This window comes from Selenomonas ruminantium AC2024 (genome assembly GCF_000687995.1).
Taxonomy (GTDB): domain Bacteria; phylum Bacillota; class Negativicutes; order Selenomonadales; family Selenomonadaceae; genus Selenomonas_A; species Selenomonas_A ruminantium_B.
Genome location: NZ_JIAC01000001.1, coordinates 2,768,230 through 2,825,900 on the forward strand (window position 1 = coordinate 2,768,230; position 57,671 = coordinate 2,825,900).

General features: G+C 51.3%; 43 protein-coding genes, 3 rRNA genes and 4 pseudogenes (2 of these 50 only partly in view). 5 read left to right on the forward strand and 45 right to left on the reverse strand.

Annotated features, from left to right (window positions below; genetic code table 11):
- Positions 1-1,232, forward strand: the 3' portion of a protein-coding gene (gene recQ, locus P157_RS0113150) for a DNA helicase RecQ (protein ID WP_026761409.1). Its footprint begins 556 nt before the window's first position; the window shows 1,232 of its 1,788 coding nt (coding positions 557-1,788); the start codon falls outside the window, past its left edge; its stop codon occupies positions 1,230-1,232.
- Positions 1,233-1,879: 647 nt separating this feature from the next.
- Here recQ and P157_RS0113155 read toward each other — a convergent pair.
- From P157_RS0113155 to P157_RS14655, 16 genes are all read right to left on the reverse strand, one after another.
- A complete protein-coding gene (locus tag P157_RS0113155; RefSeq protein WP_026761410.1) occupies positions 1,880-3,100 on the reverse strand; it encodes an NAD(P)-dependent oxidoreductase in 1,221 nt (406 codons plus the stop codon).
- Between the two features lie 31 nt (positions 3,101-3,131).
- Positions 3,132-3,923, reverse strand: a complete 792-nt coding sequence (locus P157_RS0113160) for a gluconate 5-dehydrogenase (protein WP_080695461.1) — start codon at positions 3,921-3,923, stop codon at positions 3,132-3,134.
- Positions 3,924-3,936: 13 nt separating this feature from the next.
- A complete protein-coding gene (kduI, locus tag P157_RS0113165; protein ID WP_026761412.1) occupies positions 3,937-4,779 on the reverse strand; it encodes a 5-dehydro-4-deoxy-D-glucuronate isomerase in 843 nt (280 codons plus the stop codon).
- Between the two features lie 3 nt (positions 4,780-4,782).
- Positions 4,783-5,730: a sugar kinase gene (locus P157_RS0113170; RefSeq protein WP_026761413.1), complete on the reverse strand. Its 948-nt coding sequence runs from the start codon at positions 5,728-5,730 to the stop codon at positions 4,783-4,785.
- A 29-nt stretch (positions 5,731-5,759) separates the two neighbouring features.
- Positions 5,760-6,596, reverse strand: coding sequence for a sugar phosphate isomerase/epimerase family protein (locus P157_RS0113175; RefSeq protein ID WP_026761414.1), 837 nt, complete (start codon positions 6,594-6,596; stop codon positions 5,760-5,762).
- Between the two features lie 105 nt (positions 6,597-6,701).
- Entirely contained in the window at positions 6,702-7,805 is a 1,104-nt protein-coding gene (locus tag P157_RS0113180) for a glycoside hydrolase family 88/105 protein (protein ID WP_026761415.1), read from the reverse strand.
- Positions 7,806-7,849: 44 nt separating this feature from the next.
- The gene (locus tag P157_RS0113185; protein ID WP_026761416.1) at positions 7,850-9,382 is read right to left on the reverse strand and encodes an MFS transporter; all 1,533 of its coding nucleotides are present in this window, start codon (positions 9,380-9,382) and stop codon (positions 7,850-7,852) included.
- Between the two features lie 38 nt (positions 9,383-9,420).
- Positions 9,421-10,905 carry a glycoside hydrolase family 28 protein gene (locus P157_RS0113190; protein ID WP_026761417.1) on the reverse strand — a complete coding sequence of 495 codons (1,485 nt, stop codon included), beginning with the start codon at positions 10,903-10,905 and terminating at the stop codon, positions 9,421-9,423.
- A 26-nt stretch (positions 10,906-10,931) separates the two neighbouring features.
- On the reverse strand, positions 10,932-11,648 hold the full coding sequence (locus tag P157_RS0113195) for a bifunctional 4-hydroxy-2-oxoglutarate aldolase/2-dehydro-3-deoxy-phosphogluconate aldolase (RefSeq protein ID WP_026761418.1): 717 nt from the start codon (positions 11,646-11,648) through the stop codon (positions 10,932-10,934).
- A gap of 32 nt (positions 11,649-11,680) precedes the next feature.
- The gene (uxaC, locus tag P157_RS0113200; protein ID WP_230578485.1) at positions 11,681-13,102 is read right to left on the reverse strand and encodes a glucuronate isomerase; all 1,422 of its coding nucleotides are present in this window, start codon (positions 13,100-13,102) and stop codon (positions 11,681-11,683) included.
- Between the two features lie 31 nt (positions 13,103-13,133).
- Positions 13,134-14,621 (reverse strand): UxaA family hydrolase, encoded by a 1,488-nt coding sequence (locus tag P157_RS0113205; protein WP_230578486.1) that lies wholly within the window; start codon positions 14,619-14,621, stop codon positions 13,134-13,136.
- An 11-nt stretch (positions 14,622-14,632) separates the two neighbouring features.
- Entirely contained in the window at positions 14,633-16,132 is a 1,500-nt protein-coding gene (locus P157_RS0113210) for a tagaturonate reductase (protein WP_026761421.1), read from the reverse strand.
- Positions 16,133-16,325: 193 nt separating this feature from the next.
- Positions 16,326-17,522 carry a phosphoenolpyruvate hydrolase family protein gene (locus tag P157_RS0113215; protein ID WP_026761422.1) on the reverse strand — a complete coding sequence of 399 codons (1,197 nt, stop codon included), beginning with the start codon at positions 17,520-17,522 and terminating at the stop codon, positions 16,326-16,328.
- The gene (locus tag P157_RS0113220) at positions 17,519-18,388 is read right to left on the reverse strand and encodes a phosphoenolpyruvate hydrolase family protein (protein WP_026761423.1); all 870 of its coding nucleotides are present in this window, start codon (positions 18,386-18,388) and stop codon (positions 17,519-17,521) included. Before P157_RS0113220 ends, P157_RS0113215 begins: the two co-directional genes overlap by 4 nt.
- A 75-nt stretch (positions 18,389-18,463) precedes the next feature.
- On the reverse strand, positions 18,464-19,771 hold the full coding sequence (locus P157_RS0113225; protein WP_037368383.1) for a glutathionylspermidine synthase family protein: 1,308 nt from the start codon (positions 19,769-19,771) through the stop codon (positions 18,464-18,466).
- A 27-nt stretch (positions 19,772-19,798) separates the two neighbouring features.
- Positions 19,799-20,359 (reverse strand): hypothetical protein, encoded by a 561-nt coding sequence (locus tag P157_RS14655; protein WP_051598637.1) that lies wholly within the window; start codon positions 20,357-20,359, stop codon positions 19,799-19,801.
- Between the two features lie 795 nt (positions 20,360-21,154).
- On the opposite strand from P157_RS14655, the gene P157_RS0113235 reads away from it, so the two are divergent.
- The gene (locus P157_RS0113235) at positions 21,155-21,856 is read left to right on the forward strand and encodes a hypothetical protein (protein WP_026761425.1); all 702 of its coding nucleotides are present in this window, start codon (positions 21,155-21,157) and stop codon (positions 21,854-21,856) included.
- 48 nt (positions 21,857-21,904) lie between these two features.
- Here the strand turns inward: P157_RS0113235 and P157_RS0113240 are convergent, their stop codons facing one another.
- From P157_RS0113240 to P157_RS0113290, 11 genes are all read right to left on the reverse strand, one after another.
- The gene (locus P157_RS0113240) at positions 21,905-23,050 is read right to left on the reverse strand and encodes a S41 family peptidase (protein WP_026761426.1); all 1,146 of its coding nucleotides are present in this window, start codon (positions 23,048-23,050) and stop codon (positions 21,905-21,907) included.
- Positions 23,051-23,075: 25 nt separating this feature from the next.
- Positions 23,076-24,194: a murein hydrolase activator EnvC family protein gene (locus P157_RS0113245; protein ID WP_155266775.1), complete on the reverse strand. Its 1,119-nt coding sequence runs from the start codon at positions 24,192-24,194 to the stop codon at positions 23,076-23,078.
- 5 nt (positions 24,195-24,199) lie between these two features.
- Positions 24,200-25,087 carry a permease-like cell division protein FtsX gene (gene ftsX, locus P157_RS0113250; protein ID WP_026761428.1) on the reverse strand — a complete coding sequence of 296 codons (888 nt, stop codon included), beginning with the start codon at positions 25,085-25,087 and terminating at the stop codon, positions 24,200-24,202.
- On the reverse strand, positions 25,077-25,763 hold the full coding sequence (gene ftsE / locus P157_RS0113255; protein ID WP_026761429.1) for a cell division ATP-binding protein FtsE: 687 nt from the start codon (positions 25,761-25,763) through the stop codon (positions 25,077-25,079). Before ftsE ends, ftsX begins: the two co-directional genes overlap by 11 nt.
- 138 nt (positions 25,764-25,901) lie before the next feature.
- Positions 25,902-27,533 (reverse strand): sensor domain-containing diguanylate cyclase, encoded by a 1,632-nt coding sequence (locus tag P157_RS0113260; protein WP_026761430.1) that lies wholly within the window; start codon positions 27,531-27,533, stop codon positions 25,902-25,904.
- 66 nt (positions 27,534-27,599) lie between these two features.
- Positions 27,600-29,006, reverse strand: coding sequence for an MATE family efflux transporter (locus P157_RS0113265; protein ID WP_026761431.1), 1,407 nt, complete (start codon positions 29,004-29,006; stop codon positions 27,600-27,602).
- Positions 29,007-29,124: 118 nt separating this feature from the next.
- Positions 29,125-29,778 carry a trimeric intracellular cation channel family protein gene (locus P157_RS0113270; RefSeq protein ID WP_026761432.1) on the reverse strand — a complete coding sequence of 218 codons (654 nt, stop codon included), beginning with the start codon at positions 29,776-29,778 and terminating at the stop codon, positions 29,125-29,127.
- On the reverse strand, positions 29,771-30,703 hold the full coding sequence (locus tag P157_RS0113275; RefSeq protein WP_026761433.1) for a ketopantoate reductase family protein: 933 nt from the start codon (positions 30,701-30,703) through the stop codon (positions 29,771-29,773). Before P157_RS0113275 ends, P157_RS0113270 begins: the two co-directional genes overlap by 8 nt.
- A 151-nt stretch (positions 30,704-30,854) precedes the next feature.
- Positions 30,855-31,973 carry a M20/M25/M40 family metallo-hydrolase gene (locus P157_RS0113280; protein ID WP_026761434.1) on the reverse strand — a complete coding sequence of 373 codons (1,119 nt, stop codon included), beginning with the start codon at positions 31,971-31,973 and terminating at the stop codon, positions 30,855-30,857.
- A gap of 32 nt (positions 31,974-32,005) precedes the next feature.
- Complete coding sequence (gene dcuC / locus P157_RS0113285) at positions 32,006-33,280, reverse strand: C4-dicarboxylate transporter DcuC (RefSeq protein WP_026761435.1); 1,275 nt, start codon at positions 33,278-33,280, stop codon at positions 32,006-32,008.
- Positions 33,281-33,450: 170 nt separating this feature from the next.
- Positions 33,451-34,254: an amino acid ABC transporter substrate-binding protein gene (locus tag P157_RS0113290; RefSeq protein WP_026761436.1), complete on the reverse strand. Its 804-nt coding sequence runs from the start codon at positions 34,252-34,254 to the stop codon at positions 33,451-33,453.
- Between the two features lie 208 nt (positions 34,255-34,462).
- Here P157_RS0113290 and P157_RS0113295 point away from each other — a divergent pair, with 208 nt between their 5' ends.
- Positions 34,463-35,530: an HD-GYP domain-containing protein gene (locus tag P157_RS0113295; RefSeq protein ID WP_026761437.1), complete on the forward strand. Its 1,068-nt coding sequence runs from the start codon at positions 34,463-34,465 to the stop codon at positions 35,528-35,530.
- A gap of 55 nt (positions 35,531-35,585) precedes the next feature.
- Here the strand turns inward: P157_RS0113295 and P157_RS0113300 are convergent, their stop codons facing one another.
- The 18 genes and pseudogenes from P157_RS0113300 to P157_RS15865 all read right to left on the reverse strand — a co-directional run bounded on the left by P157_RS0113300 (position 35,586) and on the right by P157_RS15865 (position 57,075).
- Entirely contained in the window at positions 35,586-37,556 is a 1,971-nt protein-coding gene (locus P157_RS0113300) for a methyl-accepting chemotaxis protein (protein ID WP_026761438.1), read from the reverse strand.
- Positions 37,557-37,706: 150 nt separating this feature from the next.
- A 5S ribosomal RNA gene (rrf, locus tag P157_RS0113305) occupies positions 37,707-37,823 on the reverse strand.
- Positions 37,824-37,896: 73 nt separating this feature from the next.
- Positions 37,897-40,813, reverse strand: a 23S ribosomal RNA gene (locus P157_RS0113310).
- 226 nt (positions 40,814-41,039) lie between these two features.
- Positions 41,040-42,600, reverse strand: a 16S ribosomal RNA gene (locus P157_RS14660).
- Together the 16S, 23S and 5S rRNA genes form the textbook arrangement of a ribosomal RNA operon.
- Before the next feature lie 1,087 nt (positions 42,601-43,687).
- A complete protein-coding gene (locus tag P157_RS0113320; protein WP_026761439.1) occupies positions 43,688-44,071 on the reverse strand; it encodes a Sec-independent protein translocase subunit TatA/TatB in 384 nt (127 codons plus the stop codon).
- 26 nt (positions 44,072-44,097) lie between these two features.
- Positions 44,098-45,057: a polyprenyl synthetase family protein gene (locus P157_RS0113325; RefSeq protein WP_230578487.1), complete on the reverse strand. Its 960-nt coding sequence runs from the start codon at positions 45,055-45,057 to the stop codon at positions 44,098-44,100.
- A gap of 106 nt (positions 45,058-45,163) precedes the next feature.
- The gene (locus P157_RS0113330) at positions 45,164-45,940 is read right to left on the reverse strand and encodes an amino acid ABC transporter ATP-binding protein (protein WP_026761441.1); all 777 of its coding nucleotides are present in this window, start codon (positions 45,938-45,940) and stop codon (positions 45,164-45,166) included.
- A complete protein-coding gene (locus P157_RS0113335; RefSeq protein ID WP_026761442.1) occupies positions 45,927-46,565 on the reverse strand; it encodes an amino acid ABC transporter permease in 639 nt (212 codons plus the stop codon). The genes P157_RS0113330 and P157_RS0113335 overlap by 14 nt, the downstream gene beginning before the upstream one ends.
- 201 nt (positions 46,566-46,766) lie before the next feature.
- A complete protein-coding gene (locus P157_RS0113340) occupies positions 46,767-48,677 on the reverse strand; it encodes an ABC-F family ATP-binding cassette domain-containing protein (RefSeq protein WP_026761443.1) in 1,911 nt (636 codons plus the stop codon).
- A gap of 549 nt (positions 48,678-49,226) precedes the next feature.
- Positions 49,227-50,570, reverse strand: a complete 1,344-nt coding sequence (locus P157_RS0113345; protein WP_026761444.1) for an MATE family efflux transporter — start codon at positions 50,568-50,570, stop codon at positions 49,227-49,229.
- Positions 50,570-51,769: a YecA family protein gene (locus P157_RS0113350; RefSeq protein WP_026759204.1), complete on the reverse strand. Its 1,200-nt coding sequence runs from the start codon at positions 51,767-51,769 to the stop codon at positions 50,570-50,572. Before P157_RS0113350 ends, P157_RS0113345 begins: the two co-directional genes overlap by 1 nt.
- Positions 51,770-51,820: 51 nt before the next feature.
- Positions 51,821-53,008 carry an N-acetylmuramoyl-L-alanine amidase gene (locus tag P157_RS0113355; RefSeq protein WP_026759205.1) on the reverse strand — a complete coding sequence of 396 codons (1,188 nt, stop codon included), beginning with the start codon at positions 53,006-53,008 and terminating at the stop codon, positions 51,821-51,823.
- Between the two features lie 789 nt (positions 53,009-53,797).
- On the reverse strand, positions 53,798-54,220 hold the full coding sequence (locus P157_RS0113360; RefSeq protein ID WP_026759206.1) for a hypothetical protein: 423 nt from the start codon (positions 54,218-54,220) through the stop codon (positions 53,798-53,800).
- Positions 54,221-54,232: 12 nt separating this feature from the next.
- Positions 54,233-55,234: a flotillin-like protein FloA gene (floA, locus tag P157_RS0113365; protein WP_026759207.1), complete on the reverse strand. Its 1,002-nt coding sequence runs from the start codon at positions 55,232-55,234 to the stop codon at positions 54,233-54,235.
- A gap of 34 nt (positions 55,235-55,268) precedes the next feature.
- Positions 55,269-55,883: pseudogene (locus tag P157_RS15340) on the reverse strand (NfeD family protein); the annotation flags it as partial.
- 294 nt (positions 55,884-56,177) lie between these two features.
- Complete coding sequence (locus P157_RS0113375) at positions 56,178-56,624, reverse strand: GatB/YqeY domain-containing protein (RefSeq protein ID WP_026759209.1); 447 nt, start codon at positions 56,622-56,624, stop codon at positions 56,178-56,180.
- Between the two features lie 80 nt (positions 56,625-56,704).
- Positions 56,705-56,885, reverse strand: a pseudogene (gene rpsU, locus P157_RS15195) (30S ribosomal protein S21).
- 49 nt (positions 56,886-56,934) lie between these two features.
- Positions 56,935-57,075, reverse strand: a complete 141-nt coding sequence (locus P157_RS15865; RefSeq protein ID WP_419185405.1) for an HIT domain-containing protein — start codon at positions 57,073-57,075, stop codon at positions 56,935-56,937.
- Positions 57,076-57,151: 76 nt separating this feature from the next.
- Here P157_RS15865 and P157_RS15785 point away from each other — a divergent pair.
- Together P157_RS15785 and rpsU (P157_RS15210) are read left to right on the forward strand one after the other, a co-directional pair.
- Positions 57,152-57,387: pseudogene (locus tag P157_RS15785) on the forward strand (HIT domain-containing protein); the annotation flags it as partial.
- Positions 57,388-57,504: 117 nt separating this feature from the next.
- Positions 57,505-57,671 (forward strand): annotated as a pseudogene (gene rpsU / locus P157_RS15210) (30S ribosomal protein S21); it runs 15 nt beyond the window's last position.

Sequence of the window (57,671 nt, forward strand, 5' to 3'; positions counted from 1 at the left end):
AAGAGGACATCATCAGCCTCTTGCACCTGCGCCAGCCGCGGATTCATGTCACGGGCTTTGACCGTCCCAACCTCTATTTTGAAGTGCGCCGCGGCGAGGATAAGAAGAAATTTATCGAAAAATACCTGAAAGCACATAAGGAGGAGGCCGGCATTATTTACGCCGCCACCCGCAAGGAAGTGGACAGCCTCTACGAACACCTCAAAAAGAAAAAGTTTGCCGTAGGACGCTACCATGCAGGCCTGTCCGACAAACAGCGCAATCAGGCACAGGATGATTTTCTCTACGACAACGTGCAGGTCATTGTGGCCACCAACGCCTTTGGCATGGGAATTGACAAGTCAAATGTCCGCTATGTCATCCACTACAATATGCCGAAAAACATCGAAGCCTACTATCAGGAAGCAGGCCGTGCGGGGCGCGATGGCGAACCCGGCAGCTGTATTCTGCTCTACTCACCGCAGGACGTCATGACGCAGAAATATCTGATTGACGTGTCAATCGAAAACGAGGAACGCAAGGCGCACAACCTCGGCACTCTGCAAAAGATGGTGGACTACTGCCATACGCCGGAATGCCTGCGGCATTTCATCATCAGTTACTTTGGTGATACGAGTGCGGAGGTGACCTGCGATAATTGCGGCAACTGCAAGGCCGGGCTCGAAAAAAACGATGTGACCATCGATGCCCAGAAGGTCTTTTCCTGCGTCTACCGCATGCACGAGCGCTTCGGTCTGACGCTTGTCGCACAGGTGCTCAAAGGCTCCAGCGACAAACGGGTAAAGGAACTCCATTTCGATAAGCTCTCGACCTTCGGCCTTATGAAGGAACGGACGCTGGCTGACATCAAGCTATTAATTCAGCGCTTTATCGCCACGGACTACTTAGGCCTGACCGAAAGCAAATTCCCCGTGGTCACGCTCAAGCCCGCCGCCTATCCCGTCCTCAAAGGACAGGAAAAAGTCTGGCAGGCCGTACCCAAACCGGAGAATGAAAAGGAACCCGCAGCACCAGAACTCTTCGACCATTTGCGCCACCTGCGCAAGGAAATCGCCACCCGCGAACACGTCCCACCCTATGTGGTCTTTTCCGACGCCACCCTCAAAGACATGTGCCGCGTCCAGCCCGCCACACTCGATGAAATGCTGGATGTAAAAGGTATCGGCGAAATGAAGCTGCATAAATACGGACAGGAATTTCTGGATTGCATCAAAGCCCATAAAAGTTCGTGATAAAGGTATCTTGGTCATACGTAGTTTGGGGCCGAATGGGGGAGTAATTTTTCTGTTTTCCGCTAAACGACCCCCTCGCAAAATAAAGCTGTCCAGTTACCTGCGCCGGGCAGGCCAACGGCGCTGCTTTCAGCGTATTTTCTTAGCTTTCTCCTACATGGGGCCGGCCTTCACTGCGTTCAGGCAGTCGCTCCCTACAGAAAAATTACTCCCCCATTCGACCCAAGTCACGACCTATACGATTGCCACGAACTCGTTGCTCCCATAACAAGAACATCGATGTACTTGCTCCTTATTACTGCGAAGATGGCGTTTTATACGGACTTCGCTTAGGGCGGAGGTAGTGATGCTTTTCGCCGTGGAACGACTGTCCGAACGCTGTGAGGACTGGCCCACAAACGGCACAGACTAAACACGGGGCTGAACATACGCGCCGCCGGTCTTGCCCGGCGCAGGCAACTATAAGCCCATAAATTTACTTGTGGGTCATTCAGTGCAACGGCGAAAAGTATTACCACCTCCACCCCAACTGAGCTGTAACAAATATAATTAAGCTCGCATTAACATCGACAAACTGCAATTCACTAAAAAGCCCGCTGACATTTTGTCAGCGGACTTTTTACGTTACGGATATTTCTTATAACCACTCAGCTTATAGATTGCAAATAAGCATCCATTTGCCCTGCCACTTCTTTGGCGGCTTTAGCTGCCTGCACTACATTCCATGGGCCGGTGACGACATCACCGGCTGAAAAGATTCCCGGACGTGTAGTCTGTCCATGTTCATCTACAGCCACCAGCCCCTTATCATTCACATCCAGTCCCGAGGTCGTATTCACCAGCTTGTCCTTAGGCTGCTGACTGACGGCGATAATGGTGCTGTCAGCAGGAGCCAGTTCCGGTTGTCCCTGACTGATTATTTCGCCAGTCTCAGAAAATTCCCGTTTGACAAAGACAGGCCCCTGTTCTGTAATCTTCTCCACAGCCATGCCATAGAGCATCTCTGCGCCATCGGCGATGGCATAATCCAGTTCCCGCTGGCTGGCCGTGACATGATTGCTGCGCGCATAGATGGTGACGAAACGGCTGCCCTGCCGCAAAGCCGTGCGGGCCGCATCCATGGCCGAATTGCCGGCCCCAATCACCGCCACCCGCTCGCCTAACGCATAGGCGCCGGGATTTTGCAGATAATCAATGGCATAATGGACATTGCCCAAGCTCTCTCCGGGTACCCCCAAACGCCGTGCCCGCCAAGTCCCCGTACCAATGAAAATGGCCTGATAACCATCGCTGATCAGATCATCCAGATGCAAAGCTCCGCCAATGGTGGTATGCGGCCGGATATGAATGCCCAACAGGCGCATTTTTTCCTTGTAGCGGCTCAGAATCGTGCGCGGCAGGCGAAAGTCCGGAATGCCATAACGCATCATACCGCCGATATGACTCTTGCGCTCAAAGATGGTCACATCATAACCTTTCTGTGCCATCTCCACCGCCACCACCAGTCCCGCAGGGCCGCTGCCGATTACCGCTACCCGCTGTCCCTTGGGCGGCTGTTTTTCCAGTTGCAGCTTCTCAAAGAAGCCATTGGATATATAATGCTCAATACTGGAAATCTGCACCGCACTGCCCTTGCGCCCCTGAACGCAATGCCCTTCGCATTGTTTTTCATGGTCGCAGACCAGCGAGCAGATTATGCTCATGGGATTGTTGGCAAATAACATCGCTGCGGCTTCATTCCCCTGACCGGCTAGGAACAGCCGAATCATTTCCGGGATATTGGTGCCAATGGGACAACCTTGCAGCTGACACATTGGCTTCTTGCATTGCAGGCAACGTCTCGCTTCATTGATTACATGGACTGCCATTAGGATTCACCTCTGCACGTTTTTCTTTGTCTCAGGGCTGCTTGCCGATATAGGCCAGAATCCCCCCATCCACATAAAGGATATGGCCGTTGACAAAGTTTGAGGCATCCGAGGCTAAGAAGATGGCCGGACCTTCCAAATCCTCTGTGGTTCCCCAGCGGTTAGCCGGCGTCTTGGCCAGAATGAACTCATTGAAAGGATGTCCCGGCGTGCGCAGCGGAGCCGTCTGCGGCGTGGCGATATAGCCCGGGCCAATGCCATTGCACTGGATATTGGCATTGCCATACTCCGAGCAGATGTTGCGCGTCAACATCTTGAGGCCGCCCTTGGCAGCTGCATAAGCCGATACCGTTTCCCGGCCCAGTTCGCTCATCATGGAGCAGATATTGATAATCTTGCCATGGCCTTTTTTCAGCATGCCTGGAATCACGGCCTTGGATACGATGAACGGTGCGTTGAGGTCGATATCCACCACCTGCCGGAAGTCCTCAGCCGACATCTCCAGCATGGGAATGCGTTTGATGATGCCAGCATTATTCACGAGAATATCAATGGTGCCCAGTTCCTTTTCGATATCGGCCACCATCTTCTGCACTTCATCTTCCTTCGTCACATCGCAGTAATAACCCTTTGCCTCGATGCCTTCGGCCTTGTAAGCAGCCAAGGCTTCCTCCATATGCTTTTCACCACGGCAGTTGAAAGCGATTTTAGCCCCAGCCTTGGCATAGGCTTTGGCAATGGCAAAACCAATGCCATAAGCTGCACCGGTCACCAGTGCCACCTTGCCGTCCAGCGAGAATTGTTTCAGGTATTCCATATCCATCTCTATGCGCTCCTTATCTCAGTTCCGTATTCTTGATGTGGTCCATATCGTCAAAAGCCTTGTTCTCGCCGCCCATAGCCCAGATAAACGTATAGTTGACGGTGCCGCAGCCGGCATGGATGCTCCAGGACGGACTGATGATGGCCTGTTCGTTCTGCATCACCACATGGCGGGTTTCCTGCGGTTCGCCCATCATATGGAACACCACTTCATTTTCCGGAATCTCGAAGTAGAAATAGATTTCCATGCGGCGCTCATGCGTATGGGCCGGCATGGTATTCCAGACACTGCCCGGCTCTAGTGAAGTCATCCCCATCGAGAGCTGGCAGGTTTCCAGAACGTCCGGATGGATAAACTGATTGATGGTGCGCTTATTGCTGGTCTTGGCATCCCCACAGGGAACCTTGTTGGCATCCTTGATGGTCAGAAGTTTTGTCTGGCAGGCCTTATGGGCGGGTGCCGAAACCATGTAGAACTTGGCCGGCCTATCGCCATCCTGACTCTTGAAGGTAACCTGCTTCGTGCCCATGGTGATATAGAGGCAGTCTTTATATCCCAATTCGTAGGTCACGCCATCTGCCGTAATCGTGCCAGCGCCGCCTACGTTGAAGATACCGATTTCCCGGCGCTCCAGGATGAACTTCGTACCGAAATTGTGCCAGACATCAATGCCCTTATCCAGCGGCACTTCCTCCTTGACCGGCATGCAGCCAAAGGTCACCATGCGGTCCACATGGGAGTAAACGGCTGTTACCATATCGGCGCGGAACAGGTTTTCCATCAAGAACTCCTGCCGTACTTCCTCCGTCGTATAACGCTTGAAATCTCTCTGATTTGCCGAATAACGAATATCCATTGTTCAAACTGCCTCCATAAAATGTTGTAATTCCGTACGATTGGGCAAGCCCTCATTGTCACCTGCTGACATGATGGCTAATGCACCAATCGCAGCGCCGCGCAGTGCGGCTTCTTCCAGCGTCCTGCCCTCCAGCAGAGCCGATACAGTCCCCACGGCGAAACCATCCCCGGCTCCTACCGTATCCACCACATGTTCCACCCGGAAGGACGGCGCAATAAATTCCTTGCCTTCCCGCTCCTTGCCATAGGCGCCCTTACTGCCGCCTAATTTAATGACCACAGCCTTGGCTCCACGAGCCAGATAAAAATCTGCTATCTGCTCTGGCTTTTCCAATCCGGTGAGAATCTTGCCTTCGCCCAGTCCCGGCAGAATCAGGTCAGCCTTTCCTGCCAGACGGTTCAAAGTCCTGACCATGACCTTATGAGAAGGCCAGAGAGCCGGCCGCAGGTTGGGGTCGAAGGATACCGTCGCCTCATGAGCATGAGCAGCATCCATGAGCGCTTCCACAGACGCACAGCAGCTGTCAGACAAAGCCGCGGGGATGCCCGTTACATGAACATGCTTCACGCCCTGCCAGTCAATCCCCCGCAAGTCCTCCGGTGCAAAATGGGAAAATGCCGTATGGCGGCGGTAGTTGACCACCAGTGGGTCAGTCCCTTCCGGTGCCATTTCTTTGAACTGCATGCCGGTCAGATGTTCCCGGTCAATCTGCACATAACTGTCCTCAATGCCGTTTTCCTTCAGGAAATCCCGTATATGCTGGCCGATGGGATCACTGCCCACCCGGGATACATAGGACACCGTATGCCCCAGCCGGGAAAGCCCGATGGAAAAATTCACTTCCGCCCCGCATACCAGACGGGTGAATGTCTGTACATCCTTCAACGGCTTTGCCTCCTGTGCCACAAAGAGCCCCATGGGCTCACCAATCGTCAGTACCTCGGCCATAATAATCGTTCCTTTCCTGCCAACTGAACTCAAAGTTCAGCATAAAGTTCTTCCAAATATTTTCGTGCAGTCACAGCATTGTCCGGACGGGTATTTTCCAACGTAGCCTGAATGCCGCATTTTTCCTGCTTCAGATAGGCAAGCAATGGCTTGTAATCCATAAGCCCCGTCCCTGGAGCCATTGCAGTAAGCCCATGCTCCGTTATCTGAAAATCCTTCAGATGGACAACTTCCACATATTCACCAAAACATTCGATTGCCTCGCCAATCACCCGCTCACGCTCCATATAATTCTCCATGGACAGGAGGTTCACGGGGTCAAAGATAATCCGCAGATTCGGTGAAGCCATCTCCCGAATCACCCGTCTGGCCACCTGCGGGTTCCAGACGATATGATTCCAGACCGGTTCGATGGCCAGAAGCGTACCGAAATGTTCCGCTGCTTCTACCACCGGGGCCAGATTATGCAGAAAAGTCTGCAGGGCTGCCTCACTATGGCAAGCTTCCTCATAGTGATAATCCGCATTCGGAGCGCCGGTCTCCGTTCCCACTACTGAGCAATCAAGCGCTTTCGCCATGCGCAGATGTGCAATATAATTCTCCTGAATCTTTTGCAGTTCCTGCGGGTCCGGATGCGCGAGATTCTTATAACATCCCAGCACCGCTACATCCACCTTATGCGCAGAAAATACCTCCCGCAGATGCTTGCCCAATCCAGAGGTCAGTTTTCCCGGACTCATCACAAAGCCCGGTATGGTTTTCTCCAATGCCAGATGCACACAGGAAAATCCCTGACCCCGGGCCCAGGCAGCCCGCTCGGCTAGTGTTCCCGCCCGCATATCATGAAGCCTGATACCTAATTGCAACACAGTAGTCATCCCTTTTCCTTAGCTTGTTCTCTTATGTTTCATACAATTTATTTATATTCTATATTGCTTTCCATAAATCCTCCATTCACAAGCAACTTTCTTTTAGAGGCGTTCATACTCCGCAGCTGCCAGAATGAAGGGCCCTAATCCCTTGGGTTCATTGGTAACAATCGGCTCACTGATATAGTAGGCAAAGGAACCATCACGTTCCCCATATGCCTTGGTGGGCTTGCCGCCCAAACCTGCCACAAAGCAAATCTTATTGAGACAAATGGTTCCCATGGGCGTCTCGGTGATGAACTCATCAATGAGTCCATGATAGGAGAGTTTGGCAAATTCCCGCATGCTCTCCGGCAACCAGCCCATACGCACGCCCTTGAACAGGGCATAGGCAATCATGGACGAGCCGGATGCTTCCACATAATTGCCCGGACGATCGCCGCAATCCGGCACCTGATACCAGACATGTGACTTGGGGCTGGCTACTTTTATCAGCGCTTCCATCGTTTCATTCAGAATCTTGATGAGTTCCGGCTTATATTTATTATCAGCTGGCAGCTCTGCCAAAGTATCCACCAGTGCCATGCAATACCAGCCGATGGAGCGGGCCCAAAAATGCTTGGACAGTCCGGTCAGTTTATTGGCCCAGGGCTGCTGACGGGCATCATCATAGGCATGATACAAAAGACCTGTCTGTTCATCGAGCGTATGCTTGCGGGCAATGATGAACTGCCGGGCAATATCATCATATTCCTCCATGCTGCGGCTGAACTCGCTGACGTATTTGGCATAGAAGGTCGCGCCCATATAGAGGCCGTCCAGCCAGATTTGCTCCGGATAGATTTCCTTGTGCCAGAACACCCCTTCCTTCGTGCGGGGATGATGTTCAATCTGGCTGCGCAGAAGCTCCAGGGCCTTGCGGTATTTTTCCTCATGAGTTTCCTTGTAGATGGTCAGCAGTATCTTGCCATTGTTGAGGTGGTCGATATTGTACTCCTTCACATCATAGCCCCGGATACTGCCATCTTCCCCGATAAACGTATCCATGCAGGACTTGATATAATCGAAGTATTTCCGCTCTCCGGTCTGACGCCAGACCTCCGCAATGCCGTCCAGCGTCAGCCCAAATTCATAAGCCCAATAGCTCGTAAGGTCGGTCTTGCGCTGTATAACGGAATCAGCCATCCACTGTGAGTATTTTTTCATTTTCTTCGTTCTCTCCTAAATATTACAAAAATTAATCGGTGAATTCAGTAGGAATGGGCACTCTTGGGTTCATCATGGACACGCATCAAATCATTGTGCCCGAAGCACTGCTCATACTTCCAGCCCGTCAGGGATTCTACCGCCTTGCGGGTTTCCGGCGTCACATCGGCCATGCTGCCGCCCGAACGGATGCGATGCACCTCATCCACGAGGAGCTTATGATTTTCTTTGGTCAGGGTCAGATTACGGGAAATCAGGTAAACGATAGCGCAGAGAACGATTGGCACCACAATGGTCATAACCAGTACACCATCAATAGCCATAGCCGTCTGCTGGCCAGCGCCCTTTTCAAAACCGAAGAGTGCAAGACCTACGCCCAGCAGGAAACCTTCCGCAGCCGAAGCCAGCTTCGAAAGCAGGCCGTTTACCCCTGTGAAGATACCTTCACGGCGTTCCATGGTAACGGCTTCATCAATGTCAGCCATAAAGGGCAGCTGGAATACGGGGATATAATCCGCACCGGCCTTGCCCACATTGTTGATGATGGCCAGCACCGTCAACCAGACAATCACAGCCTCTTCGCCCATGCTGGACTGATTCTGGAACAGGACATAGTAACCAACCAGCGAAGCCGTCACGATAACACCAACCACTTTGAAAGCGAACGGGCCACCACGGCGATAGCAGATGGTGATGAAGATAGCCAACGCGATAAAGGAAACTAACGTAGCAAAACTCGTGATAATGGAAGTTGCGCTTACAGACAGGGACAAGGCGTAGATTACATAATAGGTGAAAACACCAGCAGCCAGATTCTTATAGATACCGATAAAGAGCATCATGCCGGCATGGAGGCGGAAAGCCCGGATGCGCATGGAAGCGAACACATCATTGACCAATTTGCGCAGTACATGGGATACCGAACCCATTTCTTCCGTATAGTGAATATCCTCGGGAGCACGCTCATAGGTCAGGAAATACATAACAGCCAGGGAGAGGGAAACCACTACGGCATAAGTCAGACCCGTGTAGAAGAAGGCATCCAGATTGCCTTCACCGAAACGCTGGAAGAAGAAAGCCGGGAACAGAAGGGCAATCGTGCTGGCAAAGGTGCCGCAATACTGTTTGGCCGAAACCAGTTTGGTCTTTTCGGCTGCAACCTGCGTCATTTCTGCCGGCAGCGTCGGGCCAGGAACCATTACGCTGGTGAAGACCACTTCGTAAATGATATTGGCAACCACATAGAATTCAAAACTGTGTCCCGGAGTCCAAAGGATTGGATAGGTAATAAGCACCAAAGGGATCCCCGTCAGGATGAAGAACTTGCGCCGCCCGAAGCGTTTGCCCAATCGGGTACGGCCAAAGTTATCACTGATATAGCCCATCACCGGATTGCCAACGGCATCAATACATCTGGCAATGGTAAAGATAAGACCTGCCTGTACAGCGGGAATATCGCAATACATGGTGTAAAACAACATCAGAAATGCGGAACTGAGTGCCTGTGTACCACCACCCAGGAAATTCAAACAGGCATAGCCCAGCACATTCCACCAGGTAACTTTTCTTGTTTCCATCTTGCTCCTCCTAACTCACATCATTAAAACTCCGGCTCTTATCTAACCTGCCCATCAGAGCCAATATCCACCAGCCGGTCCGGCTGACGTTTCCCATTAATCGTCACATTCTCAAAGGCCAGCGCATGTACATTTTCGAGCACCGCCTCCCCCTTCACCCCTTCGAGCTTCATATCCCGGAAGGTGATGTTTTCAATGGGAGCATCGGCAAAACCTTTGAGATAAAAGGCATATTTCGCATCAATGCTGCCGCCTTCTGCCGTCCAAAAACCATCCAGCGTGATATTATCCAGCTGGGGGAGGTTTTCTCCCATATGGCCTTCTTCGTAGAAGAAATCGGCATGCACCACCGCCAGCCGTGCCTTGTTGACCACGCTGTCCCTCACATAGACATTTTCCAGCGTGCCGCCCCGCATGGCGTTGGTCTTGAAGCGGATCGGATAATCGAGGTTGGGGCTGTCGAAGTGATTGCCTGCGGCAAACACATCATGCACGCCGCCGGAAATCTCACTGCCCAGCGTGATGCCGCCATGCCCGTTAGCAAAGCGGTTATGACGGATAATCACATTAGCTGTCGGCACCCCGATACGCCGTCCATCCTCATTGCGCCCGGATTTTATCGCAATGCAGTCATCCCCGGTGAGGAAGTAGCAATCCTCAATCAGCACATTGCGGCTGGATTCCGGATCAATGCCATCATTGTTATAGAGATCCGTCTTAATATGCACACCTTTGATCCAGACATTCTCACAAAGCACCGGATTGATTTCCCAAAAGGGGGAATTGACGATATGCACGCCCATAATGCGGATATCCTTGCTGTTGTAGAACTGGATAAAGGGTGGCCGCAGCGTGGATACATCATCGGCAAAAATCCGCTGACGAACCGGGATTCCCTCTGCACCAGCCTGAAAGAGACGCTGTCGCTGCTTCTCCTGCTCCGGCTCACCAAAGTAACCGAACTTCCAGGGCATCCAGTTGAATTCATCCGCCTGCCCATCCAATGTACCTTGCCCCGTAATGCTGATGTCTTCCGCACCATCCGCATAGATGAACGGCGAGAAGTTCATGCATTCCACGCCTTCCCAGCGGGTATAGCGCAGGGGATAAAAGACATTGCTCTTGTTGCGGATAAAGCAAAGTCTTGCGCCGTCCTCCAGATGCAGCTCCACATGCGACCTGAGTTCCAACGCTCCGGTATACCAGATACCTGCCGGAATTTCCACCCGGCCGCCGCCCGCCTGCGCCATATCATCAATGGCCTGTTGAATAGCCTCACCATGAAATAATACCTGCTGGCGCCGTTCCAGCAGTTTTTCCTGCCGGTAGGCCAAATCTTTCTTCAGCTCATCCTTGCTGCCCTCGTAAGGCCCCCAGGGATGCTCGTAGTAGATTTCCTCCACCGACCGCCAAAGTGCCTGATACCGGCTGTCTGTAATCCGGCAGGCCCTTGTGCGGGGATGCGGCGGCTTGAATCGAGCCAGGATTTCCTCATAAAGTTTTTGATTCCAGGAAAATGCCACGTTTATGACCTCATTTCATTTCCTAATCAAGAAATCTTCAATTTGCGCTTTTGTAAATAGTCTGATTTATTTTTGCGATACAAGCTGTTCACAGCCTGCTTGCCGCGTCCTCTTACCTCCTTGACGATTGTGGCGGCCTCACGGACCAGCTTGATAATACCGTCCCAGTCACCGTCAGCCATCATCTGCTGCTTGACCATCCAGCTGCCGCCGCAGGCCAGGATTTTCTCATCAGCCAGATAAGCGCGGACATTTTCCGGCGTAATACCGCCTGTCGGCATAAAGACCAGCTGGCCATAAGGTGCAGCCACCGCCTTGATCATCTTGAGTCCGCCTGCTGGTTCGGCAGGGAAGAACTTCACAAAATCCAGCCCCAGGCCAATAGCCTGTTCCATTTCACTGGGGGTCTGGGTTCCCGGTGCCACCGGCATATCCTTGGACTGGCAGTATCTGACCACTTCCGGATTGAGGCCCGGGCTGACGATAAACTTTGCGCCTGCCTCAATGGCCAAATCAACTTCCTGCGTGGTGAGCACAGTTCCCGCACCGACCAGAAGTTCCGGACGATGTTTTACCATGCGGGAAATCACCTCAGCAGCTGCTGCCGTGCGAAAGGTGACCTCGGCACAGGGCAGGCCGTTATCACAGAGGACATCGGCGAGCTTTTCTGCATACTGTGCATCTTCCATCACCACCACGGGGATAATCCCAATCTCCTTGAACTGCTTGAATATCTCTTTCATTTTCTCTAAATCCTTTCCTTTACATGCCGCTCTTAAATATGGAAGTAGCGGACTGCGTTTTTATAGCTGATGCCTTCCACAATCTTCTGCAAAGATGCTTCATGGCAGGGATACTCACCGTGTTCTACCCAGTCGCCAATGATATTGCACAAAATGCGCCGGAAGTAATCATGACGGGTATAAGACAGGAAGGAACGGGAATCCGTCAGCATGCCGACAAAGTTCCCCAGCAGGGAAAGCCTAGCAAGTGAGCGCATCTGCTTTTCCATGCCATCCTTGGTATCGAGGAACCACCAGGCCGAACCCATCTGAATCTTGCCGGGCATTTCCTCCGACTGAAAGCAGCCCATCAGGGAGGCAATCCTATCAAAATCTGTGCTGTCTAGTGAGAACAGAATCATCTGCGGCAGATTTCCTTCCTTGTAGAGCTCGCTCATGAATTTGGCCAAATTGCCAATGCAGGTGGTCTGAGCAATCATGTCAAAGCCCGTATCCGGCCCCTGCAGGGCAAACATCTTTTCGTTGTTGTCGCGGCTGCAGGAATAGTGGATTTCCATCACAATCTGTGCTTTATGATATTCCCGGGCCAGATGCAGGAGCACTTCGGTCTGATAGGCCTCGGCCTCAGCCTGTGTGAGCGTTTCGCCAGCCAGGGCTTTTTTATAGGCCTTGTCGGCAGCTTCCAGTCCCTGATGGTTGAACATCACATAATCCAGTCCGTGGTCGCTGGCCCGGCAGCCGTGTTTCTTGAAATAGGCAATCCGGTCCGTAAGTGCTGCCAGCACATCTTCGATGGAGGCTAGTTTATCCTTGCCCACACTGGCCGCCAATTTTTCCATATACGCAGGAAAACCATCTTTATGGATATTGATGGCTTTGTCCGGGCGGAAGGACGGGCAGACCTTGAAGCCCACCGTTTCATCCGCAGCCAGTTTCTCATGCCATTCCAAATTGTCAATGGGATCATCCGTGGTGCCGATGTAATCCACCTTGGACTGGCGAATCAGGCCCCGCACGGACATATCCGGGTTATGCTGGAGCATGTCGTTGGCTTTATCCCAGACCGCTTTCATATTGCTCTCGGTAAGGGGTTCGGTCACGCCGAAATATTTATGCAGTTCCAGATTGCACCAGTGATACATGGGATTGCCGATAGCCATTTCCAACGATTTTGTAAAAGCACTGAACTTTTCATAGGGATCTGCCCCGCCGGTAACCATGTCCTCAGGTACACCGTTCGTACGCATCACCCGCCATTTATAATGATCTCCGAAATAAGTGCCATCCGCATTGCGTCCGCCCAGCCAAATCTGCGCGATATTGTCAAAGCGGCGGTCTTCAAAAATCTCTTTGGGTGAGATATGGCAATGATAGTCAACCAGCGGCAAGTCCCGGGCATATTCTTCATACAGCCTCTGACCTGTCTGATTGCGAAGCATAAAATCTTTCCCCATAAAAGCCTTCATAACGGAAAATCAGTCCTTCCTATAACACAACACCATCTTTGAAAATGGAAATCTGACGATAGCCGTTTTTCTCGTTGTTCGTGGGTTCGCCGCTGGCAACCTGTAAGACTTTATCCAACAGGCGCTTGCCCGCTTCATCCAACGCTTCACCTGCCGCCACCGTACCGGCATTGAAGTCAATCCAGTGCGGCTTGCGTCCGGCCAACTGGCTGTTGGTCGCAATCTTGACCGTTGGCACCGGTGAACCAAAAGGCGTTCCCCGGCCCGTGGTGAAGAGAATCATCACGGCGCCGGCTGCGGCCAGAGCCGTACTGGATACCAGGTCATTGCCCGGCCCATAGAGCAGATTCAGGCCCTGTGTCTTTACCTGCTCTCCGTAGCCCAGCACATCTTCAATGGGGGCCGTACCGCCCTTTTGAACACAGCCGCAGCTCTTGTCCTCCAGTGTGGTGATGCCCCCCTGCTTGTTGCCGGGGCTGGGATTATCATAAACCACCTCGTGATGGGAGATGAAGTAATCCTTGAAGCCATTGAGCATGGCCGCCGCCTTGTCAAACACCTGCTGATTGCGGCACCGGCCCAAAAGGATGCCTTCTGCACCGAACATTTCCGGTACCTCAGTCAGGATGGTACTGCCGCCCTGACTTAGCAGCAAATCGCTGAACCGGCCCACAGTGGGATTGGCGGTGATTCCTGAAAGACCATCCGAAGCCCCACATTTTAGCCCCACCACCAGCTTGCTTGTGGGCAGTGACTGCCGCTGGAAGCAGCTGGCATAAGCGGCAAGTTCCTGCAGCAGCTGACGGCCGGCAGCCAGTTCATCCTCTGCCTGCTGACAGTTAAGGAAGCGTACCCGCTCCCGGTCAAAGTCTCCGAGTTCTTCCACAAACTGTTCATGGGTGCAGTTCTCACATCCTAAGTGCACCACCAGCACCGCCCCGGCATTGGGGTGATTGACCAGCGCCGCCAAAAGCTTTCTGGTCTGGGCATGGTCAGCACCAGTCTGGCTGCAGCCGAAGGGATGCGTGAAAGCATGGATGCCATCGATATTTTCGCCCTGCAAGTCCTGATTGGCCTGCGCCAGTTTCAGCACCACATCATTGACACAGCCCACGGTGGGGATGATCCAAATCTCATTGCGGATACCTGCCCGGCCATCCTTTCGCAGATAACCTGTGAACGTCTGTGCCGGCTGGGAGTTCAAATCGCAAACCTGCGGCTCATAAACATATTCGACCTCGCCCTTGAGATTTGTCTGCAGGTTGTGGGTATGTACCCAGCAGCCTGATTGAATAGCGCAGGTTGCATGACCTATCGGATAACCATACTTTATGATATTTTCATCAACTGCGATATCCCGCAGCGCAATTTTATGTCCTTGGGGAATCTCCTCACAAGCGGTAACTTCCACATTGCCCACCTGCAGGCATTCACCTTTCTCTATTTTAGTCAGTGCCACCGCCACATTATCCTGCGTGGCGATGCGCACTGCTCTTGTCATTTCCATAGCTTATCCTTTCAAGCACAGGCCCGCAAACAGCTGGCAAAGGCTTTCTTCGTGCCCTGCTGGCGAATCAGCTGCAAATCCTCCAGCACCTGCTTTTCCAAACCAGGCAACTGCGTCAAATCACAGCCCCACATCTTTTCATAGGCCAGCACATCATGTACCAATTTCGCATCATCACTGTGACGATGTTCATAATAAAAATCCAGTACCCAGCCATCATCCTGCACCGAATATACATCCCCTTGCGGGCGGCGGCACAGGAGTGCTTTTTCCTGCCGTTCCTGAATATCGGTGGAATAGAAGGCGATATAGGCAGCCAGTGTCATCACGAGACTGCGCGGCAGCTTGCCGAACTTTTGCCGGTATTCCAGCAGCGAGCCCATATCCCTGGCCTTCCACTTGGCCGTGGAATTCAGGGCAATGCTCAGAAGCTGATGTTCCATAAAGGGATTATTGAAGCGGTCAGCCACCGATGCGGCAAATTTTTCGCAATCCTGCTTGTCCAACGGCAGGATGGGAATGACTTCTTCATAGAGCATCTGATTCATGAACTCCCGAATCACATCATCCTTCATGCAATCCCGGACAATATCCTTACCTGCCAGGAAACCGCCCAGCGCAAAACCTGTATGCGCACCATTCAGGATGCGTACCTTCCGTTTCTTATAAGGTGCGATATCCGGCACCACATGAACATTCAGCCCTGCCCGCTTGAAGGGAAGTTTATCTTCCAATTCTTTGGGCCCTTCAATGTACCAGACGCCGAAGACCTCACCGACATCCATCAATCTGTCTTCATAACCGTTAGCCTGATTCAGGGCTGCAAGTTCTTCCGCATCCCGAATCTCACCGGGAACAATGCGGTCAACCAAAGTGGAGCAGAACAGATTGTCCTGTTCAATCCAACGGATGAAATCATCACCGAGCTGCCAGTCCCGGGCATGCTGCAGAACGATTCGCTGCAATTCCCGGCCGTTATTATCAATCAGTTCACAGGAGAGAATAATCAAACCTTTCTTTCCTGCCTGAAAACGTGCATATAAGAGTTTTGCCAGTTTTGCCGGGAAGCTGGCCGGGGGTACGTCCGTCAACTTTGCAGTTGGATCATAGACAATGCCAGCTTCCGTGGTATTACTGGTGATATATTCCAGGGTATCCAGACAAGCAACTTCCTGCAGTTTGTCAAAATGCTCCAGGGGGTTGTAACATTTTTCCACTAAGGAAATCACCCGCCGTTCATCTACCTTCCGGCCTTTTTCATTGCCACGGATGTAGAGGGTGTAGAGGCCTTCCTGTTCGTTGAAGACCTTGTCCTTGCCCTTGCCCCGCGGCTGGGTTAAGATGGCCTTGCCGTGCCAGCCGGCTTTTTCATTGGCCACATCAAAGAAGTAATCCACAAAGGCTCGCAGGAAATTTCCCTCACCAAACTGCAGCATCTTCACCGGCGCTTCTTCCAGGAAATATCCCTGATAGCCACTTTTCTTCAATACTTCATAGTTAAGCCGTTCCATACCACATTTTACCTCCCGCAGCCTGTTTTCATATTTGTTGCTTATTATTTTAATCGTTTTTATCTTTATAGTAAATGTGTTTATCATCTTTTCATTTGTGTTTTAATTTTATTTCTCAAATTTTCGCAATAAAAAAGTTGTGTTTATAACATCCTGTATACATATAAACACAACTTCTATTTCCAGATGTATATTATTTTTTATCTGCCATTCCCTGATAATCCCGGGGAGAAATCCCCACATGCTTGCGGAACATCTTGGAAAACTGCACATAATCGCTATAGCCGACCTGCGCGGCCACTTCCTTGCATTGCAGATTACTGCCATTTTTCAGCAGGGCCTTGGCCTTGCCCATGCGGAACTGCAGCAGATAATCCGTGAAGCTGATGCCTGTCTCTTTCTTGAACCGCCCGCCCATATACGAAGCCGACATATGGGCCACCAAGGCCAGGTCGCCCAGCTTCACATCATCCATATAGTGTTCCTCAATATAATGACGCATGGATTCCACCATCTGACTGCCGCCCCATTTGCGTTCCCGCAATGTGCCGATAGATTCCGGGCTGCAGTGCTGCTTGAACGAACTCACAGTATCATAGATGGATTTTTCCATGGGAATACGGTCGAAGGTTGAACCGCCAATGTACCCTTGACAGTCCGTATTCTGGTAGATGTACTGCATATCCATCAGCGTGTTCGCCGGCCCGGCATAAACCATGCGCAGACATTCCGGATTTTTCACCTTGCATAAATCAAAAATCTCCTGCGCAATCCTCCGCGCTTCACTGATGGTCAAATGACGCTTAGCGCCCAAAAGGCCGCCAGCCGTCAGCCCCATATGCACACAGATGATATCGGCCCCCACCGCCAGCATTTTATCGGCCTCTTCCACAGATGTCACAAAGGCCATCGTCAAAAGGCCCAGCTGATTCGCCAAACTTATCGCGACCACTTCCCGCTCATAGGAACTGCCCTCTTCTTCCAACGCTTCGCGGAAACTGCCATCCACCAACGCCAATGTTGGTGAATTCACCACACCGGTAAAGCCGCTTTCCTTTATGAGCTTCAGATAATCATAGAGCTTCACATAAGGGTCACTGGCCATCAGGCCAAAGAGCAGCGGCACATCCTGCACCACGGGAAAAATCTCTCGCTTGCCCATGTCCATCACAATCTGATTGCTGCTGCCATAGCAAAAAAAACTGCTCAGGGAACTGCGGCCCATAATGCGGAATTTTCCTGCGGATAAGGCCAGCAGAATATCTGCGCCGCCCATAGCCGCAAGTTTGGCCGTCATGCCGGACCCTACAGCCGCACCAATGATATGGCCGCCGACATTGATTTCCGCCCGCAGGCGCCGAAGGATGAATTCCTTGTCGTTTTCCTTCATCGTCCTGCCCCCGTTCTCTGCAATGCTGCCCGTTTCATTTTATCCAACGAGCGATATTCCCTGACCTTTGTCGTCAGACCTTTCTCCAGCTCCTCACCTTTGCCCGGGAAAAAAATAAAAAATCCCGCTACAGAAGGGATGCTCTGCACGAGCTGCGCCGCACCTTCCAGGGAATCCACCTGCTGTCCACAGCAGCCAATCAGAATATCCCGGCGTACCGCCCTGCACTTTTCCCAAACCTGCCGCAGTTTATCCGCGCAGGACTCAACAGAGGGTGCCTCGCCCCTCTCCAGTGCCTTTTTCGTAACCAGACCAAAATGCAGGAGAAGCATATCGGCACCCGCATGGGTCATGGCCTCGCCTTGTTCTGCATCAAAGATAAAGGGGCAGGTAAATAAATCCAGTTCATGTGCAGTCCGAATCATATCCACTTCAAGCTGATAGCCCATATTCGTGCCTTCCATATTCGCCCGGAAGCGACCATCGACAATCCCCACAGTAGGAAAATTCTGCACGCCGTTAAAGCCCTGCTCCTTTAGTGTGCCCAAAAACATGTCCATCTTGCGAAAGGGGTCAGTGCCGCAGACACCGGCAAACACCGGCGTTTTACGGACGGCAGGCAGAACTTCATCACCGAGCTCCTGAACGATAGTATTGGCATCATCATAAGAGAGCATGCCCGCCAACATACTGCGGCCTGCCCGCTGCAGCCGCCCGGTGTGATAGAACGCAAGAAAATCGGCGCCGAGATGGTCCCCATGCTTTGCTGTCTGTTCCATCCCTGTGCCGATTCCTGTTAATATTTTTCCATTTTCACTGCGTTCCCGAAATAAATCGACAATCTCCTGCCGGCTTTTTCTATACATTGCCACTGCCTCCCAGACGAACGAATTACCCAATTTAATAAAATTCGCCAAAGGAAGCTGAATTCCTGCAAATAATTACATTAAACCCAATGGCAGCCAATAAGCCTCTGTCCCTGCAATCTGGTCAGGGGAGAATCTTGCATAAAGAGCGCTGGGATTCTTGCCGAGCATAAAGCAGCTGAGCGTCTTATACCCCGTCAGCCGTCCGCTGTCGGTGTCGGCCTCATAGGGCTGCTGGTCCACAAAGAGCTGATACATGGAATCCCGGCTGTCACGCCGCACGATATCCTCTGTATCCACATTCTTGCCAAAGCGCACGCCATCCCGGTCGAGCACTTCAATGCCTGCGCCCTCCCGGCCCCATATGGGCTTCTTTATCCAGCTTGAGCCTGCGGCAATATTACGCTGGTCAAAGTCCCGGGCAAAGTAGGACGGCAGCATATAGCGGGAAATAATCGCCGATTCCTCGGCCGTAAATACCTGAGCTGTCCCCGCCGGCTGATTATTGAGCGCCCAGACAAGTGCCTGAAAAGCCTTGGACTGCATGATGATGGCTTCGGGCGGATTGAACATCATAAATTTATCGTGCAGATAGCCATCCATAAAGTCCTTGCCCAGCGTTTCCCCCTCCGGCGTCCGCTCCTCAATGAGAATTTCCAATGGATGCAGGCGATAAATCGCATTAGCCGTACGCCCATCCGGCAACAGAATAGAGCCATCACGCCACACAGCCAAATCATAGAAGGAGACAAAAGTAATGGCATCATCCACCTCTGTGGCCAGCGCATTCTTCTTCATGGCGTTCATCAGAAATTTGGTTGTCGCATAATCTTCCTGATAGTCATGAAAACAGGAAAAAAGGAACGGATGGCGGCGATGAAACCTCCCCGTGCTGATGCTCACGCCTGGCTCTGAAGCCAAAAATATTTCATTGAGCCAGCTGCAGAGTTTATCGTATTCCCCATAGTTGGGGTCTTCCACCCCAAAATGCGTACAGGCCACCATATTGCCATAATATGCCTCAATCACCGCGCAGGGAGTATCCGCATTGATTTCCACCATATGGAAATTGCCCTGCTTGTCCAAGACATAATCAAAACGGGAAAGCCACGAAGCCAGATGCAAGGGATTATCCTTCTGCAAGTAGGGAATCAGCTGCGGCGGTATCTCCAAATCTGCCAGAAAATTATCGCCACATTTCTGGCAAACCGCCACCGCCCGTTGAAACGCACCGAACAGCACGCCGCTGACATAGCGCATTTCCTCGGCCAGCTCCGGCTGGATTAACTCTATATTTTTTGTCGGATATTTATCATCGTAGCCCTCGTATTCCACAAACGGAAAAATTTCCCGATTTAATAAATCACGCCAATCTGCACTCACTGCTCTATTCACCTGCTCATCAATATTTTAAGATGCCGAACTTCTGGCTCCGGCAGAACCAAAACCGCTTTTGGAACTGGAATGACTCGACGATTTGGCCGAAGAACTGCTCTTGCCTGAAGTCTTGCCTGCCCGAACCGTAGTTCCCCGCGATGAACTGCTGTAGGCACTGCCACCGCTGCTGCGATAGTCGTCCTTTTCCTTCAGCGGCTGAACCGGGCCGTTGGGGATATAGCGCCCCTGAACCACACTATAGCGGCCCCCTGTGCCGCCGCTAAGTCCATGAAACATATAATACCCGGCAGCCAGACCGGCAATCAGTCCCTCCGCACCGGAAATATAACGCAGACTGCCATTCTCTTCCCGTTTGACCGTCACCGAACGGCCATCCTCATAGGTTGCCGTTTCCGTACCATCCGCATTCTGCGTCAAGGTATATTCCCGACCTTCATCATCCAATAAAGTCTGCGGCCCTGTTTCCTGTTCGGCAGGGATATCCACATCCTGTGCCATCCAGGAAGCAAAGGCCACCGTAGTTGATACCGCCATAAAAACCGCCAGTACCTTGCTTGTCTTAGTACTTAACAAAATCCCAACCCCTCTAATCAATAATTTATTCACATGATATAATAAATTTCTTAAAAATTCCTTAAAAGCTAACCATCTTCTTCAGTTTTTGGGCAAATTGCATTTTATCAGGGAGTTCGTGATAAAGGTATCTTGGTCATACGTAGTTTGGGGCCGGACGGGGGAGTAATTTTTCTGTTTTCCGCTAAACGACCCCCTCGCAAATTAGAACTGTCCAGTTATCTGCGCCGGGCAGGCCAACGGCGCTGCTTTCAGCGTATTTGCTTAGCTGATTCCTACATGGGGCCGGCCTTCACTGCGTTCAGGCAGTCGCTCCCTACAGAAAAATCACTCCCCCGTCCGCCCCAAGTTGCGGATTAGACATTTGCCACGAACTCGTTGCTCCCGTAACAAGAACATCGATGTACTTGCTCCTTGTCATCATGAGAATAACAGTTGGTACGGACATCACTTAGGGCGGAGGTGGTGATGCTTTTCGCCGTGGAACGACTGTCCGAACGCAGTGAGGACTGGCCCACAAACGGCATAGACTAAACACTGGGCTGAACATACGCGCCGCCGGTCTTGCCCGGCGCAGGTAACTAAAAAGCCCATACATTTACTTGTGGGGCATTCAGTGCAACGGCGAAAAGTATTACCACCTCCGCCCAAACTGAGCTGTAACAACTATAAGTAAGCACGCATTAACATCGACATACTGCAATTTCTCTGCCCTTTTTAATTTTCCCTTAATTGCAATTCACTATCGATAATGCTATCATAATTTTTGTATGAAATTTGAGGAGATGATACAAAATGGAAGAAATGGCCCCTTATGAAGCCGGCAATGGGCGAAACAAAAAATTCATTGCGATTGCCGTAGTCATCCTGTTAGTCATTTGCGGCATTGGCGGTTATCTGTACTACAAGCGCACCCCCGCCTACTCCATGCAGCTGATTCAGGAATCCGTCAAAGAGCACAACTGGGAAAAATTCAGCCGTCATGTGGATACCAAAAATCTGGCTGATGCTGCCTTTGACGATATCATTGAGATAAGCATGGAAGAACGCGGCGATTTGGACGAACATACCAAGGCCCTGGCCATGAGCTTTGTCAAACTGGTAAAACCCAACATCACCAGCCTGCTTGAATCTGCCGTCAAGGAATACGTGGAAACCGGCGAATTCAAAAAAGACGAGACGGGTAACGCCAAAAATAACAGCACCACGCAAAATAAAAAGGCCGCACCAAAAAAAGGCAATCCGGCCGATAATCTGCTGCAGGACACCAAAGCAGATAAGCTGAAATTCTCCAGCATAAAATCAACGGAGACCAACGACAGCACCGCCATCGTCACCTTGGAGCTTCGTGACGAAGCTGCAAGTGCCAACTATGAACTGAAAATCCGTATGATTCAACTCGAAGATGGCACCTGGAAAGTCAGCAAAATCGATAATCTCAAGGAATTCTACAAAGCCGTCAAGGAAAACGAAAAGCAGCATAAAAAAGCGGCTTAAACACGAAAATAAAGGCTATGCACCAAGCAACGTGCATAGCCTTTTTCTTTACTGCATTTTCTTCTGTAATACTTCCTTGGCCATATTGAGCTGTTTGTCCACCGTATCCCCTTCGCTGAGGTTCACAGTTATATCCGGCTCAATGCCAATGCCGTCAATACATTTGCCGCTGGGCGTATAGTATTTGGCAATGGTGAGTTTCAGGCCATCATTGTGGAACAGAGGTACTACCACCTGCACCGAACCCTTGCCGTAGGATTTGGAGCCTACGATGGTGGCCGCTTCTCTGTCCTGCAGAGCGCCGGCCAGAATTTCCGAAGCACTGGCGCTGTTGCCGTCAATCAGCACTACGATAGGCGGTGTACTTTCCTCTAAGCTGGAGTCATACTCCTCCTTGCTGCCGTCCCGCTGTACCACGGAGACGATATTGCCCTTGGGCACCAGCATATCGGCCACTTCCACACAACTTGTTATGAGCCCGCCGGGGTTTTGGCGCAAATCCACAATCAGACCAGCCATGCCGGCCTCTTTGAGCTTGTTGTATTCGCTCTTGAATTCATCCCCGGTGTTTTCCCCAAAGGACGCAATGCGGATATAGCCCATCCGGCCATCGTCCAGCATTTTGCCTTTAGCCGAGGGAACCTTTATCATATCTCGCTGAATGGCGTATTCCTTGTCGGCCTCATCCGCCCGATGAATCAGCAGTTTGACTTCCGTACCTGCGTCGCCGCGGATATGAAGTGCCACTTCTTCCGGCTGATACTCCGTCACGGGCGTACCATCCACCGACATGATTTCGTCACCAACTTTGAGGCCCACCTTTTCGCCGGGTGTCCCTTCGAGCACCGCCATAATCGTGACCTTGTCATCCTTGAAGCCCATGGTGACACCGATGCCCCCAAAGGCACCGGCTGTATGTTCTTTCAGGGCTTTATACATGGAGGTCTTCATATAGATGGAATGCGGGTCGCCGAGGGATTTTACCATGCCGTCAATGGCGCCATCCATAAGGCTGGTAGTGTCCACATCGCTGACATAGCGGGTTTCAATCATGCGCTTGACGCCGAAGAACCGCAGTAAATCCGTAGTCTTTTCTCCGTCAAGGCCAAAGAGTTTCATAAGTCCCATTATCGTCAGGAAACTGGACGCTAGTGCCGTCACCACCACGATAAGGGCTATTTTTTTCTTGCTCAAACAATTTCACCTTCTATCCCTTAGATTACAGATAACCGTAAGGACTTACCGGCGAGCCGTTCTGGCGCACCTCGAAATGGCAGTGGGGGCCGGTAGAGTTGCCAGTGGAACCGCAGTAAGCGATGGTTTCGCCCTGGCTCACCTGCTGGCCGACTGACGCCGCCAAAGACTGATTATGACCATAGAGGGTGGTGATGCCGCCGCCATGGTTGATGATTATCGTATTGCCGTAGCCGGAAATCCAGCCCGCATATTCCACGGTGCCGGAGGCAGCTGCTGCAATCGGCACGCCATAGTCCGCACCGATATCGATACCGCTGTGGAACTTCTGCGTGCCCGTAATGGGATGGGTACGCCAGCCAAATTCAGAGGTAATCGTACCGCCCACGGGCCAAATCATGGAGCCATTGCCGCCCGCCATTGCGCCAGCCGGAGCATTGGCCATGCTGCTGCGCCGCAGCATTTCCTCAATCTGCTTGGAAGCGGCCATCATTTCATCATACTGGCGGTCTACCGTGGCCTTATCGTTTTTCATCTGGTCGATGATGGCCTTGCGCTTGCGGACCTTTTCTTCCATGATTTCCCGGGCCTGACGGGCTTTTAATTCCTGCTCCGCCCGGGCTTCTTTATCTTTTTCGAGGCTCTTCTGCGTCTCTTCGATTTCGCTCTTTTCTTCCAGCACCACATGAACCAAATCATAGTCCTGCTTGATGACCTTTTTGAGTAAATCCATACGGGTCATCAAATCGGAAAAGTCCTTGGCGCCAAAGAGCACATCCAGATAGGAAATCTGGCCGTTGATGTAAATATCACGAACCCGCTGGCCCAATTTGGCACTCTTTTTCTTGTAGTCGACCTCCACCACTTTGAGGCGGGCTTCATTCTTCTCCATCCGTTCCAGCGTTTCATCCAGCGCCGCCCGCAGGGACTTGTGTTCGGCGATAGCCGCATCGGCTTCCTCATCCACCAGCCGCTTTTCCTCCGACAGGGATTCGATTTTTGACTGCAGGGCGTTGCTCTTGTCCTTTAACTCCTCCGCCTGCTTGTCATAGCTGGCCTTGTCATCCTCCAGTGACGCATACGCCGTGGAGGCAGTCAGCACCACCGACAAGGTGGCGGCCGTTATCGTTTGCCATTTTTTCATCATCATCAAACCTCAAGGAAACGCTTCAGGGAGAACGCCGACCCAATGGCGCCAATCAGCATGCCGGAGATGATGATGGCCACCGTCACATAATTCATAAAGGGATACTGGGGTAGCAGCGGGAAGAAGGCCAGCGTGCTGTAAATCTTCGCCGCCATGGCCGCATAGAAGCTGCGCAGAGCCAGTGCCGACAAAATGCCGCCTACGCAGCCCAGCACAATGCCCTCCATGAGGAACGGCCAGCGGATAAACCAGTCGGTTGCCCCCACGTATTTCATGATGGCGATTTCCTTACGCCGCGCAAATACCGTAAGACGGATGGTGTTGGAGATGATGAAAATTGTCGCACCTGCCAGAAGCAGCATCAATACCAGACCGAAAATACGCATGAGACGCGTGATGTCAAAGAGGTGTTCCACCACATCCTGCCCGTACTTGGCCGACTCTACCCCCTCCATGCGCTCAATGGCCTTGGCGGCGGTTTCCACCATTTCCGGGGTCTTGACCGTCACTTCAAAGGCATCCGGCAGCGGGTTCTTGTCCCCGAGGGCATCCAAGAGGTACTTCTGGTCCCCCAGACGCTCGGAGAGGCGGTCCTTGGCCTCGTCCTTATCCACGAACTTCACCGTATCAATGCCCTGCATTTTTTCCAAATCGCTTTGCAGGTCAATGCGCTGCTGCTTCTTCAAATCATCCTGCAGGTAGACGCTGATTTGCACCTGCGACTCCAGCGTGGAGGCCATGCGGTTCATATTGAGCACGAGAATCAAAAACACGCCCAGCACGAACAGCGATACCGCTACCGTGCCGATGGAGGCAAAGGACATCCAGTTGTTGCGCCGCAGGGAGCGGAACACCTCCTGGATAAAATATTCACCGGTTCTAAGCTTCATATCCATAACCTCCCCGCATCTGGTCACGGACAATGCGCCCGTCCTCAATGGCAATAACGCGCTTCTTCATGGTGTCCACGATATTGCGGTCATGCGTAGCCATGACGATGGTCGTGCCGGCCTTGTTGATGCGTTTGAAAATATCCATAATGTCCCAGCTGGTTTCCGGGTCCAGATTACCTGTGGGCTCGTCGGCAATCACAATGGAAGGATTGTTGACGATAGCCCGGGCGATGGCCACACGCTGCTGCTCACCGCCGGAAAGCTGCGACGGGAAGCTGCGGTACTTGTCGCGCAGGCCTACCACGTCGAGCACGGAATTGACACTGCGCTGCATGGTGCGGCGGGGCGCTTCGATAACCTGCATGGCAAAGGCCACGTTCTCAAAGACGGTCTTATCCGGAAGCAGGCGGTAATCCTGAAAGATTACGCCCAGCTCACGGCGCAGGTACGGAACCTCAGAGCGTTCCATCTCCACCACATCATGGCCGTTTACCAGAAGCTTGCCTTTGGTCGGCAGTTCTTCCCGGAACAGCATCTTGATAAAGGTGGATTTTCCCGCGCCACTTGGCCCCACAACGAACACAAACTCGCCCTTCTTGATATCTACATTGACATGGTCAAGGGCAACCACGCCGGTATCATAGGTCTTACTGACCTCCCGCATCTGTATCATTAGGAACTATCCTCCTACAATAAAATAAACTAACTTATATTTTACCATAAAATGGTGGGGCAAAGCAAAGAAAGCCCGGGGCATTTGCCTGGGGCTTCGGTAATATTTTTTTGCGTCTGCTTCCACTTGTACATTGCCTCATCTTCGGAGCTGCTTTTTTTCTTTGCGGAGCCGTTTATTCTCGTACATGGCCTTGTCAGCCCGCCGGGCCACATCGATTACGGCAGGGTCATTTTCCGGGTCGTAAACAGCCAGCCCCATGCTTATATTCGCCTGTTCCCACTCATTTTCAGCTGCAGCACGGCTTTCTTCCCGATATTTTCGGAATAAAGCAAACAGCTTCTCACGGTCACGGAAATCGTCATTTTCCAAAATGACGGCAAATTCATCACCGCCAATGCGGAATACGGGACTATGCTGGAAAGCACGGCAGATTAACTGACTGGCCTTTTTGATATAGATATCGCCTTTATCATGGCCGTAAAAATCATTGATGTATTTGAGGTTGTCACAGTCGAAAACACCTATGGCAAAGGCCAGGCCTTCGGCCTTGCTGTCCATCCTGTCCTGTATTTTTTGCATATAAGCGCCATAGCCTGCTTTATTCCGCACGGAAGTCAGCGCATCAATATAGACTTGGCGGTTGAGGCTGTCGATATTTTCCTTTGTCTTTTCTACCAGCCCTTTGAAGGTGCGGGTAAGTATGCCAATCTCATCATCGCTCGTATCGGCCAAGACCACATTATAATTTCCGTCAGCAACCTGCCGCGCTGCATTGGTCAGTTCATGAAGCGGCTTGGTGATGCGGCCGGCAAAGCGCATCATCACGAAAGTTGCCAAGAGCAGAATGATAAAGGAGACAAAAAACGCACGTGAAATCAGCCGCTGCCATACGCTGTTGATTTCTCCCCAGGGTACCGTCACATAGAGCCGCATCCCATTGCTCAGCGGAACCCAGACAGCCTCCTTCTTGATTCCATTGAAATGATATACGACATGCTGGTCACCCATGACCTTATCCGGAGAATCGATGGCGACTTTTTCCCCATACTGCAGGGTGGATTCCATCTGCGGATGGTAAATCAAACGGGAATGCTCGTTGAGGATAAAGGCATAACCGCTTTCAAATAGCTTGATTTTTTCCACCTCATGGGCTAAGGTCGCATAATCGATTTCGATACCTACTACACCGACAAATTGTCCCTGACGATAAACGGGGACATTGTAGGAAAAGACCCAGGCCCCCCAATTTTCGGTATGATAAGGTGGCAGCCATACGCCCTTTTTTTCGGCTTTCGGAATCGTAAACCAACCCAGCGCCGAAGTATCGTTGGTGTCATATTGAGTGATATCCGTCACTTCATGTTCCCGAAAATCGTTGCCATTTTCCCTGACATACCAAAAACCCGGATGTGCTTTTGAATATTCCGGGTCAATGCGAAAATAATAGGTGAGTACACCATTGGTGTTATGCGCCATTTTACTGAACAGATGACGCACGTTTTCGACCTCATCCCCCAGCTTTTCAGGCGGCATCGTTTCGAGGTTATCCTGTATGATGGCGGAAACCGTTTCTACCGAGTTCTCTACACTATTAAAATAAGTCTCCAAATTCATTGCACCTGTTGTACATTTCAGATGAAGCATCTGGTCCGCATCGCTTTTGCCCAAGGTTTTGATGGAGTAAACGCCGATATAGGTAACGATGCTTAACGCCACAATAATCGCACTTAACGTCAGCAAAGTGAATTTTGTTCTGATGGAATTCATCTGCGCATCCCCTCCTTCGGCAATTAATCCCATTATGTATATTCCATGCCGAGGAGCAAAAACCTGCTACGATATTTTTTTGTAGAGTTCTTCCCCGCGCCATATCAATACGCCAAGGGACAACAGACCTCTAGCACAAAGCTCCACACACATAGCCGTCCAGACACCGTTGAGGCCGTAACCCTGGGCAAGATAGATGGCCAGGGGAATGCGGATGCCCCACATGGCGACGAGATTGAGTATCGTGGGCATTTTCGTTTCGCCCGCACCGCGGAAAATGCTCGTGACGATGATACCGGCGGCAAAGAGCGGTTCAGCCCATGCCTCAATGCGCAGGATTTCCGTACCCGCGGCAATAACTGCGACATCCTGCGATAAGAGTGCCATCATCAGCGGCGCGCAGACATACATCACGACACCCATGAGCATCATCCAGCCCATGCCCAGGCCCGCACTGGCATAGCCAAAACGCTGCGCCAATTTGCTGCGCCGTGCGCCCACACTCTGGCCCACCAAAGTCTGCGCGGCGGCGGCCACGCCGATGCCCGGCATGTAACAGATGCTTTCCGCCGTAATGGCAAAGGAATTGGCCGCCAGCGCCACAGTGCCCAAGGGCGCCACAATGCGGGTGAAGGCCACATAGGCACTGCCCATGACAATCTGCTCCAGCACCATGGGAATTCCCAAACGGGTTGCCTCCCGCAGTTCCCCGCGCCAAGGCAGGAGTTCTTCCTGCCGGTAATGAAGCGTACGGGATTTTTTGAGCAGGACAAAGAGCATGGCCGTCATGCAGCAGGCTTCTGCGAGCACCGAGCCCAAGGCCACACCCGCTACGCCCAAATCCCCACCGGGAAGCCAAAACGTCATGCTCCCGACAGTCAGCGTACGCGAGGGAAAAATCAGCAGCGCATTGAAGAACACATCGAGCAGACACATCATGACGTTTAGGAGGCTGGGCACCTTCATATTGCCGCTGGCCTGCAGCATAGAACCGGCGGCAAAATTTACCGCCAGCAAGGGCAGGCCCAGCGCATAGATGGCAAGATACGTGGAAGCATCCCCGGCAATATCTGCCGTACCGCCGAGGAAATAGGGCAGATAGCCGCTCAAGCCAGCGCTCAACAGCCCCAAGGCCAAGCTGAAAACAAACACCGCCCACAAGCCATGGCGCACCAAACTGCGCGCCCGCAAATCCTCGCCGGCACCGATGGCATGCGCCAGCTGAATGGTATAACCCATGGACATGGCAAAGCAGATGCCGCCGATAAGCCAGGTGGTGGAATTGACCAGACCGATGGAAGCTGCCGCTCCGGCACCAATCATGCCCACCATGGAGGCATCGATATACTGCATCATCACCGTGGTGATTTTGGCCATAATGGCCGGGACGCTGAGCTGCCAGGTCAGCAGCAGCAAATCCCCCCAGCTGAAGGGCTCTCCTTTCCGTATCCGCCCCAAAAGATTTTTCCGCATACTTACTCCTTTACGAAAAAATTTAACCGTCCCTTCACGCACAAGGGACGGTCAAAGTCAATTCAGTATGGTCTAATATAACACATTTTTTCTCTGGGGACAAGGACAAATGGCAGCTTTAGCGCCGCTTGTGCCAATCGGCCCGAGGATGGAAGAGATGCCAGCCAAAATGCAGCGCACTGAAGCGCAAGAGAATCACCAGCACGAAACATATCCAGGCCATGGTCACCACATCTACATAATTTTGCAGACTGCAGGACACCACCGCCCCCAAAAGAGCCGCCGTGGCATAGATTTCCTTGTAGAGCACGGCCGGCATACGATGCGCCATCAAATCCCGCAGGATGCCGCCCCCCACAGCCGTAATCACCCCCAGGAGCACCGGCATGACATAGGGATTACCCGTCTCCCGTGAGAGGCCCGTCAGCATCCCTGTTATGGTAAATGAGGCCAGCCCCACAGTGTCAAACATATTGTAGAGCCATAGCATAAAGTTCTTGTTGAGCGGCGGATAGGGCCAAAAGCTGTAGGCCATGGACACCAGCAGCGCAATGATAATCGAAAGCATAAAATCCGTCACGTTGCAAAGAGCCATCGGCGGCGTGATGCCTGCCAGCACATCACGGACCATACCGCCGCCCACTGCCGTAAGAGCTGCCAGCACGATAATGCCGAAGATGTCCATGCGCCGCTGAATGGCCACCATTGCCCCCGACACCGCAAAGGCAATGGTGCCCATAATATCAAAAATCACCCAGGTCAGACTATCCATGTAACTGCAAATGTTCCTTTCCCCATTCGTTAATCTTTTGATAGAGGGGCACCGGTACATGGTACGTTTCCCCCAGCTCCACGACGCGGGTCACAAGGCCTGCAAATTCCGACTTACCGCCCCGCAGAATATCCCGCTGCATGGAGGTCGTGGAACCGGGCTTCAAGACATCCATGATGCTGAGACCGGTCTCCACCAAATCCTTTTCAAACACAATGCCCATGGCCTTGCCCAAGGCCACCACTTCGCAGATAAGCCCCGCAAACATTTCCCGCTCGGGGCCTTCCTGCTGCAGTTTATCACTCGTGACATTGAAATACGCCCCGGCGGCTCCTGCCGGCGATACATAGGCAAATTTCTGCAGAGCATCCCGGATGATGTTGTCGCTGAAATGGCCGCGAATCTCTGCCGCCTGCAGAACCTTTTCCAACTCCTGCGCTATCGACAAGAGCTTCTGCTCCTGCCCGGGGCGGTAGCCGTAAATCACCCGCAGCATCTTGTCCGACTGATAAATCACGCCGGGCGCTTCAATCTGGCCCATCACATAGATACAGCCATCCAGACAGGTCAGCTCCGGCAGTTTTTCCTGCATCATGCCGCCAGTGCCAAAGACATTGAGCACAGGAACAATCAGCGTGTCCTTGCCCAGTTTCTCCCGGGCAAAGTCTATGGCATCTTCGATATTGTAATACTTCACGCAGACAAAGCAAACGTCAGGTACATCCTCATACTCTGCCGCAGTGCAGGCCGTCAAATTTTTGACGACCTCCGTGCCCCGATGATTGGTATGCAGGGTCATCCCCTGCTCTCTTATGGCCTCTAAATGCTTCCCTCTGGCAATCAACGTCACATCATTTCCTGCCATCGCCAGATAAGCTGCCAGCACCCCGCCGGTTCCCCCGGCACCAAAGATACAAAACTTCATGCTCCTGCCTCCTTTTCGATGATGAATACACGTTTATTGTACTATGAACACGCAGCATGTACAAGCAAAAAGCCCCCTGTCCACTCCGTATTTGACTGTCAAAAACGCGTTGACATGTCAAATTGACAAGTCAACGCGCCTGAACTGCTATTTACTTTTCCGCCACAGTTTTGACGATTTCCAAAGCCCAGCGGGCAGAGTCATACAAATCCTTGATTTCAATGTATTCCTCTTTGGTATGGGCTTTTTCCATGCCCACGGACAGTACCACCGTGGGTACGCCATAGGTATTGAAATGGTTGGCGTCCGAACCGCCGCCGGATTCTTCGAGAGCCACCGGCAGGCCGAGTTTTTCAGCAGCCTTCACAGCCGTCTGAATCACGGCAGAATCCTTCGGCAAAAGATACGGCCCATAGTCGGGGCTCACTTCCGCCACAATCTTGCAGCCGGTTTTGTCGGCACCATTTACGAAATGGTCACAGATTTCCTGCGTAATCTTATCGAGCTTGGCCTTGTTACGGCTGCGGCTTTCATAGAATACATCACAGGTTTCCGCTACCACATTCGTAGCCGAACCGCCCTGAATTCTGCCCAAGTTACAGGTGGTTTCCTCGTCAATGCGTCCCTGGGGCGCATCGGCAATCAGCAGGCCTGCGGCACAGATGGCATTAATGCCTGCCTCGGGTTCCACTCCGGCATGGCTGGCCTTGCCTTCAATATGAATCTTAATCTGATTCTTGCCTGGTGCCATAAACGTTATGTTGCCGGGATGATTATGCGTATCCAGCGTGAAGCCAAAATCCGCATGCAGCAGGCTCTTATCCAAGTTCTGCGAACCATGGACGCCATTTTCCTCCGCCACGGTGAACACCACCTGCAGCGGGCCGTGCGGAATGTTCTGTTCCTTGAGCTGGCGCAGGGTTTCGAGGATGGCCACCACACCGGCCTTATCATCACCGCCCAAGATGGTCGTGCCATCGGAACGGATAATGCCATCCGCAATCACAGGCTTAACGCCGCCGCAGGGCTCCACGCAGTCCATGTGCGCCGTCAGCATCACTGTGGGGCCGTCAACAGTTCCCGGAAAATCCGCTACGAGATTTCCCGTATTGCCGCCGATTTTTTCTCCGGCCTTGTCTTCCTTGACCGTACCGCCCAACTCCGTCAAGCGTTTGGTGAGCAGGTCGGCAACTTCCCGTTCATCATGGGTGGAACAGCGAATCTGTACCAGTTCCAAAAATTCATCTAATACGCGCTGCTCATTAATCATGGAATATACCTTCTTTCCGCAAAGCAACTACATTACAGGAACAGCATCAGCACCAAAGCTGCTGCCAGGCAGGGCAGGGCATTGCGCTTGGAAACTTCCATGGGGTTGACCTTGGCCAGACCAGCGCAGATAATGGCTGCACCAGCCACCGGGGACATGGAACGGCCCATGGCACCAGCAATCTGAGCCAGAGAGCCCAAATCCATAATGCTCATGCCGAACTGCTCGGCGAAGGGAGTTACCGCACCGTTAAAGGCAAAGGCGGCGGCATCGCCGGAACCGGAAATCACGGCAATCAGGAAAGGACCGAAGGTACCGGCAGCGGCAGCTGCGGACTGGGAGCCCTTCATGACTTCCGTCAGCGCACCCGTAAGGCCAACGGCAGCCATACCCGTGGTGAACACGCTGGCGCAGACAATCAGACCGATAACATTGGCATAGGCGCTGCCCATACCATCAAAGAAATTCTTGCAGACTTCCTGCGCATTGGACCAGGTAACCAAGAGGCCAAGCACAACACCGATAATCATGGACAGAGCCACGCTCATTTCCGGCAGGACAGCAACCTGCTTGGAGCCCAGAATCAAAAGCAGCAGTGGCACGAGCGGAACCAATGCCCGCAAAGGATTGACCTTGAAATCATGCAAATCTTGATGCTGCTCCTTTTCGAGAGAAGCCAGATATGCTTCACGGCGTTCCTCCGAAGCACCTTCCTTCATCAAAACGGCGTAAACCGTCATCACTGCAATGCAGGCAAAAGATGCGATTACAGAGGCCGGCGTTTCATTGATGATGACCGTCATCATATCCGTACCAGCCAAATCTGCCACAAAGGGGTTATGGGCGTTACCCGGGCTGATGGCACTGCCCCAGGTACCAGCCAGTACCGTAGCCGCAGCCATGGCCGGATGAACACCGGCAGCAATCAGCGTCGGAATCAGGATACTGCCCACAGCCGCAGAGCAGCCGGCAGCCGAAGGAATGGCCAGACTGATCCACCAGGTCAGGAAAAAGGACAGCGGCACGAGCACCGTGCGACCCTTTTTCAGCACACCGGAAATGGACTGCACCAGATGCTGGTCACATTCCGTCAGCTTCATCACATACGAAAAACCCATTACCGAACAGATTGTCGGTACCAGAGAGTTATTCGTCATGGCCTTCATAAAGGCTTTCATGATATCTCCCGGCAGACCGCCAATCAGGCACATGATGACGCCCGCCAAAAAGAGTACCAGCCGCGCTTCAATCTTCTTGATAATCAGCGCAAAAGTCAGGATAACAATAATACCACCAGCGAGTAACATAAATAATACCTCCTATGCTCACTGTCTTAATTTATGCAAGCATAATTATATATTATTTTTATTTTTATTACAATTAGTCTGAATAATATTTAAGTGCGTATCAAGTGTACATTCAATAACGCAAAATAAAAAACCTGTAAACCAAAACCGGCTTACAGGTTCTAAACACTTTATTTCTTGGTGATATCTTTGCCGAACCACTTTTCGGAAATCTTGGCCATGGTGCCATCGGCCTTCATTTCGTTGAGGACCTTCTGCACATCATCACGCAGCTGCTGATTGTCCTTGGCAAAACCAATGCCGAAGGTGCTGACAGGACCTACCGCCACATCCACAACGTCGAGGCTGTCTGCGTGCTTGCTCATGTAATAGCGGCCGGTGATTTCATCGCCCACCACTGCATCAATACGGCCATTTTCCAAATCCATAAAGGCAGAAACAAAGTCCGAATACTTCTTGACTTCCTTTACCTTTTCTTTGAAGAAGGAATTGCTGTCCATATATTCTTCTGCGGAGCTGGCACTCTGGGTACCGATGACCTTGCCGGCCATAGAAGCCTCATCCGTGATGTCCTTGTTTCCCTTCTTCACGAAGATAATCTGGCGGTTATCCATGTACGGGTCCGAGAACAGCATGTTTTCCTTGCGCTTTTCGGTAATATCGAGACCGTTCCAGAGGATATCCACGCGGCCGCTCTTGAGCTCCGCTTCCTTACTCGACCAGTCGATGGCCTTGAACTCTACTTCACGGCCCAGACGCTTGCTGGCTTCTTTTGCCAGGTCGATATCGAAGCCCACGATTTCGTTGCTTTCATTCTTAAAGCCCATGGGCGGGAAATTATCATCAAGCCCCACCACAATCTTCTTCGTTTTATCCGCATTATTTGCTTTGTCGGCTCCGCCGCCGCAGCCCGTCACGAAAGCTGCCGTCATGATTGCAGCCATGCCTAACGCTAAAAGTTTCTGCCATTTCATAAGGATATCCCCTCTCTGTTTTCCTTTAGTATGTTAAATCGTTACAAGACAAATTATACTGTAACTTTGTAAATCCTGTCAAGTGATTTCATCATCCATCCGTCAATTTATAGACGAAAGAAAAATAAATAAAGGTTTTTCCATAAAAAACGAGAACTATTAACATATATCATCAGTGGATTATATCCCATGCGAGGAGGTTTTTACTTTGCGAGCCGTTTCAGTGGAAGATTTGAAACCAGGCATGATTCTCGCCCGCACCCTTGTCAATGACGACATGGTCGTGGTTTTGTCGGAAGATACGTTATTAACAAAGGCGCATATTACACGACTTAACTTTTTGAATATTGCTGTCGTCTACATTAAGGACGAATACGAGCTGAGCAAAAATTATCAGACTGCCTCCAGCATTTTCAATCGTGGCAACGCCTTTGTCAAGGAATATGACAGTGTGGTACAGGAAGCCCGCAGCATCTTTGATGAAACCAGCAAGTCCGGCAGCGTGCCTATAAACGAAACCCAGGACATGGTAAAGGATACCATTGCTCCTATGGCCCGTAACAGCGGTGCCATCGATTATCTCTATGAACTCAATCACCGGGCCAATGATGTCTACAATCATTCCCTGCGGGTATCCATTCTGGCTGGTGTTATCGCCAAATGGATGCACTTTAACCGTGCCAAGACCCGGGAACTCATCTTAGCCGGTTTTCTCCATGATATTGGAAAATGCAAATTCCCCCAGCGATTGCTGGATAAGAGTATCAGTAACCTGCACGGGGAAGATTACGAAGCCTATATCAAGCATACGGTTGACGGCCAGCACATCCTGAGCAGCGTGGACGGGCTTTCTGATGGCATTAAGCTGGCAGCTATGCAGCATCATGAGCGCATGGACGGCACAGGCTTCCCCTTCGGCAGCACCGGGCCGGACATCCACGAATACGCCCGCATCATCATGATTGCCGACCTCTATGACAACATCACGACCGAACGGGAAGGCTACATCAAGCAGACCCCCTTTGCCGCCATTGCGCAGATTACGGAGAATATGTACACTTCTCTGGACCCGGAGGTATGCGTTCCCGTACTGACGCATATCAAAGATGCCTTCTTAGGTTCCCGGATAACCTTGAACAACGGTGAGCAGGGAATCATCGCCGCATATCCCAACGATTTTGCAGCCCATCCCTTCATCAGCCTCACTTCCAGCAATGAAATCGTCAATCTCAATGAACATCCGGAGCTTGTGATAACCGAATATAATCCCAAATAAAAACCCGCCGCATCCCCAACGATGCGGCGGAATTTTTTTTGCCTGTGTGCTGTATTTATAATTTGAACTTGCCGATTGCTTCCTGCATATCCGTAGCCATGTTGGCCAGCGACTGGGAAGCCGCTGCGATTTCCTCATTGGAAGCCGACTGTTCCTGCGTGGCTGCCGAAATCGTCTGCGTGCTTTCCGAAGTCTTACGGCTGATGCTGTCAATGGACTCCACGGCATTGACGATATTGCCAGCCCCGGCAGCTACAACTTCTACGGACTTGTTGATTCCATCCATCTGTTCCTTGATGCCATTAACGAGGGAGAGAATTCCTTCAAACTGCTCGCCGACATCGCGGATAGCCGCCGTACCACTCTTGACTTCCTCCGTACCGGCTGCCATTGCCTTTACGGCTTCATTGGTATCATTCTGGATGGACAGGATTCTTTCCTTAATCTGTTCCGCAGAATCATGTGACTCAGCGGCCAGTTTCCTTACTTCTTCAGCGACGACAGCGAAGCCGCGGCCATGCTCACCGGCTCTGGCAGCTTCAATCGCAGCATTGAGAGACAGCAGATTCGTCTGCTCCGCAATCGAGGATATGGCTTCGACAATCTGACCAATCTGGTTACTGTTTTCTCCGAGTTTTCTGACCACATCAGCCGATGCCAGAACGCTCTTTTCAATATTGCCCATCCGCTTAATCGCAGTTTCCATCAGCGCAGAACCTTTTTGTGCGGCTTCGGCAGTTTGTCCCGAAGTTTCCGTAACCGTGCGGGCTTTGTCGGCCATGGAATTCACATCTTCATAAACCGTGTCCACATTCGCCTTGGCATTGTTGATGTTTTGGAGCTGGTCCTCCATATTCAGGGAAACTTCACCCACGGTTTCCGCCACATGTACCGAAGCTTCAGCCGACTGCTGGGCATTGGCCGTAAGTTCTTCTGAGGAAGCCGCCACCTGCTCACTGGTTGCCGCCATCTTGGAAATCAAATTGCGCAGATTCCCGCTCATGGTGTTAAACGCATTCGTCAGCGAGCCGATTTCATCACTGGACATTACCGGCAGATTCTGAATCGCCAGATTGCCGTTGGCGAGCTGCGTAGCATGAGATTCAAGCCCTTCAATCGGCGTCGTAATCCGGTTGGCAAACGTCAGGCAGATAAATCCAGCCAACAAAAGTCCGACTACCGTCAGAACCGCAAACACGATTTTCAAATGTGTAAGAGAAGCAAATACGAAATCACTGGGAACCGAAATGCCCATAAGCCAGCCAGTTTCGGGCACCGTCGTATAGGCAAACACCTTATCCTGGCCGTCAATGTTTACTTCAAAATAACCTTCTTTGTTTTTGAGCATTTCCTCAAAATGACTGCCCAAGCCACTAATTTCCTTGAAGTTCTTCATGGGCTCACCGGCACCAGAAGTTGCCAAAATGTTGCCGCTTGCCTCGGTAATGATACCTACGCCTTCGCCATGATATTTCATGGCATTAACCTGTTCCGTCAGTACATCAAGACCGATATCTACGCAGGTAGCGCCGACAAACTGGCCATTGGCTTTAATCGGCGCTGCTACCGATACGACAAGTTTTTTGGTATTCGTATCAATATAGGCTTCCGTGAAAACCGGCTTATCTTTAGCCTTGGCATCTTTATACCAGGGGCGCTCCCGCGGGTCTTTCTTACCCGTGTTATCACCAGAATTGAAACCGAAGAACCAGCCATCTTCCGTTCCAGCGGTCATTTCCAGAATTTCCTTATCGGAAACCGTCGTGCCCAAAGTTTCCTTTGTCTGCATGATTTCCTTATTGCCATTCAAGCTGGTCATGTGGTTGGTAGTAGCCACACCAAAAGCCTTTTTCTCCAGCAGCCATCCATTCAGCTTATTCGCCTCATTGGAAATCGTGGTACGCAGTTCACTGTCCACACTTTCCTTTAGCGCCGAGCTGGCCATGAAATAGCCGACAACGGATACGATTGCCAAGAGCAACCCCATCAAGCCGGAAAGAGCCATAAACTTCTGCTTCAAGCCCATAGATATTCCTCCCTATTCTTCATTATCCAAACATCACCCCGTCACGGTTTATTTAGATAATTCCACCTCAAGAGGAAAAGTCCTGCCAAATTCCGATTTCAACACAGATAAATATATACAAAAAAAGCACCCTTGCGGGTGCTTCTCATTAACTGGCAACGCCCTATCCTCCCAGTCCGTCTCCAGACAAGTACTTTCGGCGTATGAGTGCTTAACTACTGTGTTCGGTATGGGAACAGGTGGAACCACTCAGCTATCGTCACCAGATATTCTGTTGAATGTATTATCTACACTCAAAACTATACAGAAGAAATCGTTTGTATTGAACATTTTAGCTCTGAAAGATAAGCCCTCGATTTATTAGTATTGGTCCGCTGCATGCCTTACGGCACTTCCACTCCCAACCTATCTACCTTGTCTTCTTCAAGGAATCTTACTGGATTACTCCATGAGATACTTCATCTCGGGACAGGCTTCACGCTTAGATGCTTTCAGCGTTTATCCCTTCCGGACGCAGCTACCCAGCTATGCTTCTGGCGAAACAACTGGTACACCGGCGGTCCGTCCACTCCGGTCCTCTCGTACTAGGAGCAGCTTCCCTCATGTATCTTACGCCCGCGATGGATATGGACCGAACTGTCTCACGACGTTCTGAACCCAGCTCACGTACCACTTTAATGGGCGAACAGCCCAACCCTTGGGACCTGCTTCAGCCCCAGGATGTGATGAGCCGACATCGAGGTGCCAAACCTCCCCGTCGATATGGACTCTTGGGAGAGATTAGCCTGTTATCCCCAGGGTAGCTTTTATCCGTTGAGCGATGGCAATTCCACTCTCATTCCACCGGATCACTAAGCCCTACTTTCGTACCTGCTCGACGTGTATGTCTCGCAGTCAAGCTCCCTTCTGCCTTTATACTCTTCGCGCGATTTCTGTCCGCGCTGAGGGAACCTTTGGACGCCTCCGTTACTCTTTCGGAGGCGACCGCCCCAGTCAAACTGTCCGCCTGCCACTGTCCCCGAGTTCGTTACTCTCAGGGTTAGATTCCTAACACGCAAAGGCTGGTATCCCAACATTGACTCCCCATCATCTGGCGACAATGGTTCTCCGTCTCCCAGCTATCCTGTACGTTACATGCCAAAAATCAATGACAGGCTGCAGTAAAGCTCCATGGGGTCTTTCTGTCCAGTCGCGGGTAACCTGCATCTTCACAGGTATTTCAATTTCACCGGGTCCCTCGTTGAGACAGTGCCCAAGTCGTTACACCTTTCGTGCGGGTCGGAACTTACCCGACAAGGAATTTCGCTACCTTAGGACCGTTATAGTTACGGCCGCCGTTTACTGGGGCTTCAATTCCGAGCTTCTCCTTACGGATAACCCGTCCTCTTAACCTTCCAGCACCGGGCAGGTGTCAGCACCTATACGTCAGATTTCTCTTTAGCAGGCACCTGTGTTTGTGGTAAACAGTCGCTTGGGCTTCTCTTCTGTCGCCGGCTCCAGCTCCCCCTGTACAGAGTTCACCAGCTCCGGCCATCCTTCTCCCGAAGTTACGGATGCATTTTGCCGAGTTCCTTAACGAGGGTTTTCCCGCGCACCTTAGGATTCTCTCCCCGCCTACCTGTGTCGGTTTTGGTACGGGTACATGTCGTCTCGTTAGAAGCTTTTCTTGGCAGTGTAGTACGTCTGAATTTGACTTGTTCCGAAGAACTCGTCTATCTATCGGTTCTCAGCCTTACAGAACGGGGATTTGCCTCCGCTCCAGCCTACCGCCTTCGACTGGCATTTCCAATCGCCAGCTCAGACTCCTTGCTGCGTCACTCCATCCTCAAACAACTTCATGCAGTACAGGAATTTTCGCCTGTTGTCCATCGCCTACGCTTGCTGCCTCGGCTTAGGTCCCGACTTACCCTGGGACGACGAGCGTTGCCCAGGATCCCTTAGGCTTTCGGTGGGCCAGATTCTCACTGGCCGTTTCGCTACTCATACCGGCATTCTCACTTCCATACGCTCCAGCTGTCCTTCCGGTCAACCTTCAACGCCCATGGAACGCTCCCCTACCCATGCTTGCGCATGCCGCGACTTCGGTTCTGTACTTGAGCCCCGGATATTTTCGGCGCAGGGCCTCTCGACCAGTGAGCTATTACGCACTCTTTAAATGGTGGCTGCTTCTGAGCCAACATCCTGGTTGTTTAGGAAGTCCTACATCCTTTTCCACTTAGTACAGCATTGGGGACCTTAGTCGGCGGTCTGGGCTGTTTCCCTCTTGAATACGGGTCTTATCACTCGCATTCTGACTCCCAGGTTCTTCTCATAAAGCCATTCGCAGTTTGACTGGAGTTGGTATCCATTACAGACCCGCGTCCGATCAGTGCTCTACCGTCTTTATGTGTCGCCTGAGGCTAGCCCTAAAGCTATTTCGGGGAGAACCAGCTATCTCCACGTTCGATTGGCATTTCACCCCTATGCACAGCTCATCCCAAAGTTTTTCAACACTCACGGGTTCGGTCCTCCACTCATTTTTACCTGAGCTTCAACCTGGCCATGCATAGATCACTGTGGTTTCGGGTCTAATCCATGTAACTTTCGCCCTATTAAGACTCGCTTTCGCTTCGGCTCCGTGTCTTCCACTTAACCTCGCTACATAAATTAACTCGCCGGTTCATTCTTCAATAGGCACGCCGTCGCTCGTAAAAAGAGCTTCGACTGCTTGTAGACATACGGTTTCAGGTTCTATTTCACTCCCCTCCCGGGGTTCTTTTCACCTTTCCCTCACGGTACTATGCGCTATCGGTCGTTTCGTAGTATTTTGCCTTGGATGGTGGTCCACCCTGCTTCCCACAAGGTTTCACGTGTCTCGTGGTACTCTGGATACCGGCCCGTTGGAATCTCTTTCGTTTACGGGGGTTTCACCTTCTGTGCCGCTCCTTCCCAGAAGCTTCAACTAGAAATTCTTCCCTTTATGCCGGTCCTCAACCCCGGTCGTCCGAAGACGTCCGGTTTGGGCTCTTCCCTGTTCGCTCGCCGCTACTGAGGGAATCTCTTTTGATTACTTTTCCTCCGGTTACTTAGATGTTTCAGTTCACCGGGTGTGCCTCCTAGAAACTAGGTGGTACGACATGACTCGTACCGGGTTGCCCCATTCGGATATTCATGGCTCACAGCCTACTTGCGGCTCCCCATGACTTTTCGCAGCTTATCGCGTCCTTCATCGGCTCGAAACGCCTAGGCATCCACCATATGCCCTTTGTAGCTTAACTTTCGTTTTGCCATAAAGTATCATATTGTTCTATGATGTCTATGCTTTTTGAATCCTAAAATGTTCGTTCAACCTCTGTTTACACTGTCGTGTAGACCTTTGGTTAAAATTGATACATTTTAATTTCTTCTGTGTAGTTTTCAGTGTACATATTAGAGAGATTATTCTCTCAAAACTAGACAATGCAAAAACCAAATGCTCCGACCTAAGATTTTAGTAATCCTTAGAAAGGAGGTGATCCAGCCGCACCTTCCGATACGGCTACCTTGTTACGACTTCACCCCAGTCATCGCCCCCACCTTAGACGGCTATATCCTTGCGGTTTACCCACCGGCTTCGGGTGTGAATGACTTCCGTGGTGTGACGGGCGGTGTGTACAAGGCCCGGGAACGTATTCACCGCTGTATGCTGACCAGCGATTACTAGCGATTCCGACTTCATGCAGGCGGGTTGCAGCCTGCAATCCGAACTGGGAGATGGTTTATGGGGTTCGCTTGCCCTCGCGGGGTCGCTGCTCTCTGTCCATCCCATTGTAGTACGTGTGTAGCCCAGGACATAAGGGGCATGATGACTTGACGTCATCCCCGCCTTCCTCCGCGTTGTCCGCGGCAGTCTCATTTGAGTTCCCACCATAACGTGCTGGCAACAAATGATAGGGGTTGCGCTCGTTGCGGGACTTAACCCAACATCTCACGACACGAGCTGACGACAGCCATGCACCACCTGTTTTCTGGTCTCCGAAGAGAGGGCACTATCTCTAGCGCTTTCCATCAATGTCAAGCCCTGGTAAGGTTCTTCGCGTTGCGTCGAATTAAACCACATACTCCACCGCTTGTGCGGGCCCCCGTCAATTCCTTTGAGTTTCAGTCTTGCGACCGTACTCCCCAGGCGGAATGCTTATTGCGTTAACTCCGGCACAGAAGGGGTCGATACCTCCTACACCTAGCATTCATCGTTTACGGCGTGGACTACCAGGGTATCTAATCCTGTTCGCTCCCCACGCTTTCGAGCCTCAGCGTCAGTTACAGTCCAGAAAGCCGCCTTCGCCACTGGTGTTCCTCCTAATATCTACGCATTTCACCGCTACACTAGGAATTCCGCTTTCCTCTCCTGCACTCAAGAAAGACAGTTTCAATCCCATCACGGGGTTGAGCCCCGCACTTTTAAGACTGACTTGCCTTCCCGCCTGCGCTCCCTTTACGCCCAATAATTCCGGACAACGCTCGCCACCTACGTATTACCGCGGCTGCTGGCACGTAGTTAGCCGTGGCTTCCTCGACGGGTACCGTCATTGCAAGAAACTATTCGCATCTCGCACGTTCGTCCCCGTCAACAGAGCTTTACGAGCCGAAACCCTTCTTCACTCACGCGGCGTTGCTCCGTCAGGCTTTCGCCCATTGCGGAAGATTCCCCACTGCTGCCTCCCGTAGGAGTCTGGACCGTGTCTCAGTTCCAATGTGGCCGTTCATCCTCTCAGACCGGCTACTGATCGTCGCCTTGGTAGGCCGTTACCCCACCAACTAGCTAATCAGACGCAGACCCATCACAAAGCGATAGCTTACAAGTAGAGGCCATCTTTAATCAGTCTCTCATGCGAGAAACTGACAACATTCGGTATTAGCAGTCCTTTCGGACTGTTGTCCCCATCTTTGCGGCAGGTTGTCTACGCGTTACTCACCCGTTTGCCACTCGACTCATCTAAGCAAGCTTAAAATCATCTCGTTCGACTTGCATGTGTTAAGCACGCCGCCAGCGTTCGTCCTGAGCCAGGATCAAACTCTCCATAAAATTTATGAAGAACTTAATCAAGCTCTCAATTATCTATTAAAGAAATTGCCGATTGCTATGTTGTTCATACCAATCGATGTTTTAATAAGAAGTTTTCACTTCTCAAACATCTGGCTTTAATCATGTTGCATGATTATTTGCATTGTTTAGTTTTCAAAGAACAATCTGTTTTGTCGTTATCGGCTCTCGCTTCAAGCGACTCATTTATCTTATCGCATTCAGCTTAGCTTGTCAAGAACTTTTTTGAAGTTTTTCGAAGCTTTTCGGTTCCTCACAGTGGCCTGCCAATCAAGGCTTGCTGAGCTGTTTCGTTGCCGTGTCTGTCAGCGACTTGTATTATATTACACGAGTCAGAAGCTCCTGTCAACACCTTTTTTGAAAAAAATATGAAAAAGCGTTAGCAAATTGCAGTTTATTGGTTAGTTCGTGCTAATGATATTCTGTTCATGCGTAGTCAGAGGTGAACGGGGGAGTAATTTTTCTGTTTTCCGCTAAACGACCCCCTCGCCTCAAATAGCCGTCCAGGTGCCTGCGCCGGGCAGGCCAACGGCGCTGCTTTCAGCGTATTTACTTAGCAAGTTCCTACAGGGGCCGGCCTTCACTGCGTTCAGGCAGTCGCTCCCTACAGAAAAATCACTCCCCCGTTCGCCCCAAGTTGCGGCTTAGGCTATTACCACGAATTCGTTGCTCCCGTTACAAGAACATCGATGTGCTTGCTGCTTGTTTCCACGAAAATTACGGTTTATACGGACATCACTTAGGGTGGAGGTGGTGATGCTTTTCGCCGTGGAACGACTGTCCGAACGCAGTGAGGACTGGCCCACAAACGTCATAGACTAAACACTGGGCTGAACATACGCGCCGCCGGTCTTGCCCGGCGCAGGTACCTAAAAAGCCCATAAATTGGCTTGTGGGTCATTCAGTGCAACGGCGAAAAGTATTACCACCTCCACCCAAACTGAGCTGTAACAAAAATATTTCAGCACGTACTAACCAACAAACCGCAATTTAATCTATGCAATAAGCCCGCGGGTCTGGTGATTATTACCACTCCCGCGGGCGTCTTTATACTTAAATATAAACCAATTTATGCGTCCTTTTTCGCCTGCTCCGCAATCTGCTGACGCACGGATTCCTGCGTCGGCGCTTCATAAGCAGGTTTTGGTGCAGGTGCCGACTCCGGCGTTATATCCGGGGTCGCAGCCGCCTGTGAAGCGGTATTTTCGGCAGGCTGAACGGCAGCCTGCTGTTGTACCGGCTGCTGTGTTTGTTGCTGTTGTTGCGTGGCCTGTTGCTGTACCGGAGTCTCCAACGGTGCATTGATAGCCTGTGAGAATGCACTGGTCGCTTTCTTAAACTCGCGCATTCCTTTTCCCAGTGAGCGGGCGATTTCCGGCAGCTTTCCCGGGCCGAAGACCACAAGGCCCACAATCAATATCAGGATAAGTTCTGGTACACCGATTCCAAACATGGTGAATCTCCTCTCATCATTTCCGCTTAAAAATCACGGTCGCCGATAAAATCTGCCACCTGTACAAAAGCATCTTTAATTTCCGCAGGCAAATCCGCCGGAATGACCTGACGGGCCCGTTCCAAATATTCGTCAGCCTTTGCTTTGGCCACTTCCACGCCATCCGTCATCCGGACAATCTCCAAGGCACGCTCCACCATTTCCCCGGTCATTTCGGGATTGGTGACAATCTCCGCCAATTCTTCTGCATCAGCACTTTCATTGAGGGCATGGATAACCGGCAGCGTCACAATGCCCTGACGGATATCATTACCCGCAGGCTTGCCAATCTGCTCAGACGTCTGCATAATATCCAGCACATCATCCGTAATCTGGAACGCCATGCCTATGCAATGACCGTATTCCGCCAGTTTTTTCGTATCTTCTTCCGGCAGGCCGCCCACCAAACCGCCCAATTCACAGCAGATTTCCAGAAAATCCGCTGTCTTTTTCTGAATGCGTTCGTAGTAATTATCCAAGTCCTTGACGGCCTGATACACCGTATGGTCCTGAATGATTTCCCCCACGCTGAGATTGCACACCAGCTCTGCGAGACGCTTGGCGACATAATCCCCATAACCGCCTTCGGCAATCAGGGAGAACGCCCGGGCAAAAATATAGTCCCCGCCCAAAATCGCAATCTGATTGTCCCATTTGGCATTAGCCGTGGGTTCACCCCGGCGGGTATCCGCCTCGTCAATCACATCATCATGCACCAAAGAAGCCGTATGGATAAGTTCCAATGCTTCAGCCAAGGGCAGAATTCTTTCCAAGGAAAACTCTTTGCTGCCTCTGGCCGCCAACAGGCAAAGAGCGGGGCGAATCCGTTTGCCCCCGGCGGTAACGAGATGGGTGCCCACTTCGTTAACCAGCGCCACTGACGAGGAAACTGCCCCGATCAGCCCCTCATTCAGCACATCCAAATCACTCTGTATTACATCAAACATGGGGTTTGACACATTTATCACCTACAAAACATAGTCTTTATGGCGTTTCACGCATTTTATAATTGTACTACATTTCTGCGCGTTTGTCATTGTTTATCTTTGTCCCTCAGAGCATATTCTGCAGGAATGCCTTGGTGCGTTCTTCCTTGGGCTCGGCAAAGAAAGCCGCAGGTTCTCCCTCTTCGACAATATTGCCATCCGCCATAAAGATAACGTGGCTGGCCGCCTCCCGGGCAAAGGCCATTTCATGAGTCACCACGACCATGGTCATATGCTCGGCTGCCAGTTCGCGCATGGTCTTCAATACTTCTCCCGTAAGTTCCGGGTCAAGGGCCGATGTCGGCTCGTCAAAGAGCATAATGTCCGGCTTCATGCACAAGGCTCTGGCAATCGCCACACGCTGCTGCTGACCGCCAGAAAGCTGCGAGGGATAGTAATCGGCTCTGTCAGACAGCCCCACCTTTTCCAACAGTTCCCGCGCATAGGGTTCCACTTCGCTGCGCTTCAAGCCCTTTACCTGCATGGGCGCTTCCAGTAAGTTTTCCAATACCGTCATATGCGGGAAAAGATTGAACTGCTGAAACACCATACCCGTGGAGGCCAAAATTTCCCGTTCTTCTTTGCCGCTGGCATAAACGGCTTCACCATCTTTGGTCTGCACCAAAAATTTATCCTTGATGGCAATACTACCCTTGTCGATGGTTTCCAGTTTATTGATGCAGCGCAAAAGGGTGCTCTTGCCGGAACCGGACGGGCCGATAATGGCCAGAACTTCCCCACGGCGCACTTCAATGTCAATGCCCTTTAAGACTTCCATTTCATCATAAGCCTTGTAAATATCCGTCATCTTCAGCATGACTTCGCCCTTATTAGTATTTGCCATAATATGCCTCCAATTTCTTAAAGCCCCAAGTCAGGACAAAAGTCATCGCTAAATAGAAGATAGCCGCAAACAGGAACGGCGTCATGTCAAATTCCCGCTGCACGATGGTACGAGCCACCCGCAGCAAATCATTCATGGCCAGGATATAAACGAGCGAGGTATCCTTGACCAGATTGATGGTTTCATTGCTGACCGGCGGCAGAACAATGCGGATAACCTGCGGCAAAATGATGCGGCGCATGGTCTGCGGATAGCTCATACCGAGTGTTTTAGCCGCTTCATACTGTCCCTTGGGCACAGCCTGAATGCCGGCACGGAAAATTTCGGCAAAATAAGCGGCATAGTTAAGCGTAAAAGCGAGCAAAGCCGCCGCGATATCCGGCAGGCGTATGCCAATCATCGGCAGGGCAAAGTAAACAAAAAGCAACTGCAGCATAAGCGGCGTGCCACGCATAATCCAGATATAAAACTCGACAATCCGGCTGATAATCTTCAGACTGGACAAGCGCCCCAATGCCGCCAGCATACCAATAGGCAGGGATAAAATCAGGGTGACAAAAAATATTTCCAACGTGATTTCCGTACCTTCCAGCATCAGCAGGAAGGTGTGAACGAGCTGTTCCATATATCTTACTCCTTTAGTGTCGTAAAGTGTTAATACATTAGATTATACACAATAACTGTCACCCTGTAAAGAAAACTCCGTGCAAAACAATGTTTTGCACTACGCCCTTACACGAAATCTAAGCGATTCTGCGCCTATCGGCTTGACTCGCAAATATTTCATAGTAAAATGACCTGTCAAATTGACAAGTCATTTTCTGCGTTATTCCTGTTCCAATGCAATTTCTTCGAGATATTCCCAGCGCTCCATGAGTTGTTCCACTTCCGCGGTGAGACGTGCTTCTTCCTTGGCCAGTTCATTCAAGCGGCCAAAGTCCGTGGCGTTCTCCGCCATTTGCAGCTGCACCACCTTCAGTTCCCCTTCCTTACTGGCGATAATGCCTTCGATTTCCGCGTACTCCTTCTGCTCCTTGAATGTGAACTTGCGCTTGGCAGGCGGCGCCGTCTTTTCCTCGGCCGCCTGCTTTTCCTTCGGCTTCTTCACGGCAGGTTCTGCTATGGCTTCAGTCTGTGCAGTTTCCTCAGCCAGCCTTTCCTTGTAATAGGAATAGCCGCCCGCATACATGCGCAGATTGCCGTCAGCTTCATAGGCAAAGACTTTGTTTGCCAGCCTGTCCACAAAGAAACGGTCATGGGATACAAAGATGATAGCGCCATTGAAATCATCGATAAAACTCTCGAGCACCGCCATGGTTTCGATATCCAAATCGTTGGTCGGTTCGTCGAGCAACAAGACATTCGGTTCTTCCATCAATACCCGCAGCAGGTAAAGCCGCCGCTTCTCGCCACCGGACAGCCGCCCAATCGGCGTCCACTGCAAATCACCGGGGAATAAAAACCGCTCCATGAGCTGTGATGCCGAAATCCTCGTGCCATCTGCCAGCGTGATAAAATGCGCGGCTTCCTTCACATACTCGATGGCGCGCAGACGCTCGTCCATGTCCACCGCCCGCTGGGCAAAATAACCGATTTTGACCGTCTGCCCAATGGTCACTGTGCCAGACGTCGGCGCCAGCTGTCCGGCAATGATATTCAATAAGGTAGTCTTCCCTGTTCCATTAGAGCCCAGAATACCAACACGGTCGTTGCGCAATACCGTATAGGTAAAATCCTTGACAATCGTACGCCCGTCCACTTCATAATGCACATGGTCCAGTTCAATAACCGTGCGCCCTAAACGGCTGCCGGCCAAACCGATTTCCACCGTGCTGTTATCGATATTTACACTTTGCGCTTTGACTTCCTCATAGCGCTGAATGCGTGCCTTCTGTTTTGTTGAACGGGCCTGTGCTCCGCGGCGCAGCCATTTTAACTCATTGCGCAGGAAATTCTGCCGCTTGGCTTCCGTGGACTGCTCCCGTTCCAGACGCGCCGCCTTCTGTTCCAGATACTCCGAATAGTTCCCCGTATAAGTGTAGGCATTGCCCTTGTCCAGTTCCAAAATCTTCGTGGACGTATTATCGAGGAAATAGCGGTCATGGGTCACCATGAGGATGGCACCCTTAAAGGCCCGCAGATATTCTTCGAGCCAGCCAATGGTTTCACTGTCCAAGTGATTGGTCGGCTCGTCCAAAATCAGCAAATCACAGGGTTGAATGAGTGCCGTTGCCAAAGCCAGCCGCTTCTGCTCACCACCGGAGAGCGTACCTGCCTTGGCCGTATAATCGCGGATACCTAACTTCGTCAATACCGTCTTGGCCGCACCTTCAAGCTGCCAGCCGTCATACTCATCAATCACCGCCGTATAGCGCATGATTTCCTGCTGCGCTTCCTTGTCCTGCGGATTTTTCTCCACCGCCGCCATAGCCAGTTCATAGCCCCGCAAAGCCTGCATCAAAGGCGACATCCCGCGGAACACCTCCATGAGCACCGTATTTTCCGGTTCAAAGACCTTATCCTGCGCCAAATACTCAATCCGCAGACCGCGCATGGTGGTAATTTCTCCGGCATCCACAGGAATCAGTCCCGCCACCGCCTTCAAAAACGTACTCTTGCCCGTGCCGTTCACACCGACAATCCCGACCTTATCCCCGGCATCCATACTGAAATTCACGCCAGAAAACAAATTCTTCTCGCCATAACTTTTCGTAAATTTTTCTATAGTTATTATCATCGTTGAAACATCCTTACTTCAAAAGTCCGAAATGAAATAGCACTTGCCGACACGCAAGGCAAGTGCTATAATGTAAGCAAGTTAAGGGTGCCGCCCAGCGGTCAGCCCTCGCAGGTTAATATTTTACTTCAAACGATAACCGCTCATGCCGGCAAGCTAGGAGCGGTTATTTTTCACTTCTACAACTATCATCCAAATCAATAGTAAAACTACGATTGTTTCAGCCATAGGCGCCGCCCCCTTTCCAGAGGGCGAAACCGCTAAACAGCACCTGAATGTAATTATAGCAGGCGTTGGGCTGAAAAGCAATGCGAAGCGAGCGACAGGCGGGGACTGGCTGACAGGAGCGTTTGGCGCGGAACGTAAAGAACATATTTTTTATCAATCCAAAAATGGGCTGGAAAAGTCAACTGTCTGAGCACAGCGAGTTTTGACTTTTCCAGCCCTTAAATTATGGATAAAAAATATGTTCAGTTCCGCGCCTAAGCGGATGGCAGCCAGTCCTCGCCTGCCGCGTCTTGCACCTCGAACCCAATCGTGGTAATCAAATCAAAGGTATTTTTTCTGCACCTGCCGCAGTCTTACTTCCAGACATACCGCACCGATAACAATGCCCGCAATCAACCCAATCCAGTATCCATACGGCCCCATATCGGTATACTTTGCCAGTCCCCAACCCATAGGCAGGCCGATAATCCAAAACGAGAGCACAGCGAGCATAAAGGTCACATGAACATCCTTAAAACCTCTGAGCGCTCCCTGAAGCGGCGCATTGATGCTGTCGGCAAACTGCATAAAGACCGCGTAAATCAGAAACCCAGCTAGTATCGGCTGCACTTCAGTACTGCTGGTATAAAGAGCGGCGATTTCATCGCGGAACTGGGTTAAGAGCAGCGCCAATGTTCCAACGCTAAAAAAGGTCAGATAACGGCTGAGCTTGATGTACTGCCGGGCATCCGCCAATCGTTTTGCCCCGACCTCATAGCCCACCAAAATGGTCAAGGTCATGCTCACCGCCAGTGGCACCATATAGACAATGGTCGTAAAGTTCATAGCCGCCTGATGGGCCGCCACAATCGCCGTCCCATAAGCCGTCATAAAGAGCCCCACTGCCCCAAAGATACTCTGCTCACAGAACATCGTCGCGCCAATGGGAATACCAACGCCCAGCTGTTTTTTCCATTCGGCCAGATGAATCCCCGGCAAGTGACGGAACACATGATAGTCCTTGAAGGGATGCATGCGGCTGACCACGATAATATTCAGGACAAGGTTTAACGTCAATGTTACCGCTGAACCAATCCCCGCACCGATACCGCCAAATGCCGGCAGCCCAAAGAGGCCATACATAAAGATATAATTTAACGTGATATTGGTCGGCACCGTACACATGGTCACGCACATCGTAAGCCGCGTATAACCATGGGCATCAATAAAGTTGCGCAGCACCGAGGAAATAAAGATGGGAATGATGCCTAGCGACAGGAACATCAGATAATGGCTCGTGATGTATTCCACCCGCGGCTCCAGATTCAGGAGCGGCAGAATATAGGGTACTGCAAGCCAGCCCAAGGACACAAAGCCCACGCCTAATGCCAAAGCCCAATAAAAGCCCTGCTTGACGATAAAGCCGATTTTTTCCTGCTTTCCCGCGCCATAAAGCTGCGAAATGGTTGGCGTCAGCCCCGAGATAATTCCTAAGAAACTGCCGAAAAAGGGCATAAAGAGATTAACCCCCACGGCTACACCCGCCAAATCCTGCTGGCTGATATGCCCGGCCATTACCGTATTAAAAAACCCTGTTGCCATTAAAGACAACTGGGTTATAAAGATGGGCAAAAGCACCACAAAGAATTGTCGTGCTTTTGCCTTGTAACCAAAGGTCTGTTTCATCAGTTTTCATCCTTAGACAGGCAACAGTTCTTATACTTCTTGCCGCTGCCACAGGGACAAGGGTCATTGCGGCCCGCCTTTTGACGGCGTACTTCCGCAAAGGGAATCACCTGACCCACACCACTCTTGGCGAAAAGTTCGCTGGGGGTGTGGCCTTTAAGCGGCCAAAGATGGGTTTCGTTATTGTAGGCAATGAGCAGAGGTACTACAGCCTTCATCTTGGCCTCGTCCTCCATCATGCCCAGCTGTTCCAGATATTCAGCAGCTTCCTGCATGGAACCGCCATTCTGCAACAGGATAAAGATTTCGCCCACAATATCCGCAGCCTTGAGCACATCACAGCCATGCTCCTTCATAAAGAACTGCGCCAAATCCTTGTACTCGTTGGTCGCATCAATATGATTATTGGCACCTGCTTCAAAAAGCTGTTTATAGCCAAATTCTGCATAGTCCAGATTGCTGTGCTTGCGCTGTTCGTCTTCCAGAGCGTTCTCATCAATCAGCGTATAGTACTTCACGCCCTGCGGCAGTGCCACAATGGTGTTCGTCCAGCAGGAAGCATTGAGCATCACGCCCACAAAGTCCTTGAAGGACAGGTTTTCCCGCTGGTCGGCTTCCAGCTGCCCGGCCACTTTGGTATAGAGGGTTTCATAATCCATATAACCATAGTAGAACAGATAACCGGCCGTCAGGCGGGTAATCTCCGTGTTCATGGTCGCAAGCGCCTCAAAGTTCGGAGAATCCAGCTTCTTGAATTCAGCCCGGATTTCCTTCGGCATGTACCAGATAAGTTTATCTCCATCCTTACCGCAGGATAAGAGGCCCAGTCCCCGCAGGTAATCCAGACGCACATCATCATCCCGCAACTTGGCACTCTTGCCCTTTTCGAGAATGAAATGCTGGAAGCATTCGTATTCTTCCAAAAGAATAGAGGGCAGCCAGATGCGGGCAAACTTCAAAATTTCCGGAGCCAGCTTCTCTGCCAATTCTGCCTTCTTGAGGGAGCTGGCGCCGCTGATGTTGAGGTTGTAGCGGATATCGTCGAGTTCCGCCTTAGTCATGGCGTTCAGCATGTCCTTCAGCGTGTTCTTTTCCGGCATCTTGTGACGATAGAGGGCCTTCTTGCGCTCCTCCATATCCGCTTCCATCATCTGGGCAAGAGTTTCTGCCTGGGTCAATTCTTTTTTCTGGTCTTCCATTGGTCTTTCTAAAATCCTTTCTATCCTTACGTCTTACAGGGTAATTTGTTCTCAGCCAAAGTAATCGGCAATGCCATCGGCAATGCCCTGGGCAGCTTTGCGAATGCCTTCTTCGCTGTCGAGCATTTTCTCTTCGCTCTCGTTGGAGATAAAGGCAACTTCCACCAGCGTAGCCGGCATATCGGTATGCTTCACCACATAGAAGTTGCTGCTCTGGGTGCCCCGGCTCTGGGTGCCCAGCTGGTCAACGATGCCAGCCCGAATCTTATCCGCCAGCTTGCGGGAGCGCTTGTCCCCCAGGGAATAATAATAGCCTGTGGTACCTTTCGCCGCATTGTTGGTAAAGGAATCCATATGAATGGAAACAAAGATATCGGCTTTCTTGACATTGGCCACATCACAGCGAGCCTGCAGTTCTTCAATGTCCGTAGCCTTGGCCCGCTTCTTGGAAACTTCGATATCGGCATTACGGGTCATATAGACCGTAGCGCCTTCTTTCACCAACAGGCGTTTGACTTCATTGGACACCCGCAGGGTCACGCTCTTTTCCATAACCCCCGTGGGGCCGATAGCACCGGAGTCGCTGCCGCCATGACCGGGGTCAATGACGATTATGCGGCCTTTCAAGCCGGTAATGCCTGCCAGTTCGCCATCCATGTCTTCCCCACCAGCAGGTTCCTGTTTTTCTGCAGGTTCGGGTTCAGGCTTGGTACTTGGTTTCGCCGGTTCTGTTTTCGGCGTGGACGGATGCGAGCCTGTTTTTGACATGTCAATTTGTGCGTCATCCGAATCGGTCAGATTGCCAAAGTCCATGACAATGCGGCCGGGTGTTTTGCCACTACTCAAGGCAAAGACATTGTAGTTGTTTTTGCCCACCTTAGTCTCTACCACCACACGAACAGTTTTGGGGTCAAATTGGGCGATTTTTACGCCCCCTACAAAGCGGTTGTCAATATGGATGTGTTTGTCCACCTTCGGCGACAGCCAGGCATTTTCTATATCCACCACCACACGGTCAGGGCCGGACAGCACCATTTTTTTGTATTTTACGGGCTTGGTGGCATCGATGACAATACGAGTCTTATCCCCGTTAAAACTGTCACGGATGCCAGTGATTTCGGCCATGCCGCTGATACGCTCACTGAATGCCTCATCAGCAGCCGAAGCCGCGGAGAGGGGCAGGAGCAGACATAAAGTTGTCAACAGCAGTAAATGTATATAGAAGAAAATACGTTTCATAGAATCCCTCCATTACAGGACACATATACTCTATTATCAACTTTATTGCGTGAAAATGCAAGGGCTGGGGAGGATTTTAATGGAGATTTAAGATAGAACATCTTCACACACTGCTTTGAGACAACGAGAATGGGGAAATTTTCCTTATCGTAAAAAGTCCGCTGACAAAAAGTGTCAACGGACTTTTAGTAAATTGCAGTTTGTCGATGTTATTGCGAGATTACTTTTAGTTGTTACAGCTCAATTTGGGCGGAGGTGGTAATACTTTTCGCCGTTGCACTAAATGACCCACAAGTAAATGTATGGACCTTTTAGTTACCTGCGCCGGGCAAGACCGGCGGCGCGTATGTTCAGCCCAGTGTTTAGTCTGTGCCGTTTGTGGGCCAGTCCTCACTTCGTTCGGACAGTCGTTCCACGCCGAAAAGCATCACCACCTCCACCCTAAGCAATGCTCGTATAAGACGGTATTTTCGCGGTGACAAGCAGCAAGTACATCGATGTTCTTGTAACGGGAACAACGAGTTCTCGCCGATTGCATAATCCATAGTTTGAGGCGGACGGGAAGTGATTTTTCTGTCAGGAGCGACTGCCTGAACGAAGTGAAGGCCGGCCCCTGTAGGATGCAGCTAAGCAAATACGCTGAAAGCAGCGCCGTTGGCCTGCCCGGCGCAGGTAACTGGACAGTTCTCTTTTACGAGGGGGTCGTTTAGCGGAAAACAGAAAAATTACTTCCCGTTCGCCCCTGACAACGTATGAACTGGATACCTTTATCACGAGTTCCCCGATAAACTAACGTCTTGCTTTTGGCTTGCCGAGAATTTCTGACCAGATAACTGCCTGTTGCAAATTACTTAACGTCACCGTATTCTGCGGAGCCTGTGCTTGTTCGACTCGCTGGGATTCTGCACGTTTCTCTGCCTGTTCCCGCTGCTTTTTCTTGCGGCGCAGCATTTCCTGATAGCGTTCCTGCTGTGCACGAATCGCCTCCTGTGTTTCCACTTCTGCCGTTGTCTGAATGTCAGGCAGCGGCGGAGCGCCTCTCAGTTCCGGAATTTCGATTTTTATGCGCTCCTGTTTAGGCTGCGGAATATCCGGCAGGGGGCGCTGGGGGAAATCCGGTATCCGGCGTTTGGGCACCGGCTTTTTCTTGTCCTTGCGGTCAGAAAAGATGGCAAAGAGAATAAAGAGGACTATGACCCAAAAGGAGTCCATAAGTACCCCTCCTTATTTTACCGGTGCCGACGGCGCCTGCAATTTGCTGCCCGCACTGCTCGTGCTGATGGCATTGCGCATATCCGTGTCGGCCTGCACATTGTTGAGGTTGTAGTAGTCCATAACCCCGAGCTTGCCTTCCCGCAAAGCCTGTGCCATAGCATGCGGCACTTCGGCCTGTGCTTCGACAACCTTGGCTTCCATTTCCTGCGTGTAAGCCTTCATTTCCTGCTCTTTAGCTACAGCCATCGCGCGGCGTTCTTCGGCTTTAGCCTGCGCGATGCGCTTGTCGGCTTCGGCCTGGTCAGTCTGCAGTTCTGCACCGATGTTGCGGCCTACATCCACGTCAGCGATATCAATGGAGAGGATTTCAAAGGCCGTACCGGCGTCGAGGCCCTTCCCCAACACTGTCTTGGAAATATCATCCGGGTTAGCCAGCACATCATTGTGGCTTTCGGAAGAACCTACAGTTGTGACGATACCTTCGCCAACACGGGCGATAATCGTCGGTTCACCAGCACCACCGACCAGACGGTCAATATTAGCGCGCACGGTAACACGTGCCTTGATTTTAAGTTCGATACCGTTTTTGGCCACAGCGGAAACCACCGGCGTTTCGATAACCTTCGGATTAACGCTCATCTGCACGGCTTCGAGCACATCACGGCCAGCCAAATCAATGGCGGCAGAGCGTTCAAAGGGCAGGGGAATCTGCGCACGGTGAGCCGCGATAAGGGCATCCACGACCTTATCCACGTTACCACCCGCCAAGTAATGAGCTTCGAGCTGATTAACGGCCACATCAAGACCAGCTTTATTGGCCTTAATCAGCGGCAGGATAATCTTGTTAGGCGGTACGCGGCGCATGCGCATACCAACCAAAGTCATAATGCCCACCCGCACATTGGCTGCCAAAGCAGAAATCCAGAGTCCGATGGGGACAAAGTGCAGGAACACCATGATAAATGCAATAATCAGGACTAACAAAAAACCTGTTCCAATCAAACCACTCATAAATGCAAAACCTCCTTAAATCTGTCGCACAACTAACCCGGTTTCCTTCGACGGCCACAACTTGAACCTGTACACCTTTCGGCACAAAAGCCCCTTCGGAAACCACATCCACAGGTTTGCCATTCAGCCGCACACTGCCAGAAGGACGCAGCTCCGTGAGCACTTCACCCACAGCTCCCAGCCAGTGACTCCCGCGGTGCCGCACTGACAAAGCCGCGTTCCGAACGCGATTCATCCTTCAGCACCACCTTATTCCAAAGTTTACTCGAAGGCAAACGCTTAACGATAAGTGCAAAAATCACAATCGCTGCCACAAAGGAAATCAGCATGGCATAGAGCGCATGAATATCTCCGCCCAGTGCCAGCACCACGCTGTAGAGCATAGCGGCAACACCCAGGCCAGCCAAAAGCCCCACCGTAGGCAGCAAACATTTCCACGATAATACAGAGAATACCGCCCATAAATATGGCAATCTGATACAGGACACCAGCCCTTTCACATACTGACTGCCCCAAAAGACACAGCGGCTACCAGCCCCAGCAAGATACCTGCTCCCAAGCCACCAGTCTTTATCTCCACCATAATGGCCAGAAACATAATCGCCAGCAAAAGCATCTGCACCACCGGCATACCTACCACCATATCCATATACTCACCCCCTAAGAAATATTTCCACACCGCCTGCATAAAGTCCTGCCTAGGCGAAGCTACTGCATCGTACTAAGCTCATGGAGACTGGTGATGTTTTCCGCAGCTTTTGACAAGCCTGTCTATGGCGAAAGGAAAAGCATCACTAGTCTCCAACGAGCGCCTTAGCACCTCTATGTAACATACAACCTAAGCCCGTGGGGGCTGGCGGTGTTTTTCCGTAGCGTTTGACCAAGCCTGTCTCAGCGGAGGAAAAATACTGCCAGCCCCCACGGGCGCCTTAGCACTATGATGTTATCCCTGCAGGAAGCTCTTCACGATTGTATTAACCATCTTCCCATCAGCGCGCCCCTTAACCTTCGGCATCAGCACGCCCATAACCTTGCCCATATCCTTCGGCGTAGCAGCTCCGGTCTGTTCCACCGCAGCCTTCACGAGTTCACGCACTTCGTCTTCGGAAAGCTGAGCCGGCAGATAAGGCAGGAGCACATCGATTTCCGCCTGCGTCTTTTCCACCAAATCCTCACGGCCACCCTTCTGGAATTCTTCGATGGAATCACGGCGCATTTTTACTTCCTTGCTGATAACCGCGATTACATCTTCCTCGCCAAGTTCCTTCTGTCCGTCAATTTCCTGCTGGCGGATAGCACCGCGCACCATACGGATAACGGCCAGACGTTCCTTTTCCTTATTCTTCATGGCTTCTTTCATGTCAGCAGTAAGCTGTTCCTTTAACGACATTTTCTAATCCTCCTGTAATATAAATCCATATAACAAAAAGACACCTGAAAATCTTACGACTTGCAGGTGTCCCGCGCAAATTATCTGAACTTGCGTTTACGAGCTGCTTCAGATTTCTTCTTGCGGCGAACGCTCGGTTTCTCGTAATGTTCACGTTTTCTCACTTCAGCCAGAGTACCAGCTTTCTGGGACATCACGCTTGAAGCGGCGGAGAGCACTATCGATTGATTCGTTTTTACCAACTTTAATTTCGTTTGCCATCTATTTTTCCCCCCCTCCCACTTAACATGGGAGTTTGTGTTTCTAAAAACTACACCACGATATTATACAATAAAGGTAGCGAGCCTGTCAACACAAATCCGCAACAAATCGTTAGCCTGGGGGCCCATTGCAGGGAGCGACCGCCTAAGAGATGGAAATGCAGATGTTTTACGGTCTGACCCGCCTTCATCGCCCGTATTGGCAACTACACCGGAAACCGGATTCCGCTACACCTAACTCGCGTGCAATCTGCGGAATCACATCGACCAGAATATGTGCTCGTGATTCCGAAAAACACCGTGGAAAGCGTGGCCAGCATTAAAGGCTGAAGATAAGGAACTGGCAGCACATATTCTGGTCGATGTGATTCCGCAGATTGCACGCGAGTTAAGGTGTAGCGGAATCCGGTTTCCGTGTAGTTGCCAATACGGGCGATGAAGGCGGTCAGACCGTAAAACATCTGCATTTCCATCTCTTAGGCGGTCGCTCCCTGCAATGGCCCCAGGCTAACGATTTGTGCGGATTTGTGTTGACAGGCTCGCTACCTTTATTGTATAGCATATCGTGGTGTAGTTTTAGAAACACAAACTCCCATGTTAAGTGGGGGGGGGAAAAATAGATGGCAAACGAAATTAAAGTTGGTAAAAACGAATCAATCGATAGTGCTCTCCGCCGCTTCAAGCGTAATGTCCCAGAAAGCTGGTAACTCTGGCTGAAGTGAGAAAACGTGAACATTACGAGAAACCGAGCGTTCGCCGCAAGAAGAAATCTGAAGCAGCTCGTAAA

What these genes read in the sequence shown, in the direction of transcription:
- P157_RS0113155 (WP_026761410.1), bottom strand. Translation starts at nt 3,100, where the DNA reads ATGGCAGTCCATGTAATCAATGAAGCGAGACGTTGCCTGCAATGCAAG.
- P157_RS0113160 (WP_080695461.1), bottom strand. Translation starts at nt 3,923, where the DNA reads ATGGATATGGAATACCTGAAACAATTCTCGCTGGACGGCAAGGTGGCA.
- kduI (WP_026761412.1), bottom strand. Translation starts at nt 4,779, where the DNA reads ATGGATATTCGTTATTCGGCAAATCAGAGAGATTTCAAGCGTTATACG.
- P157_RS0113170 (WP_026761413.1), bottom strand. Translation starts at nt 5,730, where the DNA reads ATGGCCGAGGTACTGACGATTGGTGAGCCCATGGGGCTCTTTGTGGCA.
- P157_RS0113180 (WP_026761415.1), bottom strand. Translation starts at nt 7,805, where the DNA reads ATGAAAAAATACTCACAGTGGATGGCTGATTCCGTTATACAGCGCAAG.
- P157_RS0113185 (WP_026761416.1), bottom strand. Translation starts at nt 9,382, where the DNA reads ATGGAAACAAGAAAAGTTACCTGGTGGAATGTGCTGGGCTATGCCTGT.
- P157_RS0113195 (WP_026761418.1), bottom strand. Translation starts at nt 11,648, where the DNA reads ATGAAAGAGATATTCAAGCAGTTCAAGGAGATTGGGATTATCCCCGTG.
- uxaC (WP_230578485.1), bottom strand. Translation starts at nt 13,102, where the DNA reads ATGGGGAAAGATTTTATGCTTCGCAATCAGACAGGTCAGAGGCTGTAT.
- P157_RS0113205 (WP_230578486.1), bottom strand. Translation starts at nt 14,621, where the DNA reads ATGGAAATGACAAGAGCAGTGCGCATCGCCACGCAGGATAATGTGGCG.
- P157_RS0113210 (WP_026761421.1), bottom strand. Translation starts at nt 16,132, where the DNA reads ATGGAACGGCTTAACTATGAAGTATTGAAGAAAAGTGGCTATCAGGGA.
- P157_RS0113215 (WP_026761422.1), bottom strand. Translation starts at nt 17,522, where the DNA reads ATGAAGGAAAACGACAAGGAATTCATCCTTCGGCGCCTGCGGGCGGAA.
- P157_RS0113220 (WP_026761423.1), bottom strand. Translation starts at nt 18,388, where the DNA reads ATGTATAGAAAAAGCCGGCAGGAGATTGTCGATTTATTTCGGGAACGC.
- P157_RS0113235 (WP_026761425.1), top strand. Translation starts at nt 21,155, where the DNA reads ATGGAAGAAATGGCCCCTTATGAAGCCGGCAATGGGCGAAACAAAAAA.
- P157_RS0113245 (WP_155266775.1), bottom strand. Translation starts at nt 24,194, where the DNA reads ATGAAAAAATGGCAAACGATAACGGCCGCCACCTTGTCGGTGGTGCTG.
- ftsX (WP_026761428.1), bottom strand. Translation starts at nt 25,087, where the DNA reads ATGAAGCTTAGAACCGGTGAATATTTTATCCAGGAGGTGTTCCGCTCC.
- ftsE (WP_026761429.1), bottom strand. Translation starts at nt 25,763, where the DNA reads ATGATACAGATGCGGGAGGTCAGTAAGACCTATGATACCGGCGTGGTT.
- P157_RS0113260 (WP_026761430.1), bottom strand. Translation starts at nt 27,533, where the DNA reads ATGAATTCCATCAGAACAAAATTCACTTTGCTGACGTTAAGTGCGATT.
- P157_RS0113265 (WP_026761431.1), bottom strand. Translation starts at nt 29,006, where the DNA reads ATGCGGAAAAATCTTTTGGGGCGGATACGGAAAGGAGAGCCCTTCAGC.
- P157_RS0113270 (WP_026761432.1), bottom strand. Translation starts at nt 29,778, where the DNA reads ATGGATAGTCTGACCTGGGTGATTTTTGATATTATGGGCACCATTGCC.
- P157_RS0113275 (WP_026761433.1), bottom strand. Translation starts at nt 30,703, where the DNA reads ATGAAGTTTTGTATCTTTGGTGCCGGGGGAACCGGCGGGGTGCTGGCA.
- P157_RS0113280 (WP_026761434.1), bottom strand. Translation starts at nt 31,973, where the DNA reads ATGATTAATGAGCAGCGCGTATTAGATGAATTTTTGGAACTGGTACAG.
- dcuC (WP_026761435.1), bottom strand. Translation starts at nt 33,280, where the DNA reads ATGTTACTCGCTGGTGGTATTATTGTTATCCTGACTTTTGCGCTGATT.
- P157_RS0113290 (WP_026761436.1), bottom strand. Translation starts at nt 34,254, where the DNA reads ATGAAATGGCAGAAACTTTTAGCGTTAGGCATGGCTGCAATCATGACG.
- P157_RS0113300 (WP_026761438.1), bottom strand. Translation starts at nt 37,556, where the DNA reads ATGGGCTTGAAGCAGAAGTTTATGGCTCTTTCCGGCTTGATGGGGTTG.
- P157_RS0113320 (WP_026761439.1), bottom strand. Translation starts at nt 44,071, where the DNA reads ATGTTTGGAATCGGTGTACCAGAACTTATCCTGATATTGATTGTGGGC.
- P157_RS0113325 (WP_230578487.1), bottom strand. Translation starts at nt 45,057, where the DNA reads ATGTTTGATGTAATACAGAGTGATTTGGATGTGCTGAATGAGGGGCTG.
- P157_RS0113330 (WP_026761441.1), bottom strand. Translation starts at nt 45,940, where the DNA reads ATGGCAAATACTAATAAGGGCGAAGTCATGCTGAAGATGACGGATATT.
- P157_RS0113335 (WP_026761442.1), bottom strand. Translation starts at nt 46,565, where the DNA reads ATGGAACAGCTCGTTCACACCTTCCTGCTGATGCTGGAAGGTACGGAA.
- P157_RS0113340 (WP_026761443.1), bottom strand. Translation starts at nt 48,677, where the DNA reads ATGATAATAACTATAGAAAAATTTACGAAAAGTTATGGCGAGAAGAAT.
- P157_RS0113345 (WP_026761444.1), bottom strand. Translation starts at nt 50,570, where the DNA reads ATGAAACAGACCTTTGGTTACAAGGCAAAAGCACGACAATTCTTTGTG.
- P157_RS0113350 (WP_026759204.1), bottom strand. Translation starts at nt 51,769, where the DNA reads ATGGAAGACCAGAAAAAAGAATTGACCCAGGCAGAAACTCTTGCCCAG.
- P157_RS0113355 (WP_026759205.1), bottom strand. Translation starts at nt 53,008, where the DNA reads ATGAAACGTATTTTCTTCTATATACATTTACTGCTGTTGACAACTTTA.
- P157_RS0113360 (WP_026759206.1), bottom strand. Translation starts at nt 54,220, where the DNA reads ATGGACTCCTTTTGGGTCATAGTCCTCTTTATTCTCTTTGCCATCTTT.
- floA (WP_026759207.1), bottom strand. Translation starts at nt 55,234, where the DNA reads ATGAGTGGTTTGATTGGAACAGGTTTTTTGTTAGTCCTGATTATTGCA.
- P157_RS0113375 (WP_026759209.1), bottom strand. Translation starts at nt 56,624, where the DNA reads ATGTCGTTAAAGGAACAGCTTACTGCTGACATGAAAGAAGCCATGAAG.
- P157_RS15865 (WP_419185405.1), bottom strand. Translation starts at nt 57,075, where the DNA reads ATGAAGGCGGGTCAGACCGTAAAACATCTGCATTTCCATCTCTTAGGC.